The organism is Dyadobacter diqingensis, from assembly GCF_024220585.1.
Lineage (GTDB): Bacteria > Bacteroidota > Bacteroidia > Cytophagales > Spirosomataceae > Dyadobacter > Dyadobacter diqingensis.
In genome coordinates, this window is record NZ_JAMXKF010000001.1 from 749,729 (window position 1) to 807,399 (window position 57,671).

A 57,671-nucleotide genomic window follows, 5' to 3' on the forward strand; every position below is an offset into this window, starting at 1 on the left:
GAACGATATAGCCCAATAAATAACAGCTATCCTGTGTCAAAGTATTTTTAATTAAATATGAATGCTAAACCTTTAAAACAAATATGAGTCTGTACGGAACACCGACAGACCCATAAATAAAGCATTAACTACTAAATTATTCAGCAGCTGGCGCGTCAGTAGTATCTTCTGCCACAGCTTCGTCAGCAACAGCTTCTTCTGAAACTTCCTCAGCAGCAACTTCTTCTGCAACAGGAGTGTTCTTTTTAGCAATTGCCTCAGCACGTGACTGATTTACTTTACGTTCAGCGTCAAGTTTCGCTTGTTTTTCGCTATCTTTCTTAGCTGACAATGAATCAGCAGCAGAAACATTACGATCAGTTTTAGATGCTTTCCACTCTTCGAAACGCGCGTCAGCAACGTCCTGTCCGATTGCACCCTTAATTACACCAACTTGTAAGTGCTTGCGAAGCATAACACCTTCGTGGTGCAGGATTGAACGAGCTGTATCCGTTGGCTGAGCACCTTTAAGCAACCAGTCAACAGCCTTAGCTGTATCTAAAACTACTGATGAAGGATTAGTACCTGGGTTGTAGCTACCAATCTTTTCGATGAAGCGACCATCACGTGGTGCTCTGGCATCTGCGATTACGATATCATAAATCGCTTTTTGTTTGCGTCCACGACGCGCTAATCTAATTTTAACTGCCATTGTTGTATTTGTTATGAGAGGGAACTCGTCCCTTAATTAAACAGGGTGCAAATTTACATAAAATTATTGGTTCAATAATCATATGTCATAAAAAAAGGGAAGTGACTGATCACTTCCCTTTTTTTGAATGAAACGCTTTTCCTTATTTCTGGAAACCAGCAGGATAAGTTGAGCGGATTGTATTGTTTGGCAAAATCTTGATCTCAACACGACGGTTGGACTGAAGACCTTCAACTGTTGTGTTTTCAGCAATTGGACGGTACTCACCGAAGTATTCGATAAGGATTCTGCTTGTATCTTTAAGACCCTGACGAACTAGGAAACGTTTCGCAGCATCCACACGACGACGTGCAAGAGACATGTTATAAGAATCAGAAGCACGCGCATCAGTATGTCCTACAAGAACGATACGGCAGTTGGTACGCAGGTTCAACAATTCGATTACTTTGCTAAGTGTTTCTTTTGAAGCATCACGGATGATCGCTTTGTCAGTATCAAATTCGATGTTGCTGAATAAAGCTTCGCATTCGTCTTTTGGCAGGTTATTTTTGATAGCGTCTCTCATGATTTTATCAAGATCCATTGCAACACCACCACCTGAAACTACGCTACCAGCAGGAGTATTTGGTTCTTTGTCAAAAAGGTCAGCAACACCGTCGCCATCTGTATCTGTGTAAAGACGTGGGTCAACTGGCTTCGGCATGTTTGCTTTTGCAACTGAATCAGCATCGTTCATAGTCGGGTTGTAAGGCACAGGAATCAAAGCCTGTGGATTTGCCCAACGTAGGTGATAGCGTCCGCTTCCTGCATCGTATTTGCCTTTTTTCGCCATTACTGCGTTCTTACCCAGTTTGTAAGTTAGAGCAACTGACAAAAGTCCCCATCTGTCATTTTTTGAATCACCTTTTTCAAATGTCCAAAGACCTAACTGAGTCTGGTAATCTGTTCTGTCACCCACTGTTAAATCAAGTTTTTCAGTGTTAACATAAGTGTAAGTGTAATCCAATCCAAGATCAAAACGTGGAGATAGTTCATAATGAACTGACAAACCAGCTGGCATTACCCATTCACGGGTATAAGTCGATCCGTTACGATCCCAGCTACCTGCTGTTCTCGAGCTACCCGCAGTGTTAGAAGAAACAAGGAATACTTCACCAGTTCCGGTGTTTGTAGCAGTAAGGTCTGTGTGGTAGTACATGATACCAACCCCTAAGTGTGCGTCAACTTTCCATCTGCGTAATTTTTTGTATCCGAAAAGCAAACGGTTAAGGTTCACAGTTCCGTCAAGACTTACCTGAATAAATGATGGGCTGTTGAAATAAGCATCGTAAGTATTAGTCAGACTTGGTTCTCTTGGATTAGTGATTTTTATCCCTTTTTTAGATCCCTGAAGCCATCCGTTGTATCCGGTAAGCTGTACACCAAAGATTGGAGATAATTGTTTATTGATGGAGAGTCCCCATGCACCGGTCAAATCTTCATGATCGCCTCTCTTGAAATCGTATTCTTTCAAATCACCGAAGAATTTTGTTATGCCACCATAACCCGTGATTGACCATGTATTCATTTTATTGGGTCCATCATACGTTCGGTTTTTTTGAGCCAAAGCATCCAGGCTCATGAGTGACAAACAAACTAAAGCAATGTAAAGATTCTTTTTCTTCATGGGAAACACTAGTTATGTGATTCAATTATTCATTAATTAATTAACTTAAAAACAGAAAAGGATAAGCCTGTAAGCCGGATTCTGTATCCCGGTTTGCACCGGAATCCCTACCATTTATCCAGGATTTTGATCACTCAAAACCTCTAACGATCTACCCGTGTTAATGTCCGAGGACGGAGACGAGTAGCCCCACAAATTAACACCTATTTGATCTTTCAGCCCGTAAGGTTTACCCTGCCTTCAAAGTCACCCTTGAAGCGGTGGGCTCTTACTCCACCTTTTCACCCTTACCCGACACAAAAAATGTGCCAGGCGGTATATTCTCTGTGGCACTTGCTGTCAGCTGATCGTTCCCAATCACCTGCCTTCCCGTTAGGAAGTACGGCACTCTATGCTGTCCGGACTTTCCTCCCCGGCATTTCACCGCGGCGGTAGGACGGCTTATTCCTTTCACTGACCACAAAGCTAAGAAATACTTTCCTTTGATCAGCAGTCAATTTACCATAAAAAGTAAAAAATATGGCATTTGTTTACGCAACAAATAAAATTATTGGTCAAAACTTCGTAGTCCTTCTACACGCAAATTAACATTCCCTTGCGCAAAAACAACGGAATAAATGTGTTTTGGGGTCAAATATACCTTATCCGGCGTAATATCGGCAAGAGTTCCTTTTATTTGTACACCATCAGTAACTTTATAGTTGGAAAGTATCTGCTGGACACTCTTTTTGGCCTCTGCGATCTGATTTCCGACCGGAAACACCATTTCTTTCTCCATCATTTTACTGAATTTTCCCTGTAAAAGCCATCCCGCCGTGCGTACAATTGTATTTTTCGTATCGAGGTCATAATCCAGATCTTTTAATGACAATTTCTGCGTCTGCGGATCGTAATAAGGAATTCCTTTCAAGAAAATACTACCGGTTACACTGCCTGAAAGTCCTGCTTTAATGATCAGTTTCTCGTTTTGACCGTACATTTCAATGGAAGTAACCTGAATATTGTATTTTCCTCCTAAAAAAGAATACTTCTGGCCAGAAAACCGCGCTGTGGCCATTCTGGCTGCATCTTCATAGGATATCAAACTGATCAGCCCGATCCTGAAATCCGAGGTAACCTTATCGGTAATCTGTAAATCAGGCAGTTTCGGCGCAGGTTTTACCGCGGGTTTCACCGCCGATGTGATGGTTTGCGTATAACCCTTCATGCCAATGGACGAGCGCAAAATATTGTTGCTGACCATCAAGGGAGTCATCACAATGGCCGTAGGCGTCACCACCAGCCAGGTGTCAAATTCCTTGGAAAGCAAAACAGGCTGACGGGCAAGATTCCAGGCTGCCTCGACATACTTCTTAATCTCAATACCGCTGTTAACCTGCTTGTCGATAGCCTGCGTGATCTTTTCAAAGTTGTGATTTAACAACCTGCTCACCATGCTTTTAACCGGAATTTTAATCCCGGCTACTTTCACATTGGGCTCGCTGATCCAGTCGTAACTGTCGACATAAGTATCAGAATTAAGCTGCCAGTTGGGAGAAATTCCAATCTTGGATATCAGCCTGATCCTGATCGAAAATTCGGTGTCCTTGTAACCGGACAAACTGATTCCCAGCGGACTTACCTTGTACCCGGCGCTCACCCAGATTTTGAGCGGTACTTCAAACAAAAAAGTAGAGTCCTTGGCAACGACCCGGATCGGGTTTATCTTCCAGACTTTCGCTTTGAGGTTATCTCCTCCATTGTCCTCGTAGCTGTCGTCTTCATAGATTAATCCTTTCAGCTGCGCGTTTATCTGCGTTTCCAACTCAGAAACAGGCATTTCAATCGGTAAATTCAATACCGACAAATGTTTTTCATTCTGAAGTTCGGCGTCTGAATACAAATATTCTTCCATAGGCTTTTTGGGCGAAGTGGTTTTGGGACGACAGTTCCACTGACCTAATCCCATTGAGATCAGCAGCAAAACCCATACAAGGCGCTTGAAGCGATTATTTAATTTTAACGAGCGTCGCACCGTATCCGAATTTTTCCTTTTGAGCATCTTTAAAATACTGAACATGCTGATTTTTGCTCAGTCGGCGGTGCAGTTCATCACGTAAAACGCCACTGCCTGCGCCATGAATAAAGGTAATTTCCTCCATTCCGTTACCAATTGCCTGTTCCAGACTCCCTTCGAATTTTGTCAGCTGTGTTTTCAGGATATCTTCTTTCGACAGACGTGAAAAGTCGTCCACCAATTTTTCAATATGCAGATCCACAATACCTTCCGGCTTTTCCAGCTCAATTTTGGGTGCTGTACCTCCTCCCATCAAACTGGTCCGAAGCTGCTCCTGAATATCCGTTTTGTTGGTAATAACCTCTTCCTTTTTTACATTTTCTTCATCCAGCTGAAAAACAAAAGCATCCTTACCTAAGACAGGTGCCGGGCCTTTGCTCTTGTAAAAAGACTGCGCCCGGCATTTTATTTTTTTCTGAAACGGCAATACTGCATCAAAATTCCCCTCGCGGAAATGGAGAAGATTAAATGCAAAAACAGGCCAGGATTCAAAATCCTTCATTTGTAACTCCGTGAGCTTCTGCGAAGTTCTTGGTTTTAACAAACCTGCCGCCAAACCCGTATGAACATGCTCCTGCTGCGTCGTAGCCGTGAAAGGCAACGTCCAGTCTGAATTGTTGATAATATGCAGTGTCACAGCACGGTCATTCACGGAAACAAAGGCGATGTAAATACCTTTTTCAGCAAAGACAGCCTGCCTCGGGGCTATTCTCTCCCGCTGCGGCGCAATGCTTTGTCCCTCAGGGGTACGGTTCAACCGCTGCGACTCCACCGGAGAAATTGTCACTAACTCGCTGCGCAGCACAGGGATACGAAATCCGTCCTCAATTTCAACTTCAATCACATTTCCGGGTAAAAAGGCATAAATAATTCCTTCTTCACGCCCGTGTACCAATCTTACTTTATCTCCTATGTTCATAATCTTGTATTTAAAAATAACCGACAAGGCGCATAAACTAACCTGTCGTCGGTTGCTAAGTTACTCTATTATTAAAGATCTGCATCGGGCCATCTTTTTTCTTAAAAATAAAACGGCTTGAAATCGATCCCTTTTTTACTGATCTGCAAAGCAGGTGCCGGAATTTTCAGAGAGTTGGCTAAAAAAGCAATGGTCCTCACAAATTTGCTCCGTGATTTTATTTTAGTCAGGTCAATATCGAGCGACAAATAAAATTGTCGGTACGGATGAAATCCTCTTTCAATACTTTGACTTTTCTCAGCAGAAACCATATCCTGAATTCCGTATCCTACCGACAAACACAACCAGGCTGGCCAGCTGCTGCCCTTAAAAAAAGATTTTGGACTCCCTGAAAACCAGTAGGTTTGACCATTATAATCTTTCAGCCAGCGTTCCGTGGGTTTGCTCCCCAGCAAGTTCGGACGCTCCCTGGCCAGCGGAGTAAAATGGAATGAAAATTTAGGCTGAATACGCACCTCATCCCAAAGCGCGATCTGCCCGAGATAAATAGCCGAGCCTGTTAAGTTGGCCACCATATCTCCCGGCGAAAAACCGTAATCGGGTGAAAAACCGTCCAGGATTTCAATCGGAGTTTGAAAGATAATTCCGGAAATGGCTCCGTAAATCATCATTTGTTTTTTTGAAATTCCCGTTTTTTTATAAATTTCAGCCGTGTGGCGTGCGATCTGGTAGGATGTGTAAACATGCCCCATTTTGTCCATTTGCAGCCACTCATAGGTGTCATCCTTTACCCGGAAGTTTGTTAAAGGGTTTTTATACCATGATTTACTGAGCCCGTAAATCGTCCCTAAGTACAATGTTGACTGCGCTGCGAATATACCTCTGAGAAGCTTGTAATTCGGAGCCACTTTGTCCGCGGAATCTGTATGAACCGAGTCCTGAGACATGAGAGGTGCCGTGATCTCCTGCGCCATGAGTGAGGCATTACCGGAAATCAGGATAAAAAAAAGAACTGTTGCCTTGTAAAAATATTTCATTAAAAAGTTACCATGAAGCTTTCATAGCGTTTCGTTATGAGCTTTTAGGGTTTGACTATGGATGTGTTATTCATGCAATTTCTGACAAATAATCACAGACTCTATTCACTCGTTATTTAAAAATTATCTGCCTTAAATATCTTGTTGGTTTACGCAGATCAGTACCCGCCGTGGTATTTTCTCAACCCCCACTCTGCTCCCAGCAATATCAAAATCAGGAAGAAAAGCCATTTCAGATGAATTAGTTCCACCATTTCTTCGCTGCTATCCAGACGATCCGGTTCCCGGTCCGTTTTCAGTTTCTGAATCAACTGCGTTAGCGAAGCAGGCTGCACAAACTGTCCGCCGGTTTTCGCAGCCAATTCCCGCAGCATCCCAAAATCAGCCGTCGTATTGGCTAGTTCCAAGTCTACTTTTCTGACTACAAACTGGCCATTTATTTTTTCAGAAATACCTTTTACCGTCGTAGTCGCCTGAAAACGATAAACACCTTCGGCTAAACCACTGATATTGTAACGCGGGTTCTCGGCGGTATGGGTGTAAGCATATTGTTTCGACTTACCCTTTTCATCCGTGATATCCAGTTTTACTTCCTGTCCATAAACCGGTTCGTAGATATCATTATAAATTTCGGTCTGGAAAATAACTTCTTCACCTTCCTCAAATTCCGGGCGTACCGGATAAATCCTGAACTTCCGCTTATCGTCACGAACGGAAAGGATCTGAATGATTTTCTGGAAAAGATTATCCACCAGTTCATGCTTGCCGGTCAAAGCAAATTCCTCCTGCCTCCATTGCCATATCCCTTCACCGGCAAGAATCGCCGTCTTTTGTTCCGTGGCTGTATTCAATACCAAAAGCGGTTTGCTGGTATTCAAGGTTCCCACTTTTTGAAATAATATCGTTTCAGTTCCTGGCGAAACGGTATATTCGCCAAAAGGAACAGAAAGAGGCGGAAGCCTTTCCAGCAATTTCAGACTTTCTTCATTGAAATTAATCTGCTGAAACAACGGATTGTATCGCGCTGCCACCTTATCAAATTGCCCCTGATTTACATTCACCGTCAGCGAGCGGTTCAAAGTATTCAACAATGGAACGGCTGACTGGTTTCCCAAAATATAAAATATGGGTCTTTTTGAATCCAGAAACTTCCGCACCATTGGATTGCCGAGACCGAGCATGTTCGGTATCTGATGCAGGATGATCAGATCATAAGGTTTGTTCCCGGCCACGTCAGCATTCGGATTTGCAGAAGCGGTCAGGATATTAACATCCAGCTCATAATTATCATTGCTTTCAATCAGACTTCTCAGTGCTTTTACATCCGGATGCGGTGTCAAAGCCAGCAGAAGAATTTTCTGACGTCCATCAATGATATCGATGTAAACATCCCGCTTATTATTCCGGTCAGAAGCTTCACCCTGCACGGTTCCAAGTTCAATGGTATAATGCTGAATGCCTTTTTGTTTGGACGAAGCCGTAAAATCAAAAGATTTAAAAAAAGTGCCACGGTCAATTTTTACCTGTTGCGTGGCGATAATGCGTCCTCCCTGTTTAAGAGAAACGGTGGTTGATTTGCCAGCCAGTCCATTGGCTGCAATGTCAGCCCTGATCGGAAAATCATTCCCCAGATAAGCAACGCGGTTGTTGACAACATCTTTTATCCGGATATCAAGATCAGGAATGGTATCACCCACGGCAACGGTATTGACTTTAAAAGGAAACTGATTAAATGTGGGCGCAACGCCCTGGTTGACGATACCATCTGAAAGCAAAATAACATCCGTAAGATTTCTTCCCTCAAAATTACTTTTTACGGTCTGAAGCAATCCGGACAGATCTGTTTTTCGCTGATCAAAACGGATGGAATCTATATTTAAGCCTTCCGCCGTTTTGTCAAAAGTCTGGATACTTACTTCATAACCTGCCGCATTTAACTCCTGCGCTGCTTCTGTAATTTGTTTCAAAACCGGCTGCCCTACTCCTTTTACAGATTCAGAGTTATCGACGGCGAAAACAATTTTGGCTTTATCAATCACACTTTCCGTACGGCGCACCAACGGACTGAGCAGTAAAAAACAGATAAAGGCAACCACAATACCGCGTAAAGCCGCCAATGCATAGTTAAGCTTTTTACTCCATGATGCCTCCGGCTGATATAAAAGGAATGCATAAGCACCGCCCGCCAGAAGACAAAAAATGATAAACCAGTATGGAGTTTGAAATATAAGCTCTGAACGCATAGTAATGAATAAGCAGTTTTCCAGTAAACAGTATTACAGAAATATAGTAACAGTTTTGCAGAAAGCACTATTATTGCCAATATTCAATGAAATAAACGAGAGAAAGACTAAAAAGCAACGATGAATCTGATTTCTCTTATTTACCCAATAACACAAATCCCGCCTCTCCGTAACGAAGAATCGGGATTTGCATTATATTTTCAGAATTGATAAAGTTAAAAGCGATCAGCCACAAATGGCTAACATAAACTTTCAACCGCAACGGTCACTTTCAACTAAAGAACTAAGTAAGCATTCCGCCGTCAACCTGAAGAACCTGTCCTGTGATATAACGTGACATATCAGATGCTAAAAATACACAAGCGTCTGCTACTTCTTCCGGCTTTCCACCACGTTTCATTGGAATGGATTGTTTCCAGTCTTCCACTGCTTTCGAATCAATGGCATCGGTCATTTCCGTTTCGATAAAACCGGGTGCCACTGCATTGGAGCGGATATTTCTTGAACCCAGTTCAAGCGCAATGGACTTTGTGAAACCAATGATTCCTGCTTTTGAAGCCGCATAATTCGCCTGTCCGGCGTTTCCGCGAATCCCAACCACAGAAGTAAGATTTATAATAGACCCGCTTTTCGCACGGATCATGCTTTTAGTAGCTGCTTTGGTAAGGTTAAATACCGATTTAAGGTTGATATTGATAACCGTATCCCATTGTTCTTCACTCATACGCATCAACAAACCATCACGTGTGATACCGGCGTTGTTGATCAATATGTCAAGTTTTCCAAAATCAGCAATAACCTCGGTAACCAACTGGTCTGCCTGCTGAAAATCAGAAGCATCAGAACGATATCCTTTTGCTTTGATACCGAATTGCTCCAATTCCTTTACTAACGCTTCTCCTTTTTCCACACTGGAAAGGTAGGTAAAAGCCACGTTCGCTCCTTCCTGAGCCAAACGCAAAGCAATTGAGCGCCCAATACCACGAGAAGCTCCGGTTACCAAAGCCACTTTATTTTCTACTAATCTCATAAACAGGTTTAAAATCGGATAGAATGAATTTCGAACCGCAAAAATAGGGTATTGTATAGAGACAGGCAAAAAAAGAGGTAATGATGACAGATTCTTTTATGATTTGTGTGACGATTGAGGGTTTTGGGTGGTTGACGATTGACAGATGACCATTGTTGGCCATTGATAGCCAACAGCTCGTAGTGACCGGTCAATGGTCGATGGTCAAAACCCACAATCGTCAATGGTCACATAAAAAAAGAAACAGCCCCGCCGAAAAATTCAGCAGGGCTGTAAACAACAATAGGAGAATCCACTTATATTAAGTTTCACATACTATTTCAATCCCTTGCTTAATGGGATGAAGTAGATCACGTTTCTGTCCACAAGAAGTGTCGACGGAAGAATTTTCTGAATGATGGAATTGTCGGGTGTCGCAGGACTTACAATCCCGAAATCGTCGTCGTTCACCACGGCGATCATTTTATTGTTAATAATAGCCAACCCTTCCGCCTTATCATGTGGATAACCGCCCGGGATAGCCAGAATATCGGCAACCATTTCTTTGGTTACCGGTTTGATATTGTTTGAAATGATTTCCGCGTCCGTCAGTTCGTCCACTGTTTTACCACCAAACAGCAAACCGCTTTCTTTATTATCCGGGTCAGAAATGTCCGTGGCTGCGGAAATATCAATTTTATAAACACGTTTGATAAGCGATGCCGGGTTTCCACCTGCATAGTCCTGATCACGTTCCAGTACAAGAAAAGTCGTTCCGGTAATAGCCACAATCTCGCTTGATAATGTTTTGGTAGACTCGGTGATGTATGCAAATTGTTTTGTCTCGCCCGTTGCCACATTAAAAACAAGCAAACGAAGCAATCTCGAACTGGCAACTTTCGCTTTGCTTGGATTATAAATAGGTGACTGCATCATACCCACGAGGAATTTCCCATCTGGTGTGATCGTCAGCCCTTCCATACCGCGGTTGGGACGGCGTCTCGCCAAAACTTTTGGTAACTTGCGGCCGCCTGTTCCTGTCCCGAAAGGATTGATACGTTCGATCGTTTTACCCGTTTTGTCAAAATGGACGATATGAGGTCCGTACTCATCACTTACCCAGAAAGTGCCGTCGGTAGGATCTACCGTCAGACCTTCGCAGTCAATTCCTTCTGCATCATTGGCGATGGGGGCTCCCATAAAATCCAGCGCTGTTTCACCCGCATTGCCTTCACCCGGTAAATTAGGGCGACCAGTCAGTTTGGTTCCGGCAGCATTTTTAAATTCAATGGTCGACTGATAAACAAGTTCGTCCCCCACCAGCTTGAACTTTGCGATATTCGGATTAAAATCCGGGACCGGGAAAATTTTCGATTCGTTTGTACCATCAACATTAGGTCCGCGATCGGTCATCAGATAAAATGAATCCCACTCACCCGGAACCTGAGCCATGGATGAACCATAACCACTGCCGTATATTTTTGTACCGTTTTGCGTCGTTGATAAAATCGGAGCAGTTTTGAAAGTAGCTTTTACGGGATAACTCGCCCCATCCGGATTTTCAATATTATGGTCCGTACAGGATACCAGGGCTGCTGCCGATAAAGTTGCCAGGAAGGTAAAACGTAATGTTGATTTCATATAGTCAGTTTTTCGTCAAAACTACGTTTTCGGCATTAGGCAGGAATTAAGGAGATGTTATTAAAAGGTTAAATCGTACACGGTTTGAATGGAGGAATCGTTTTTGGTTTATATACTTGGTACGGAGTTGCGAAGTGTAAAATTTGAACAAACTGCTATTCTAAGTCTCAGCGATTTTCTGAAATTAGATTTATAAAATTCCTCCCGGACAAACCTTCCTGCCATTCTCTTTGTTGCTTGGTCATTGGTATAATATTCAAAAAAGCCTTTTAAGGCTGCAATTTCAACATAAATGGCAGAATCAATTAAAACAGCGCTGATCACCGGCGGCTCCAAAGGAATAGGTTATGGCGTAGCCGCAGTGCTGATCAAAGAAGGAATTCGCGTGGCAGTAACCAGCCGTTCTCAAAAAAGCGCTGACGAAGCAGCCGCAGAACTTAACAAGATCCGTGAAGGTTTCGCGATCGGCATCGAATCGGATGTACGCAGTCTCGAATCACAACAAAATGCAGTAAAAGTTCTTGTTGACAAATGGGGACAACTGAACTACGTGATCGCCAACGCTGGTGTAGGACATTTCGCTCCGATTTACGATTTAACACCGGAACAGTGGCAGGAAACCATTGACATCAACTTAACAGGTGTTTTTTACAGTGCAAAAGCGTCCCTGGATGCGTTAAAAGAAACAAAAGGTTATTTTATCAATATTTCGAGCCTTGCCGGCACCAACTTCTTCCCGAATGGAACGGCCTATAACGCAAGCAAGTTTGGCTTGGTAGGTTTTTCGCAGGCCATGATGATGGATGTGCGCAATGACGGCATTAAGGTTTCTACCATTATGCCTGGATCCGTGGCAACGGAGTTTGCCAATCACCAGCCATCAGAAAAGGATGCATGGAAAATCCAGCCGGAAGATATCGGCCAGATTGTGTCTGACTTAATTAAAATGCCGGCCAGAACTCTACCAAGTAAGGTAGAAGTACGCCCGTCGGTTCCGGGTAAATAATCCGGAATACATAAGTTAGCTTTGGTTTCAACGACCAGGGCTAACTTTCACAAACCAATTTCTTCCTTTCCATACCATTTGGAATACAGATAACAGGAAAGCAAAAGTCCCGCTGCGCCAATTCCCCAGACCGGAATTTTATATAAAATCAAAAAAGTAAGCACGACAAAACCTGACAACACGGGTTTCATCATATCTTCGAGAAGTCCGCCCCGTTTATATAAATAACTGTGAAAAATCAGGATTACCGATAGTCCCAGGACATAAAGCTGTAACATATCCAACGCAGCAATCACGTTGTAGCGGACCGCAATCAGCGTTTCCGGGATAATCAGGATGGCATGGATTAATAACGTTCTGGCAAATCGTACCATTATGGAAACCGGTAAAGAACGGTTCCAAAGCCAGATTTCATTTTCCCAGCGAAACAACTCATAGGATAATCCTATGTTCAAAAGATATCCCAAAGTCAAGCCAACGGCTGGCAAACGGATATCATAGGTGTCCGTTTGGTAATAAATCAGGGTACAAATAAACACACCGGTCGCACCGATCTTGCAGCATAAAAGGGTGAGCCCTTTTTCCCTGAAAAGCCATTCGATACTCCAGTAAATCCAGGAGACCGGCCTGGGAAACGGCCAGTTGAAAACCGTCTTACCTTTCGCATGAAAAAACCGGGGGTTTCTGATACGGTGTTCGGCCACGAGTACCAATGTCGTACTTAATACGGCATAGAAAATAAATATCGGCCAGACCCGGTGCAGCAGTTTGTCTTGCCGGGCGATTGAAATAATGTAGATTCCATAATAAAGAATAGGCTGCAAGAAACCGAATGCCATCAGCAGAAACCGGATCATGCGTTTTGTATTAGGCCAAAGTCTGGTATTGTAGATAAAGTGATAATCCGGCTGTATCCACAGATTTGAGATAAAATGGGCACATAATAAGGTATACAAACCCCAGATTAATATCAGATAATACATTCCGAACGGATCGGTCAGGAAGAAAAGCGCAAAACCATAATGTTCACGACTGCTCATGAAACCAAATAACAGCCCCATCAGCACAAAAAACATACCCGCGCGTTGCCGGAAAAAGGCCTGAACCGTGGAAATCATCAATATTTTCATTTCATTCCGAGTTTGACCAGCGTTTTATTCTTCAAGGCAAAACTTTCCGTGACAGCCAGACCTTCCTGCTGAAAAAGCTGATGTGAAGAAATGAGAAACGTCACGCCCTGCTGATGATAAGTCTCGATCAATTTGAACAAAGCATGCCGGGCTTCCTTATCGATGGTAATAAGCGGTTCGTCGAGAATAATCACCGAAGGATTTCCAAGAAAAGCAATGGCCAGCGATACCTTTTTTACCATCCCGCTGGAACAGCTGCCAAAAGGATGTTTCAGATAGTTTATTCCCAGCGCTCCGATAAGCATTTCCACCTGCCCCGCCGGGCTTTTCTTTGCCTCTGCAACAAAAGCAATCAGGTCTGCGGGCGTTAAAAATGACGGATACAAGGGTTCTGCTTCTCCGAGATTTAACCGTAAACGATAATCAACCGGCTCTGTTTTCAGACTATACTTTTGGTCTAAGGTTACATTTCCCGTAAAAGGCAACATCCCGGCCAGCGAACGGAACAGCGTGGATTTTCCCGCGCCGTTTTCTCCCTGAATCCAGTAAATTCCATAATCAACTTTCCACGAAACGATATCCAGCACTTCCAGAGCGCCATAATGCTGCCTCACGTTTTCAATTTCCAGAACCATTAATCAATATATAAGTTAGAATTATATCAAAGATAATATTTGTACCAGAATTTAAAACAAACACTAAGTGGTACTTATTTAAAACTTTCGCAGAAGCCCCCCTTTACAACCTGGCCCATCCACCATGCTGAGCAGCAAGCTGCAACAAAATACATTTATTTCCATCAAAAATATTATTTTTACTAAAACACTAATGCCGTGAAATATGCAGTGGCTTATCCAGTATTTTGGTCATATCCCCTCTTCTCACCGAAGTGCCATTTTGGTGGGCGGAATTCTGTTTTTTTGGCTGATTGAAGGATCCTGGCCGCTTTTTCAATTTCAATACAACAAATGGCGACACGCCGGAGTCAATTTTTTCTTTACGCTAACAACCATACTGGTCAATTTTCCACTCGCTTTTATTCTTGTAAAATCCAGCAATTGGGCGGTGGATCATCAATTTGGCATTTTGCACCTGATACCCAATTTGCCATTATGGATACAGGCATTGGCAGGATTGTTGTTGCTGGATCTCATAGGTGCCTGGACGGCCCATTGGGTTCAGCACAAAGTGAAATTTTTATGGCGGTTTCACATCATTCATCATGCCGACCAATATGTCGATACGACCACCGCTAACCGCCATCATCCGGGTGAAAGTCTGGTCAGGTTTATTTTCACGGCGCTGGCCATCCTGATTACCGGCGCACCGATGTGGCTGATCTTTTTGTACCAATCGTTATCGGTGATTCTTTCCCAGTTCAATCATGCAAACATCACACTTCCGCGCTGGCTTGATGCGGTGGTGAGCCTGGTGGTGGTAACACCTAATATGCACCACATTCATCATCATTATATCCAGCCTTACACCGACTCCAATTACGGAAATATTTTTTCGGTCTGGGACAGGCTGTTTGGGACTTTCAAAAAACTGGATCAGCAAAAAATCATTTACGGGATCGATACACATCCTGAAGCAAAGGAAAACAGCAAAGTATCCGGCCTGCTCCGGATCCCTTTCCAAAAATACCGGCCAGCCATCGGAGAAAATTCAGAAAAGAATTAGATCACCAAATTTTCATCTGTAATAGTTTCAAAATAAGTAAGATAACTTTGGCGAAACAGATTGGGCTTCTACTTTTTAAAAATTTTTAATAAATTGTGTGCGCGTTCACGTAAGTTGATAGTTGTCACAAATTTTATGAAAAAAAATTCCCTTATTTTCCTATTCTGCTTTTTCTCTATTCTTCATGCGCAGGCACAATATCAGGCCGACTGGAAATCTCTGGATTCACGGGCCACACCGGCCTGGTTTAAAGATGCCAAGTTTGGTATATTCATTCACTGGGGACTGTACTCCGTTCCTTCATGGGCGACAAAATCCAATGCCGACGGTTTTGGAAGCGGTTATTCCGAATGGTATTGGCAGCGCCTTCATGACCCGAAATTAAAAATTCATAAAGAATTTGTAGCGTTTCAGGAAAAAGTCTACGGACCTAATTTTAAATATCAGGATTTTGCCGGTCAGTTTAAAGCAGAACTTTTCAACCCCGACGACTGGGCTGATCTGTTCCAGGAAGCGGGTGCAAAATATGTTGTACTGACTTCAAAACATCACGAAGGTTATGCCTTATGGCCAAGTGCCGAATCCTGGAACTGGAACTCGGTGGACGTTGGTCCGCACCGCGATCTGGCGGGATATTTAACGAAATCTGTCAAAAATAAAGGGCTGCATATGGGCTTTTACTATTCCTTATATGAATGGTTTAACCCAACTTACAAATCCGATGTCAATAAATATGTAAACGATCACATGGTTCCTCAGATGAAAGACCTTGTAACGCGCTATCAGCCCGATTTGCTCTGGACGGACGGAGAATGGGATCAGTCGTCGGATACCTGGAAAAGCAAGGAGTTTCTTGCTTGGCTTTACAATAATAAATCGGTTAGCGAAAATATTGTTGTGAACGACCGCTGGGGCAATGATACCAAAGGAAAACACGGCAGTTTTTACACCTCTGAATATGGCCAGGGAACTTCCTCCGGCACTCATCCCTGGGAAGAATGCCGCGGCATCGGAGAGTCTTTTGGTTATAACCGAAATGAAAACCTGGAAGATTATATGAGCAGCGACAAGCTGGTTCATTCCCTCATTCAGGTGGTTTCAAAAGGTGGAAATTTCTTATTGAACATCGGCCCTACGGCGGACGGTCTGATTCCCGTTATCATGCAGCAGCGTTTAAAGGATCTCGGAAAATGGCTGAATGTGAATGGTGAGGCAATTTACGGCTCGGAAAGCTGGAAAAATGCTTCGCAGGCTTCCACCGACAGCACCGTATTTTATACAAAAAAAGGTAAGGACTTATACGTGATTTGCGCTCAATGGCCTGATCAGATTGCGATCAAAGGCATTTCAAATCCGAAAAACATTTCCATGCTGGGTTACAAAGGAAAGATCAAATCCAGCCAGTCGAAAGGAAAGATTGTCATTACCGCACCCATAGTGACACCCAGAACATTGCCTTGTAATTCTGCCTGGGTGTATAAAATTGAAGGTGTTTTATAACGTTTTGTCGTTGCAGCAAACCGTTTATGTTTAAAGTAGTCAGTTCAACATTTTACAAAAATACAATGAAACCAACCCGTCGCTCCTTCTTACGCTTATCTGCATTGGCGTTGCCGTTTACGCAGGTCAATAAGCTTTTTGCTTCAACGGCAGTAAATAAGCCGATCGTTGTGTCAACCTGGGATAGCGGACAAATCGCAAATGGTGCCGCCTGGCCGGTACTTGAAAAAGGCGGCAAAGCATTAGATGCAGTGGAACAGGCGGCCATAGCCATTGAAAATGATATCAACTGTTGTGTTGGTTTGGGCGGAAACCCCGATCGCGATGGTTATGTAACACTCGACGCAAGCATCATGGACGAAAAAGCCAATTGCGGGTCGGTTGCTTTTCTTGAAAGGATCAAACATCCTATTTCCGTAGCAAGAAAACTGATGGAAACAACGCCGCACGTTTTTCTGGCTGGCGTTGGTGCGCAGCAATTCGCATTGGCAAACGGGTTTAAACTGGAATCCGGCAAACTTTCACCCGATGCTGAAAAGGCTTACAAAAAATGGCTGGTGAAGGCAGAGTACAAACCGGTTATCAATATCGAACATCAGCAATCACACCCGAAACAAGGCCACGGTCCGTTTGCACCGAATCGTTTTGAAGATGGTTCTTTCAACCACGATACGATGGGAACCATTGCCCTGGATGCCAACGGAGATGTTTCGGGCATGTGTACAACCAGTGGCATGGGCTTCAAGATGCGCGGCCGTGTAGGTGATACGCCGATTATTGGCGCAGGGTTATTCGTGGATAACGAAGTGGGCGCTGCTACGTCGTCAGGACAAGGCGAGGAGGTAATCCGCGTTTGTGGAACTCACCTGGTTGTTGAGTTTATGAGAAACGGGCTTTCCCCTTATGACGCCTGTAAAAAAGCGATTGACCGTATTGTAAAACCGAATCCTGAGCGTGCCAAGACATTCCAGGTTGGTTTTATTGCGATAAACAAGCAAGGTGAAGTTGGCGCCTATTCGGTGCAAAAAGGATTTAATTATACCGTAACCGAAAAAGGCGGTAAAGGAAAAGTATTCGACGCTGAAAGTTATTTCGAATAATTTATTGGCTGTCGGGGCCCGATTTACAATCCGTTGACTACCGGCAGCAAACCATTTTTAAAATTGAACCAATCAGTAAAACCCAAAATGAAATTAAAACCTTTTCTTCCTGCTCTTTTCCTGTTCTTGTCAACGGCGACTTTTGCACAGCAGCATTCGGAGCAGGATCATTCAAAGTACGTAGCACCAACTGACCCGCTCGTACAGCAAAAGTTAAGTAAATGGCAGGATGTGAAATTCGGCCTGCTCATGCACTGGGGTACATACAGCCAGTGGGGAATTGTAGAATCCTGGTCGCTTTGCCCGGAAGACGAAGGCTGGTGTGAACGCAAGGGACCGCATTCACATGACTGGTTTGAATACAAAAAAGCCTACGAGGAAATTGGCAAGACCTTTAACCCGGTGAAATTCAATCCGGAAAGATGGGCTACGGCTGCTAAAAATGCAGGGATGAAATATGTCGTTTTCACGACAAAACATCATGACGGTTTCGCCATGTTTGATTCCAAATATACCGATTACAAAATCACCAATACACCTTTCAAGTCGAACCCTAAAAGCAATGTAACGAAAGAAGTTTTGTCGGCTTTCCGTGATAAAGGATTTATGACTGGGACTTATTTCTCCAAACCTGACTGGAATACGCCTTCTTACTGGTGGAAATATTTTCCGCCAAAGGACAGAAATGTATCTTACGACCCGAAAAAATATCCGGAACAGTGGAACAAGTTCAAGGATTTCACCTACAACCAGATCGAAGAGTTAATGTCAGATTACGGTTCGGTTGATATTCTTTGGCTGGATGGCGGCTGGATTCGTCCAAAAAACACCATTGACCCTAATATCAGCTGGCAAAAAACGATTCCTTACGATCAGGATATCGATATGGCACGCATTGCCAAAATGGCTCGTTCACATCAGCCAGGATTGCTTGTCGTTGACCGCACGGTAACAGGCGAATTTGAAAATTATGTGACACCCGAGCAGCAGATTCCGGATCACTATATGTCGATTCCATGGGAGTCATGCATGACGATGGGCGACTCATGGTCGTATATCCCAAAAGAGAATTTCAAGTCGACCCGGAAACTGGTACACACGCTGGTAGATATCGTTTCAAAAGGTGGTAACCTGCTGTTGAACGTTGCACCGGGGCCGGATGGAGAATGGCATGAGGAAGCTTATCAGCGCCTGGAAGAAATGGGAAAATGGATGAATGTAAATGGTATCGGAATTTATGAAACCAAACCTCAGGCACCTTATCGTCAGGGGAAATGGGCTTATACCAAAAAGGGAAATACAACCTACGCGTTTTACCTGGCTGAAACCGGAGAAGCAATTCCTGGCCGTTTGAAACCGGAAGGACTTGATATCCCTGCGGCAGCTAAAATTACGATCGCTGGGACGAAAAAAGCTTTGCGTCTGAAAGATGGTGTCATCGAAATCCCTGCTAAAACCATCACCGAATTAGGCCAGCAACCGGCTTATTTGTTTGTAATTAACTGAGACTAAAAGAAATTATCCAGTATGCGTAACTAATCTTATATTTGTTAATATAAAGTTATACACATGCTGGAATTTGAAATAGATAAATTAACCAGTTCAATTGAAAATGCTATTACCGGGGAGAAATTCGAAACATTAGTTCTTCCGTTACAAGCTGCCATAAAAAAGAAAGATTGGCTATTCGATTGGAAAACGGAACGTGCAAATGCTGAGAGGCTGGTTTACAAGTTGGTCACAAGCCAGAATCCCGAAATAATTCATGGATTGATAAGCGTCCGTATTAACCAGGATCACGTTTACATGCATTTGATTGAAAATGCTGCATTTAATAAAGGGGTGAAAAAGATGTACCTCGGCGTGGCTGGAAATCTGATTGCTTTTGCATGCAAATTATCATTTGAAAACGGATTGGATGGGATCGTTGTTTTCGAATCCAAGACAAAGCTGATAACGCACTACCAGTTGTCGATCGGAGCGAAAATTCTTGCCGGTAACAGAATGTATATTGATGTTAAAGAAGCACTTTCACTTGTTAAAAGATATTTCAAATGAAAACTAATTTCAAAATATTGGATCAGACCGATGCAGAATTTATCAACACCAAACTTGATGAATCGGCCATACATGAGATCAGCGAACAGTTAAAAAAAAGGAGACATCAGCCAACCACTCCTGTGAAGTCTAACCTCAGGGACCCACTGATCGAAAGAAAAGTCAAAAACTAAACAATCTTTTTATTTAATAACAAAAGCAACCCTTAATCCAAAATGATAAAACAAATCGCCGCGTTATTTTTATTAACGGCATTTACCTCGTTTGCACAAACTCCCCCGAAACCTTATGGTGCTTTACCAGCGCCCAGACAAATTGCCTGGCACGAAACAGAAGTTTACGGTATCATGCACTTCACGCCTACCACTTTTGAGAACAAAGAATGGGGTTATGGAGATGCCGATCCGAAACTTTTTAACCCAAAAGATTTCAATGCAGAACAGATCGTTCTGGCTGCAAAAGCAGGTGGATTGAGAGGAATTGTTTTTGTTGCGAAACATCATGATGGTTTTGCACTTTGGCCAACCAAAACAACCGAATACAATATTTCAAAAAGCCCTTTCCGTGATGGAAAAGGAGATATGGTTAAGGAAGTTGCTGACGCAGCGCGTAAGCATGGCCTGAAATTCGGCGTTTACTGCTCTCCATGGGACCGGAACAATGCCAAATACGGCACTTCTGAATACCTTGCCATTTACCGCGAGCAGCTGCGTGAGCTTTATACAAATTACGGTCCGCTGTTTATGTCGTGGCATGATGGTGCCAATGGTGGTGACGGATATTATGGTGGCGCAAGAGAAAAACGCTCGATTGACAACACAACTTATTATCAGTGGGACTCTACCTGGACTAACCTGACACGAAAACTTCAGCCAACCGCAAACATTTTCAGTGATGTGGGTTGGGACGTTCGCTGGGTTGGAAATGAAGATGGAGAAGCCGCTGAAACTTCATGGGCTACTTTAACACCGGTGCCGTCGAAAGGAACAAATGTGGCTGTACCTGGTCAGGCAAATGCTGACGAAAACCCTGGCGGAACAAGAAATGGTAAAATGTGGGTACCGGCTGAATGCGATGTACCGCTTCGTAAAGGATGGTTTTATCACCCGGATCAAAAACCAAAAACGCCGGATTACCTTTTTGAGCTGTATTTTAAAAGTGTGGGACGTGGCGCCGGACTTGACCTGGGGCTAGCACCTGATACAAGAGGCCAGCTTCATGATGATGACGTGGCAGCGCTGAAAACTTTTGGTGATCGTGTAAAAAATACTTTCGCGACAAACCTGATTGCACGCGCAAGTTCAAAGGCGGTTAATGTACGTGGTTATAATTCCATTTACAGTGCGAAAAATATCCTTGACGGAAAATCGGAATCTTACTGGGCAACAGACGAAGATTTCAAAACGCCGGAAGTGACTATGGAATTAAGCGCTCCTATCACATTTGACGTGATCAGCTTACAGGAATATATTAAACTTGGACAGCGCATCGAAGGTTTTGCCGTGGACGTGTGGGAAGGCAGCGACTGGAAAGAAATCCATAAAGGAACCAGTGTCGGTGCAAAACGTCTGGTAAAACTTCCGGCGCCCGTTACGGGTCAGAAGTTCAGACTACGAATTACAAAATCGCCCGTAAGTGTGGCAATTAGCGAATTTGGTCTTTATAAGGACGCGAAATAAAAATTAAACGGCCCCTTTCTGACGAAGAAAGGGGCCGTTGGTTTTAAACCATATCGTACCTTATCAAAAGTTCTTATCATAGGATTCATCGGCTGTCTTTGATAACTCGGCAGATGAAAATACATTTATTGAAGAAAATTCCTTTTGCAATTTGTTAATCTTGAAATAGGTATCAAATTGACAATCTGCTGAACCAGTTTCTATTTCTTCCACCGTTACCCGAATCTTTCTTTTTCGAAACAGAGGCATAATTTTCCTCCAAAACTTCTCTGTCCATTCTTCCGGTTCTACCACAAAAGTTGTCTGCATGGCCGTTAGTCTTTAGTTTAAAACAAAATTAACAGTATTCTTCAATAAAAATTCCTAATTACAGCTGCAATCAGCTCTATTTCAACCTTTCCAGTCGCCGTACAATTCCATCATCGCAGACTGATCTGTCAAGGTCCTTGCCTGCTTTGTTCTTACCAAACCCGTTGCATCTTTTTCGTCTTTCCAGATTCTCTCCGCATCGTCAAAAAAGAATTGCAATTGCTTTTTGTTCTTGTCTACTTAATAAAGCTCCCCGTACCTCAAAGCAGCACTACGTTGAACCAATAGTTGTCAGGCAGTTTATTGTTACGGTAAGAATATTTTTCGGTCGAACCGGCAATACGCTGCGCCTCCTCAAGATACTTCTTTTCTTTGGTTATAACGAAAAGTAAAACATTTGATTGGAGCATCTCGCCAGTATTATAGGTATACTTGCTCGTGCGAATCATAGTAACACAACTCCGGATTTAAGTATGGTATTTTAATGAAAAATGTACTCAGCATGACAGAGCTTAAAACCTGGTTTCTTTTACGCTAACCTGTATTATGCTGAGGTTTGAAACTCATTTTTCACTGCTAAATCGTTTTACAGACACATGTTTATTGGAGTATAAAGTAATTTAATTTTGTTATTCAAATAAAACACAAAAGACTATTTTATATAACTCAAGCTTTACCTATTTTTGATTCTAGCATGTCTATTTTCAACAGAATTAATATTGACTCAAATCACTAAACATACGGATGATTCAATACTCTGGGACAGTTTCCGGGATGGAAATGAGGCGGCATATACTGAGCTCGCCACACGCTATTACCGCACATTACTTCACTACGGTTTACGATTCACTCCCAACATTCATCTTGCCGAAGATGTCTTGCAGGATCTGCTGATCCACTTATGGCTGCATCGCAAAAATTTGAATGATACTCCTTCCGTAAAATTTTACCTCCTCAAATCTTTCCGTCACCGCATCATCAAAACTTTAAAACCACTTTCCGAAGAACAGGAACTTACCGGCCAGCTTGACGACCAATGGATGGAGTCTTCTTCCGAAGAAATGATGATCCGGAATGAAAATGAATCCGGCCTTGAAAATCAGGTTAAGGAGCTGATGACACAGCTTCCTGTGCGCCAGCGAGAAGTTATTTACCTTCGTTTTTTCCAGGGATTAAAGTCCGAAGAAATTGGTACGATGCTGGCTATCAAGCCGCAATCCGTGAGTAATATCCTGCAACGTGCCCTGTCCAACCTCCGGAACATCTGGCCTATCACACCTTCTTTTTCTTTTATATTCTATTCATTTTTCGAAATTTTATTATAATTTTTAAAGAATATTAAAAATAAGCTTTGGCAAGTGAGTATCCGGACGATTATAAAAGATAATAACAATATACACGCAGAAAAATATTGTTGTTTATGGATCAGTTGCCCGACGAAATTTTTCAGGACTTACTCAAAAACCCGGTTTTTATAGCCTGGGTGTTGGAAGAAAATCCTGAACTCGATCAATACTGGAAAAACTGGACAGCAGGAGATTCTTCTCGGAAAGAAGCACTTCAGCAGGCGCGTTTTGCACTGCTTTCATCACAAAACGAAACGCTCAGGATCACCGACGAACACATTGCTTACAAAATAAGCCAGTCACTTGAAATTGCTAAACGGAGAGAAAATATAGTCAATAAAAACAACCGGCCGAAAAGCCTGAATTCCTTTCGGTCTGGCTGGATGGCCGCCGCATCTGTGCTTTTACTCCTGGCAATCGGTCTTGTATTTTATAAACATTATAACAACAACTCGCTTTTTGTGGAAAACCAACGGCAGTTTACCCAAAATAACGAAATAGTAGAAGTATCAAATGCAGATAAAGAAGCCAGATATGTACAGCTGCCGGATGGCAGTTCCGTTGTGCTTCAAAAAAACAGCAGGATCTGTTACACCAAACAATTCGGGCCAGACAAACGTGTGGTTATCCTGTCAGGGGAAGCATTTTTCGAAGTAACAAAAGATCCGGAGCGCCCCTTTTTCGTCTATGCGAATGAACTGGTAACCAAAGTGCTGGGCACAAGTTTTAGTATTAAGGCCGATGAGTCGGGTGATCATGTTCTGGTGGCTGTCAAAACGGGGAAAGTATCTGTTTTTTCAAACAAAGACAAACATGCGGATGATTATACAAAAGGCAGGAAATTATCAGCACTGCTGCTGACGCCAAACCAGCAGGTTTCGTTTCAACGCCGCAAATCTCTGCTTACCAGAACGTCGGCAAAGGGCCCTGCTTTGTTAAAGATTCCTATTGAAAACCAAAGTTTTACATACAACGAAACGCCAGTCTCAGAGGTTTTCTCATCACTTGAAAAAGCCTATGGCATTGATATCACCTTTAACGAGCAGGTTATGGCCCATTGCAGTGTCACCGCCACGCTTGGTGACGAGCCTCTGGATAATAAACTGAAATGGATATGTGCAATTCTGGAAGCTGAGTATCAGGTCAGTGATAATAAAATAACGATTACCGGTAACGCTTGTCAATAATTATTTATTCCTAAACCCAGACTATTTGAAAACAAACAAAAAAGGTGAACGATGTGGCAACATCATTCACCCTGATTAAAACTCCCCACCTATGTTGGCACTAAGATGAAGTCCCCCGAAAAAGGGACACGGGAATTATTTTGCTGATTTTTTTATAACCATCAAAACATTCAAAAGTATGAAAAAAACCTTACAATGGCCCCCAAGCATATTTAAAATTATGAGAATCAGCCTCATACAATTATTCATCATTATACAATTTTCCGGCTTGTCGTTTGCAATTGACAGCAATGCTCAGGAAGTGCTCAACCGCAGGTTGACGATTAACATTAAGGAGCAGAAAATTGGTGTGGCACTGGAACAACTTGGCAAGCTTTCAGGTGTGAACTTCATGTACAGCCCCGAGCTGATCCAGTCTCAGCGCAAGGTGAACCTGACCGCAAAAGAAGAAAAACTGGAAGTAATTCTGGATAACTTTCTGACGCCGTTAAAGGTAACTTATGAAGTTTCGGGCAAGCAGATCCTGTTGAAGAGAATTCCCGGAACGAAGCCTGCGCCCCAGGTAATTGAAGGCATGGGAACTTCCATCCAGACAATCAAATCCATACTTTTTCCGGTAAAAGGAAAAGTGATCGATGCGACCGGCGGATCAATTCCCGGTGCTACAATCGTATTGAAAGGCAGTTCAAGTGTTGGAACCACAACGGACGGCGAAGGAAACTTCTCGCTTGAACTACCGGAAGGCAGCACCACACTTGTTGTTTCATCGATTGGTTTTTTGACACAGGAAATCAGTATCGCCAACAAATCGGTGATCGAAATTACACTTCAGTCGGATGTTAAATCATTGAGTGAAGTCGTTGTGACGGGTTATTCTTCTCAGTCGAAAAGAGATATCACCGGTTCGGTATCCACGGTAGATACCAAGGAACTGACAAAAGTTTCTGCACCAAACGTGGCACAGCAATTACAAGGCCGCGTGGCAGGTGTTACCGTTACTGCCAACAACACACCCGGCGGTGAAGCAACAGTCCGTATCCGCGGATTTGGTACGATCAACAACAACGATCCTTTGTATGTTATCGATGGTGTACCAACCAAGGGTGGTTTGAACAGCATTAACCCGAACAATATCGAGTCGATGCAGGTTTTGAAAGATGCTTCCTCTGCCTCGATTTACGGATCTCGGGCGGCAAACGGGGTCATCATCATTACCACTAAAAAAGGAAAAACCGGTGCACCTCAATTTACTTTCAACAGCCGTTTCGGTGTACAAACTGGTAAAGTAGATTTGGGACTGATCATTGATCCGCAGCAGTTTGGCGATCTTCTCTGGACCCAACGCAGAAATGCCGGCGTACTTACCAACGGAAATCCTTCTCACCAGCAGTACGGCAACGGCGTTAATGCAGTTGTTCCTGATTACATTCTTGCTGGTTCAAGTTATGGTTTGTCAGAAGGGGATCCGAAAACAAATCCTTCCCTGTACAACTATAACCGTACCGGTTTTTATCAGATCGTAAAAGCAAACAAGCAAGGAACAGACTGGGAGAAAGAAATTCTTCGTGACGCCGCCATTCAGGAATATAATGTTGGTGCCTCAGGCGGAAGTGAAACCGGGAGGTATGCACTTTCTCTTAACTACTTCAAGCAGGACGGTATCCTGAAAAATACATCGTTTAACCGCTACTCCTTGCGCTCGAACACAGAATTCCTTTTGAAAAAGAAAATCCGTTTTGGTGAAAATCTTGAAGTCAGTTATACGGAAAATAAAGGTTATTACAGCAACAACGGAACGGCCAGTACAACCAATAACCAGGATGGTAACCCGATCGGAAACGGATTCCGCATCCCTTCGATCATTCCGGTTTATGATATCATGGGCAAATTCGCTGCGACGCGTGCTGCCGGTCTTGGACCTGCAACAAACCCCGTTGCGCAATTGTACCGTACAAAAGATAACCGCGTAAACACGTTCAGAACTTTCGGTAACGCCTACGTAGAGGTTGACGTCCTTAAAGATCTGATCGCGAAGTCGAGCATCGGTGTCGATTTTACCAATTCAAACAGAACAGCTTATGTTTTGCTCGATCTGGAAGAAGCAGAAATTGAATCCAATAACTCATTGACTAATGCCTATGCTTACGATGTAAACTGGACCTGGTCGAATACCCTGAATTATTCCAAAACCCTGGGTGGCATTCATAAACTGAACGTACTGGCAGGTACCGAAGCAATCAAAGGCTCGGGCAAGGATTTTTCGGCGACACGTACTTCCTTCTATTCCGAAGATCCTCAGTACATGTACCTGAGCGCAGGATCGGCCGGTATCAACAACACCGGTGCGGGTTATGAATGGTCGCTTTTCTCCATTTTCGGAAAAGTTAACTATGCATTGAAAGATCGCTATTTATTAGAAGCAACGGTAAGACGCGACGGTTCTTCGCGTTTTGGTCAGAACAACCGTTATGGTACATTCCCGGCATTCAGTGCGGGTTGGAGATTATCAGAAGAAACTTTCATGAAACCGCTAAGCTGGCTTGACGACCTGAAACTGAGAGCGGGCTGGGGACAGACGGGTAATCAGGAAATTGGGAACTACAACGGTTTCAGCACGTATCGCTCGACGCTTAACCAATCGTCTTATGCCATCGATGGTTCGAACAGCTCCGTTCAGCCCGGGTTTGATACGCAGGCTTTTGGAAATCAGGATGCGAAATGGGAAACTACAACGCAGACAAACGTTGGTTTGGATGCGACTTTCCTGAAAGGAATGTTTAACCTGAATCTTGATTTGTATAACCGTACCACTTCCGACATGTTGTATCAGGTGAGCTTGCCAGCAACCCAGGGTGTGGCGACAATTCCTTTTGTAAACGTTGGCGAAATGAATAACAAAGGGATTGATCTTGCTATTGATTTCAACAACAAGGCGTTGGACGGACAGCTTACCTACTCGATCGGTGCCAACATTTCGGCCTACAAAAATAATGTTGAAAAGTTGAACAACAGTGCTTCGGCCGTACTTCTCGGGCCAACAATCCGCAGCTACACATGGACCCGCTCAGTAGCAGGAATGCCGTTATATTCTTTCTACGGTTTGCAGATCGACGGAATTTATCAGAACCAGACGGAAGTTGACAAAGGGCCTACATACCCGGGTTATGCAGCCGTTGGGAAATACAAATATCACGACACCAATCAGGACGGTGTGATCACCGACGCCGACCGGAAATTCCTTGGAAACCCGCACCCGGATTTCACTTACGGTATCAACCTGAACCTGGGTTATAAAGGTTTCGATCTTTCGGCTTTCTTCCAGGGTGTTAAGGGCAACCAGATCCTGAACATGGTAAAACGCTGGACTGATTTCAATAACCAGGCTGGTAACAGAAGTCTTCGCATGCTGAACGACTCATGGACTCCTCAAAACCCGGACGCGGTTTTACCGATTCTGGACGCAAATGACAGCAGAAGCCAGCAACCGTCAAGTTACTTCATCGAGGACGGTTCTTATTTCAGAATGAAAAACCTGACGATCGGTTATACATTACCTGCAAAGGCATTGGCCAAATTAGGCCTATCCAGTGCACGTATTTATGTTCAGGGACAAAATCTGTTCACGATTACAAAATACTCAGGCATTGATCCGGAAGTTACCTCGGTCGGCTCGGCACCGGGTTCTACTGTATTGGGTGTTGATCAGGGGAATTACCCAAGATCCAAAATGTATCAGGTTGGTCTCAACTTTGGATTTTAACGAAAACAAACCGACACAGATTTTTAAAATCAGCAATATATGAAAAAGAAAATTTTAGTATTTACAGCATTGGTTTGCATGGGAATGATGAATTCCTGTAAAGATAAATTTCTGGAAACTACACCACTGGGCGTTGGAAATGAGGCAATGCTTTCAAACAAATCAGGTGTCAATTCAGTCCTGATCGGAGCATACAGCTTACTGGACGGAGTGGGATCTGGTGGTACATACTTTTCGGCCGTCAGTAACTGGATCTACGGAACGGTGGCATCCGACGACGGCTACAAAGGAAGCGACGTAGGTGACCTTGCCCAGATCACAACCATCGAAAAATACATCCAGCAGGCAGATATCGGCGGTTTCAATGATAAGTGGGTTGCGCTGTATGACGGTGTCTCGCGTTCCAACGACGTGCTCCGCCTGATTGCCAAAGCAACGGATATGACCGATGCGGAAAAATCACAAGCTACTGCCGAAGCCCGATTCCTGCGTGGCTGGTACCATTTTGAAGCAAAAAAGATGTGGAACATGGTGCCTTATGTTGATGAAAAAGTAACGGATTATCTCAACCTGCCAAACGACAAGGATATCTGGCCATTGATCGAAGCTGATTTCCAGTTTGCAGTTGACAACCTTTCTGCAACAAAGGCACAGGTGGGACGGGCTAGTAAATGGTCCGCTAAAGCGATGCTGGCCAAAACCCACATGTACCAAAGCGATTACACGGCAGCAAAACCTTTGTTGGTGGATCTGGTAACAAATGGTCCTTTTTCGCTTGTCGCCAATTATCACGACAATTTCAGAATTGCTACCGAAAACAACAGCGAGTCTGTTTTTGAAGTACAAATGTCCGTTGCCGACGGTGGAAGCGGTGAAAACGGAAGCTGGGGTGATAACCTCAACTTTCCATATGGTTCGGGCCCTGGCGGATGCTGCGGGTTTTACCAGCCTTCCCAAAATCTTGTCAACGCATTTAAAACGGATGCAAACGGGCTGCCTCTTCTGGATACCTTTAATGACACGGATGTGAAAAACGACGAAGGTCTTTCTTCCAGCGACCCGTTCACGCCTTACGATGGAACACTTGATCCAAGATTAGACTGGACTGTTGGCCGCCGTGGCCTCCCCTTCCTTAACTGGGGCATTCACCCGGGGAAAAACTGGATCCGCGACCAAAGCTTTGCCGGTCCTTATACTTTCAAGAAGTTTTTTGCAGCAAGCGGCGAAAATGCTGGTGCAGAATCTCCGCGTGCCAATGCCAATAACTATCGGGCCATCCGTTTTGCCGATATTTTGTTGATGCGTGCTGAAATTGCCGTGGAAGAAAATGACCTGGCAACGGCTCTTGCCATCGTGAATCAGATCAGAACTCGTGCTGCCACAGAATTGGTAAAAAAGGACGACGGAACCCCGGCGGCAAATTATCTGGTAAAACCTTACCCGGCTTTTGCAAGTCAGGAATATGCCCGAAAGGCCGTTCGTTTCGAGCGCCGTGTTGAACTGGCGATGGAAGGTCACCGTCACTTCGATCTGGTTCGCTGGGGAAATGCTGACGTAGTACTTAACGCTTATCTGGCAAAAGAAAGCAAGAAAAGATCCTACCTGACTGGCGCAGTATTTAAAAAAGGAAGCAGCGAATACTTCCCGATCCCGCAAGCGCAGATTGATATCATGGGGTCAAATGTTTTGAAACAAAACCCGTAAATATTACATCACCGGGCTCTAACCGGCCCGGTGATTTTTAATAATAATAACTATTCCTATCTTTAATTATATTTTTCAAGCAAGACTATTCCTAACCTTTTAATTTTTCAATGCAAGAATCATCAACTCCTTCAAACCAGGAAGTTTCTTCATCCAGAAGAAACTGGTTAAAAAATACTGCGCTGGCAGGGGCCGCGGCTTTGGCCGCTCCGGTTATCGATACGTCCGCAAAGCCGGCAGCACCTGCTCCCGCAGCCCGCCGAATCCCTTTGGCCGTGTCGACTTATTCGTACTGGCATTTCGAGGAAAAGAAATACCCGATTGAAAAAGTAATCGAAGATGCCGCTCGTTTGGGTTTCGATGGGGTAGAAATCCTGCACCGCCAAATGACGGATGAAAGCATTCCTTACATGAACAAGCTGAAACGGCTTGCTTTTGATAACGGACTTTCACTTCCAATGCTTTCGATCCACCAAAGTTTTGTTCAGCCCAAAGCAGAAGATCGCAAAAAAGATGTGGAACATACCATCCGCTGCATTAACCTTGCCGTACAAATGGGGATACCTGCCATCCGTATGAACACAGGAAGCTGGCGGACTGTTAAACGTGATGCCGCCTACTACAAAGACGGAAAAGAACCTGCAATTCAGGGTTACACGGATCAGGATGCGATCAAATGGTGCATTGACTCCTATGGCGAATGCCTGGTTGCCGCCGAAAAAGCAGGTGTCGTACTGGCTATCGAAAACCACTGGGGCTTGTCATCCAACATCGATTATTTACTGGAAATATATAAACCGCTTTCCTCATCCCCTGCCATGGGTATGAATGTCGATACCGGGAATTTTGTCGGAAATCCATATCCTCAGTTTGAAAGACTGGCTCCCTACGCAACCATTGTTCAGGCTAAAACATATTATGGCGGAGGTTTTTTCTATGATCTCGACCTCGATTATCATAAAGTAGCGGATATCCTTCGCAAAGCTAATTTCAAAGGGTATATCTCATTGGAAATGGAAGGAAAGGAAAATCCTGCAACCGCTGTCCCCAAAAGCCTGGAACTATTCCGGAAGGTTTTTAGCTGACAGACGATATTTAAGATTATATCATAATTTTCTTCTGTAGTTAATAAAGTGCGTTTTCTCTGAGAGCGTACTTTTTTAACGTTTAAGCTATTAATTTACAAATTCCTGCCATTGGATAATACAAAACCCGTATCAATATAGGTATTGACACGGGGCAATTTCCAAAAACGTCCACAGCTATTGCTGCAAAATCAATGATTCCGAAACTAACAGCAGAACCTAGAAACGATAGGCGAAATTAAATGCAACTTCACCAACAACGTTATCATCGTAATCATAGTTATCATAATAATCTCTGTCTGAAAAGTACTTCACCTTTCTCATCAGCACAGGTCCAATCCCGGCATTGATACCAATTTGCAAATGTTTTGTGACCTGAAGATTAAGATAATTATTAACCATCAGCGCCATACGGGTTTTCGCCTTTTTGAAGTTATCGTAGTAGTATTCCCTAGTATAACTATCAAAATTGCGCTGATATTCCCAAATATAAGTATGTCCGTACGAAAAGTTCGCCCCCATGGCATAACTCACTTTCTTTTGCCCGAAAGGGTATATCTTGATTCCCGGATTTAAATAGTATCCAAAATTTTTATTCAGATCCGCATTATCACTTTCATAATAGTCATCTCGGCCTGGAAAAATCATTGTAAACGGTAAAATCAAAGCAACAAGCTTTTTATCACCCAGCTGCCGCTCGTAACTTACTCCATAACCCATACCAAGATCCATAACCTTAAAAGGAGAAACGGTAATGATGTTTCTTTGCAGGTCAGCTGATGTACGATACTCTTTATCGGCACCCGTTACCACCACTTCTTCGCCGCTGCCAAAGCTGATCTTTTTAGTTTTCTTCTTCGCGATTAAAAATACTGCGCTGCCTGGTTCCGCATTGGTGGTGTATTTGATTTCCCGGGTACCCACTTCAACGACCTTTCCACGGAGCACATCGCCATTTCGTAAAACAATGGTATCCTGAGCAAATAATTTAAGAGATAGTAAAACAAAGAAAATAACGGAGGATAACTTACTTAACATTCAATCGGGGGTTTTAATTGGGTATAAAATCAGGGTTGACTACGTTGCCAACTGATAGTATACGTTACCCTTTCGTTAAAGTCACAGGACATTTTTTTGATTGCTCAAATTTGGCTTCTTCGCGATGATCCCCGCACCACCAGCTCCGTTTTCAGTACTTTTTGCTTTGGTAAATTCACTTCTTCCTCAGAGTCGATCAGTTGCAATATCCACTGCGCGGTGGTTTTACCAATTTCCCCGGTAGGCTGCCGGATGGTGGTTAATCCCGGTCCTATATACGCAGATTCAGGGTTATCACTAAATCCGACGACCCCCAGTTCGTCGGGAATTTTAATTCCTTTTTCCAGCGCCATCAGCATAATTTCAATCGCTGATGAATCATTGACGGCAAATATTGCATCAGGCCGGTTTTCAAGATCCAGCAGATACTTTCCGTAGATTCTTGCTTTCTGCTGAGAAAACATCCCCTGGATCACCATATTTTCCTCGATGCTTTTTCCATACTTTTCCATCGCCGCCCGATAACCCCGCAGACGCTCCCGGCTCACCAGCAAATTCAAAGGGCCGCCCAAATGCGCGATCCGTTCATAACCATTCAGGATCAAATGTTCGACGGCTGTAAAAGAGGCGTCAAAATCATTCACGACAACCTTTGGCGCTTCCACATGATCACAAACCCTGTTAAAAAGAACCAAAGGAATTCCCCTCTTCTCAAATACTTTCAGATGATCATAGTTATTCGTTTCCTGTGTCAGGGAGATCAACAGGCCGTCGATCCGGTTTGCAAGCATCGCCCGGGTATTAGAAACCTCCACTTGGTAAGACTCATTGGACTGCATGATCGTCAGGTTGTAACCCGCTTCCGTGAGTATTTCATGCGCGCCGATAATCACATTCGGAAAAAATGAATTTGTAAACTCGGGCACGATCATCCCGATGGTATTTGTGCGGCTTTTAACCAGGTTATACGCCAGCTGGTTGGGCTGATAGTCCATCTGCGCAGCCATTTCCAGAACAGCCTGTCGTGTTTCAGGACTGATATCCGCATGCCCGTGCAGCGCCCGCGAAACCGTGGAATTGGAAACGCCGATTGATTTGGCAATATCGATAATGGTAGTCTGATGCCGCCGGGTCTTTTTTCGGGGTGTGATCTGATCCGGGTCTGATAAGGTAAAAAAGTAATTACAATCCTTACAAACATACCGCTGTTTGTTCCGGACATAACCTGCTTTCATAATCGCACCAACTTCCGCACATTTTGGACAAGCAATCATTGTATTATTTCAACATCATTAAAATTATCCATAAAATCATTAAGCAAAGATATTCAAAAAATCATTTTTAAAATTTTCATATTAAAAATAATCATAACCATATATCGGTAACGTATCCGCAAACGTTACCGATACTTTTTGTGATAATCTCAGATATTTCAGCGTTTTTTCGCCCTTGACAATCGTTCTCTCCTTCCTATATTCAGGTAACAATTCAAGTTTAATCCAGTATCAGGCATTCTTTTCAGGATTTGAATATTTCAAATCACCCCTGATTTTAAACTAAAAAATTGAACTATTTCAATTTTAGAGCTACTTTAAAAACCCTTTTAACTATGCTAAAAAATTTATGTAAAATCGGTTTTCTCATGCTGCTGACCATTGCAGGAGCAAGCGAACGTCTTTATGCACAGGACCAGTCCGTAAAGGGAAAGGTACTTGATGAAACCGGACAGCCGGTACCGGGAGCCAGTATCACCGTAAAAGGTACACAGCAGGGAACACTGTCCAACGTCGACGGGACTTATTCCATTGCCGCTGCCGGGCAGGCTACTCTGGTTTTTTCATTTGTAGGTTATCTGAAAGAAGAAATTCCGGTTAACAACAGAACGACGATTGACCTCACTTTAAAAGTAGATCAAAAGGCGCTGGAAGAAGTGGTCGTGGTAGGTTACGGAACACAGCGAAAAGTGGAAACAACCGGTTCTATTGCCTCGGTTAAAGCATCCGACCTGGTTCAAACGCCGGTTGCCAACATTGCGCAAGGTTTGCAGGCACGTGTGGCAGGTGTTCAGATCAGCCAGAATTCCGGATCTCCCGGTGGTAATATCAGCGTCAGAATCCGCGGAACAAACTCGATCAACGGTTCGTCCGAGCCCCTGTATGTTATCGACGGTATTCAGATTTCCAATGGCGGCGGCATTACGGATGTCAGTCCGCTTTCTACCATCAACCCCAATGATATTGAGTCGGTTGAGGTTTTGAAAGATGCCTCTGCCTCTGCCATCTATGGTGCAAGAGCCGCCAATGGTGTCGTTTTGATTACCACCAAAAGAGGCAAAAACGGTGCTACACGTGTCACTTTTGACAGCTATTATGGTACACAAAAAGTAAATAAGACACTTGACGTTTTAAACGCTTCTCAATTCGCTCAGCTCGAAAATGAAGTTTTCAAAAACAATTATTATAAAGATCCCGCTTCGCTTGGAGAAGGCACCAACTGGCAGAAGCTGATTTTCCGGAAAGCACCGATCCAAAATCATCAGTTATCGGTCAATGGCGGTAACGAAAAAACGCAGCTTGCGATGTCGCTGAACTTTTTTGATCAGCAGGGAACAATCATCGGCTCTGATTTCAAACGTTATTCATACCGTCTGAATCTTGACCACAAACTTTCCAACCGGATCAAAATCGGTACCAGTATTCAGGGGAGTTATTCGATCAGCGATGGCATTCAGACCGGCGGTGAAAACGTAGGTGACGGCGGTGCTGTATTGGGGTCCGTACTCGGTGCTGCCATTGGCGCGCCTCCGACGCTGGTACCTTATCGTCCGGACGGGACGCTTTTTCCATTTGGAGAACAAGGTCCTCAGTATCGTGAGGTAACCAACCCACTCGGTTTTGCAGCCGTTTTAAATCAGAAAGCAATCAAAAGAACTTTGATTAACCTATACGGTGAGGCGACACTTTTCAAAGGACTGACCTACCGCGCTTCTTTCAATGCTGATCAGCGTGGGGATTTGTTTGACTATTACTCGCCAAGATCTATTGTTAACAAAACTGACCTGACCGACAATTCAGGTTCTGCCACAAAATCAAATTACAACTATCTGGCCCTGCTGCATGAAAGTATCCTGACATACAGCACCAATCTGGCTAAAAATCATACGCTCAAAGCGACGGCCGTTTTCGGAACCCAGGTTGAAATGGGGAACAGCAATACGATCAATGCTACGGGTTTCCCTAACGATGCAACACAAAACGAGGCCCTGCAACTTGGTCTGACCAGAACGGTGAACAGCAGCAGAAGCAGCCAGCGCCTGGATTCCTACATGGCACGGGTTAACTACGGTTTCAAAGACAAATTATTTCTGGATCTTACAGCCCGTATCGACGGATCAAGCAAATTTGGGGCAAACCACAAGTATGGTACTTTCCCAGCCATATCTGCCGCTTACCGCATTATCGAAGAATCGTTCATGAAAGACCTCCCCTGGATTTCAGACCTGAAACTTCGTGCCAGTTACGGGATCACCGGAAACGCAGGCGGTATTGATCCCTACAAGTCACTTGCCATCGTATCCGCAGCCGGTTATGACTACAACCTGAACCACGCATTCGTGAACGGTATTGCCCCTACGGGTATTGCCAATCCTGATTTAAGATGGGAAAGCTCGCGGCAAACCAACATTGGGGTAGATATCAGTCTCTTAAATAACCGGATCAGTATCATTGCCGATGTTTATCAGAAGAAAACAGATGATTTACTTTATGTAAAAACGTTACCATTCAGCTCGGGTTATGCCAACATCACGGGCAATTTTGCATCACTTCAAAACAAAGGACTTGAACTGGCTGTCAATGCGCGTGTTTCTGACGGCGCTTTCAAATGGGATGTTTCTGCCAATACGACCATCAACCGGAATAAAGTCCTGAATCTGGATGGCGGTGTAACCAATGAGCGTTTTGTTACCACCTACACCATTTTAAAAGTCGGAGAACCACTTGGTTTGTTTAAAACCTATGTTTTTGATGGTGTTAACCAAACCGGCGAAACAATTCTGCCGGGTTATGACGGACGTTTGGGTGGCCAGAAAGTGAAAGACGTAACCGGCGATGGACAAATTACTGCTGCGGATCAGGTTATCGTAGGAAATCCCAATCCAAAATTCATCTACGGTTTCTCGACCAATATGTCGTTCAAAGGATTTGATTTCGGCGCATTTTTCTCCGGTACGCAGGGGAATGACATTTACAACGCAAGCCGCCTTTCTTTCGAAAACCCATTGGGACAACGTAACATGCTTGCAGGCGTTGCAGACCGCTGGTCGCCAACCAACCCGAACAACCAGTATACCAGCGGATTCCAGGGAGGCCGTCTGCCGATCACAAATTATGTAGTGGAAGACGGATCTTACCTGCGCTGTAAAAATGTGACGCTGGGTTATACCCTGCCCCGCTTCAAGGGCATTCAGGCCATCCGGATTTATGTAAGCGCCAACAATCTTTTCACGATTACCAATTACAGCGGATTTGACCCGGAAGTGAACACTTACGCAGGTTCCAATACCGTCATGGGCGTAGACAACTTTGTTTATCCGCAGGCGAAATCATTTCTGGGAGGTATTCAGGTAACATTTTAAAACCGGCATTTACACATGAAAAACATATTTAATAAAACGACAGGACTATCGGTCATGCTTGGAGCTTCCCTTGTTCTTGGCTCCTGCGAACTCGACGAAAAAATTTATTCTTCTATTTACACAGAAGATTTTTACAAAACCGCTGCCGATGCCGAGAAAGGGCTGGTTTCTGTTTACAGCGGATTAAGCAGTCTGGGCAACGGTCCGGCCTTCACGTTGGTTGCTGATTTCAGTGATGACCAGAGTTATCCGCGCGGTGTGGTTGGACGTAACACGTTGACGCTTTTCACCTATGACGTGAATTACACAACCCAAAAAAGCAACAGCCGGGTGAATGAATCTCCTCAGCAAATCTGGACGGCGTGTTATAGCGGTATTGAAAAGGCAAACTGGGTTATTGCCAAAGTTCCTGAGGCCATAATGGACGAAACCCGCAAAAAGCAGATTATCGGGGAAGCATATTTCCTGCGTGCCTTCTATCACTTTTTGCTGGCCAAAAACTTTGGTGACGTGCCCGTGAAGATCAGTCCGAGTTACACAGAAGCCGAAGCAACAATTGCGAAAAGCCCCAAGGCGGATGTTTATAAACAGATTTACAGCGATTTGGATCAGGCCCTTGCCGCCGGTTTGCCTTCTTATCCCGCCGTTGACAAAGGTCGTCCTTCCAACGAAGCCGCCAGTGCACTTTATGCCAAAGCCGCTTTGTACAACGAAGACTGGGCAAAAGCATTGGAAAAAGCGAAAGTGGTGATCAATTCCAATAAATATTCACTGATGCCTGATGTGCAGGATGTTTATCGCAATGAAAAGGAAGATGCAGCGCGAATCGAAAACATCTGGGCTTATGAAGTTGACCCCATTTCTCCCGGCACAGGTCATCAGCTGACAGGCCTTTGCGGCCCTCCGGGCAGCGCTGGCCCGGCATTTGCAAGAACTTCGTTCGGGTCTATGTTCGCTTATCAGTCGTTTTTCAATTCCTTTGATCCGGCCGACAAACGCAGGACTTTGCTCGATACCAATTATGTAGACAAATCCGGTAAAATTGTTCCGCAAAGAAGCATTACGCCCATCACCACACAGGGTGTTTTGATCAAAAAATACATGGACCCAAGCTCTACAATCGGGTTAATTCCTAACATCCCGATTTTAAGATTGCCTGATGTCTACCTGATCGCAGCCGAGGCGGAAGCTCGTTTAAACGGAGCAACCGCAACTGCTTATGGTTTTGTTAACATCGTTCGGAAGCGAGCTGGTTTGGCTGACCTGACTGCCGGTTTAGCCAAAGACGCCTTTGTTGATGCCGTGATCCAGGAACGCGCCTGGGAATTCTTTGCCGAAGGTGATCGTTGGTATGACCTGACACGTACCGGAAAGTTTTTGACAGTGATTCCAAAGGCTGTCAATCCGGTGTATCCAACCAGAACGGTTCAGGCCAAAAACAAATATTTCCCGATCCCGCAGGATGAGATTAATGCCAATCCAAAGCTGGTTCAAAACCCCGACTGGAAATAATTACCAGGGAAAACATTCCAATCATGAACCGCTATTTTCTTCTTATGGTACTTATTCCGATTTTCTCTTTTACAGAAACAAAGAAGGGATATGCTGTTTTGCCAAGTGACAAAACAGCCGGGAAGGAGAATATCCGGGAATTTACGATTGTAGAAAATGATACCCTTAACTATACCTTAAAGCTAAAACTTGATGATTCCGGAAGACCGTTATATTTCTTCCGGAATATTTTCACACCGGTTTGTTACACAAATGAATGTAAGCCGGTCCACATCAATTTTTATTGGGACCTCCTCGGCAATTACGAGCGCTACGACCTGCCCGAAGGAAAAGTTTTGACAAAGATTGATCACGACGAATTTAAGCAGGAGGATTACGAAAAGTTGCAGGAAATCCTGGCCAAACAAAATTCCATTTTCGCTGATCTTGAAATGGAAGAGCTGATCGCCAAAGGCACTGACAATCTCTCTGATTCTGTGGACGCCAAAACCGGCGCAACATTGAAGACCATTAAAAATGAAGTGATCGATGGAGCAGTTTATACCTGTTTCACTTTATGGAAAATCGCGTATGGAAAGGCAGTCCCGGAAATGCTGAAAATTACTGAATCCTATAAAAATGATCGCATGCTACATTCCTTCCTGGCCGATAACAACTATCACTACCAATATTGGGCTATGGAAAAAGTGATCGGCAAAGATGGTAAAGTTAATAAACCTTATGAACAGGATATTGAACGAGTGATCACCGGGAAAAATCTGTTTACGGCCAGAACAGCTCTGCAAAAAATCGGTAATTACTTCTTCTCCAAACCACAAAAACAAAACTGGCTGTGGAAGGTGTACGAGTCGTCATCATACCCGATGCAGATCGCGATTCTGAAAAAACTATCGGCTATTCCTTTAAACCAAACCTTAACCGAAAAAATAGCAAATGGCATCGAACAGTCAAATGAGGAACAACGGAAACTGAAACTTAATATCCTGAAAAGACAAACCAGACTAACGGAAAAAAGCAGAGAAATCCTGGCAAAAAATACTGATGACTAAAGTCTGGCGGAAGAGAGACCCGGCCCCCCAAGGCTAAAGCCTTGGGTTAATACAGTACTCACCTGCTTGTGTATCAAGAAAGTGTAGTTAACCCAAAGTATTCGCATGGGAAACACTATTAACCCAAGGTTTTAACCTTGGGTGCAGGCGCAAGTCACTCCTCAACCAAGGCTTTAACCTTCCTTGCCAGTACAAGTAGCCAAAGGAAGAGGCCCCAGGCCTTCGCTTCAGGAAGCAATTACTAGCCGAAGGTTTTAACCTTGGGGGCAGGCGCAAGTGATTCCTCAACCAAAGGCTTTAGCCTTCCTAGCCAGTACAAGTAGCCAAAGGAAGAAGCCCCAGGCCTTCGCTTCGGGAAACAATTATTAATCCAAGGTTTTAACCTTGGGGGCAGGCGCAAGTGATTCCTCAACCAAAGGCTTTAGCCTTCCTAGCCAGTACAAGTAGCCAAAGGAAGAAGCCCCAGGCCTTCGCTTCGGGAAACAATTATTAATCCAAGGTTTTAACCTTGGGGGCAGGCGCAAGTGATTCCTCAACCCAAAGCTTTAGCCTTCCTAGCCAGTACAAATAGCCAAAGGAAGAAGCCCCAGGCCTTCTCTTCGGGAAACAATTATTAACCCAAGGTTTTAACCTTGGGGGCAAGCGCAAGTGATTCCTCAACCAAAGGCTTTAGCCTTCCTAGCCAGTACAAGTAGCCAAAGGAAGAAGCCCCAGGCCTTCGCTTCGGGAAAAAATTATTAACCCAAGGTTTTAACCTTGGGGGCAAGCGCAAGTGATTCCTCAACCAAAGGCTTTAGCCTTCCTAGCCAGTACAAGTAGCCAAAGGAAGAAGCCCCAGGCCTTCGCTTCGGGAAAAAATTATTAACCCAAGGTTTTAACCTTGGGGGCAAGCGATCCCCTCAATCCAGGGCTTTAGCCATGAGGACCAGTACAAAGTTGATTAACTTAACCCAACGCGTCAGTCGAGGGCTAAACCAAAACGCAAATGAAAAACTATTTAACTATAATCCTTTTTCTAGCCACCTTACAGTTATCAGCGCAAAACCATGTATTCGTTGAAACCGAGTCATTTGAAGACAAGGGTGGCTGGGTTATCGACCAGCAATCTTTTGTGGTTATGGGTTCCTCGTACCTCATGGCGCATGGCATGGGGCGACCGGTTAAAGACGCGACAACGACCGTAAAATTCCCAAAAAAGGGCAAATACCATGTTTGGGTCCGTACCAAAGACTGGGCTCCTTTCCCAAAGGGCCCCGGAAAATTTCAGGTTTCTATTGACGGAAACCCGATCAAACAGATTTTTGGAGAAAGTGGCTCAGACGAATGGAAATGGTATGACGCGGGCGAAACCGAAATCAAAAATGATCAGATCAAGTTATCGATTAAGGATTTAACCGGATTTAATGGCCGCTGCGATGCGATTCTTTTCACAGATGCGCCAAAATTCACCCCGCCAAACAAACTCGAAGAATTGACAGCATTTCGTAAAAAACTGTTAAATCTTACCGATACACCGACTTCCGCCGGGCATTTTGATATGGTCGTGGTGGGTGGCGGAATTGCCGGGACCTGCGCAGCCATTTCAGCTTCCAGAATGGGGCTGAAAGTTGCCCTTATTCAGGACCGTCCGGTTTTGGGAGGCAATAACAGCTCCGAAATCCGAGTCCATTTAATGGGTGATGTCGATAAAAACCATTATCCAAAATTAGGCCGGATCGTCAGAGAAATGGATAATGGTGACCCGGGAAATGGTAATCCGGATGCCAAAGAATATGGCGACGCCAGAAAGACTTCCATTGTAAAAGCCGAGAAAAATATCTCGCTTTTCCTGAACACGCATGTGTATAAAGTTGAAAAACAAAACGATATCATCACCGCCGTTGTGGGTCGGGATATTGCGACGAATAAAGAAACCCGGTTTGAAGGCTCCTTCTTTTCAGATTGCACGGGCGACGGAACAATCGGATACTTAGCCGGCGCCGAATTCCGTATGGGACGTGAAAGCAAAGCCGAAACGGGCGAATCGCTGGCGGCAGAAAAGGCGGATGATTTCACCCTGGGCACATCAAATCTTTGGGCCTCACTACCGCGTGACACTGTTTCCAGATTTCCGGAAACACCCTGGGCACTGCAATTTTCAGATGAATATCATATCGACAACAGCAAGGCGGATTGGGAATGGGAAACCGGTTTTGGCAATTTTAACACCATCACCGACGCCGAGAAAATCCGGGACCATAACCTGCGCGCCATCTACGGGAACTGGTCTTATCTTAAAAACCACAAGTCGCAGAAATATGCCAAACATGAGCTGGCCTGGGTGGCGTACATTGGCGGAAAAAGAGAATCGAGACGTATCATAGGTGATCACATTCTAAATCAGATGGATATTCAGGAAGGCAAGCAATATCCGGACGGGTCGGTAACGGCAACCTGGACTATTGATCTTCATTTTCCCGATGCTAAAAACAGTAAATATTTCGAAGGTCAGGAATTCTTTGCCGGTACAAAACACATCAAAGTGGCGCCGTATACCATTCCATATCGCTGCCTTTATTCCAAAAATATTCAGAACCTTTTTGTAGCAGGCAGGAATATCAGCACGACGCACGTCGCCTTCGGAAGCACACGCGTCATGCGGACCTGCGGAATGATGGGCGAAGTGGTCGGCTTTGCGGCTTATCTGACTGCGAAATACAAAACAACGCCAAGAGGTGTTTATCAGGATCATTTGCCCGAACTGATGGCGATCCTGAAAGGTGAAACAGTTGCACCCCAGCCATAACACGATATGGTAGAGATGGCCGTGAAAACTCTTTGTAGAGGATAAACCAGGAGTTACACGATAAACAATCTCCCGCAATACGGATCCCTGTTTACGGCGTAACCAAGGGCAAAAGGGTAAAATGAATCAGAAGCATTGTAATCAATTTGAAATGAAATATTATCTGAGCCTGTTCTCATATCTGTTTTTTGCAGCGATTACTTTCGGACAATCGCCGAAAACCATAACGCTTGGCAATAAAAACATACAGATCGTCTGGCAAAAATCTGCGGAAGGTTATCGTATCCAAAAGGTTGCCGTTAACAAAAACGGGAAGTGGGTTACTGACCTTGCACCTTCCGGCGAATACACCTTACTGTTCTCCGAAACAAAACCTTCGGCTGAATCGGCTGAGACTTTTGATAAGATAACCGGTGGCAAATTCCCGGAAGATGCCTACCACTATCAGCAGCTGCAATGGAAAGAAAGTACGACGGCTGTTTCTCTGAACACGGCCGGAAAAGCGTACCATTTTTTCCCTGCTCATGTCAAAGTGATTGATAGCAAACATATCCAGTTTAGCCAGGAAACGGAAGTTGCAACCGTTACAGCCGACTGGAAACTGGATGAGAAGTTTCACAACGACATTCAGGTAAAACAAACTATAACTCCTAAAACGAAAGGGTTTTTCTCACTGGCCTCTCCTACCCTGGCCACATTATCCCCGGATAAAATGTCCTGGGTTTCTGTGCCTGGTTATTTTCAGGGAAATTTCATGCAGAAAAATTTTGCACTGGCCTATGCATACGGCCATGGAATTCCGGATCGTCCTGTTATTTACCGCGAACGCTGCGCCAGCACTTTAAGTCCGCTGGTGAGTACAAAAAGCGGGATCACTTTATCGGTAATTCCAGAACCCGGATTGGCACGCGATCCCTGGGCAAAAGATAAGATCACGCAGACCGACTGGTTTATCGGATTATCACACATGAACCGCAAATCGCAGTTATCGCCGACACTTTATTATCCTGTTTTGGGAGAGGAAAGGTCTGAACGGGAAGCTGGTCAGGAAATCAGTTATGGCTTTCGTTTCAGTCTGGTTGCCGGCGATTGGTTCCAGGCACTGAATCATGCCATTTATGATATCTACAATTTCAAAGAAGGTTTGGCGCTGCGCCAGAGCAAGCAATCTCTGACGGATCGTATCGAAAAAATGCACCACTATCTCATCGACCCAAAAACTTCACTTTGGAATATCGAAGAATACAAAGGGAAACAAATCGGTGCACAGTCCTATCTGGGCGGCGTTGTTGGCTCGAATAAAGATGCCATGAAAAATTCAGATTATGGAGCGATGTGGATGCTTGCGCACGAGACCAAAGATCCTGAATTGACACAAAAAGTATTGCCGCCTGCTGAAAATTTTAAGCTCGTTCAGCAAATGACCGATGAGGGCTTTTTCAAGGGCGCCATCGAAGGACAGTATTATCTTGCCAAAAGCAAAAAGTTTGTGGAAGAATGGGGTTCCGTTGTAGAACCGATCGGGCTGACGTATTATGTGATGCTGGACATTGGTAACATGCTTCTTTTTGAGCCTGAAAATAATGAACTGAAAGAACGGCTGACACTGGGCGCAGAAAAACTGTTGAGCTGGCAAAAACCTGACGGAAGTTTCGCGGTTGCTTATGACCGGAAAACGGACGCAGAGCTTTTTAAAGATATCAAAGATGTTCGTCCTACATTCTACGGTTTGCTGGTTGCTTACCGGATTCTGAAAGACGAAAAATACCTGAAAGCAGCGCAGAAAGGTGCCGACTGGTTTATCAAAAACGCAGTAGAAACCGGCGCTTTTTTAGGGGTTTGCGGTGATGCACGTTACGCACCGGATTTTGCAACCGGTCAGTCGGCGCAGGCTTTGCTCGATCTTTTTGACATCACCAAAGACAAACGGTATCAGGCGGCGGCAATCACTTCTGCCAAAATCTATGTAGGCTCGATTTACACCCATCCTATTCCATCCAAAAAAATCAAGATTGTTAACGGCGTTGAAAGAGAAGACTGGGAAATAAGCCAGGCCGGCCTGAGCTTCGAACATGGCGGCATATTTGGTTCTGCAACACGTCACGGACCTATTCAGCTGGCCAGTCATGCAGGATTGTTTATCAGAATGTATGGCATCACAGGAGAACAGATTTTCGCCGATCTTGCACGGTCAGCCGCTATCGGACGCGATGCTTTTGTGGATCCAAAAACCAGTGTTGCATCGTACTACTGGCAGGCCATGAACAGAGGCGCAGGTCCTTATCCCCATCACGCATGGTGGCAGATCGGATGGATTACGGATTATTTACTTTCCGAAGCAGCATTGAGATCCGCTGAAAAAGTTAGTTTTCCACGAGGCTTTGTAACGCCCAAAGTTGGTCCGCATCAGAGCTACGGCTTTGCATCCGGTAACATTTATGGTACGAGAGCAAACCTGATGATCCGCGAAGGATTCGCACAGACCGGCAGTCCCTCTATTGATCCTTTATTGGCAAAAGCTGAATCCGGCGATACCTATTTCGTGATTCTGCTAAACAACGGCACGCAGGCCGTTGCCTTGAACTTATCCTTAAACAGCGAAAAGCTCAGAGCAGGGTCCAAAGTAAAAACAATCAAAAATCTCACATCCGGGCAGTTGTTAACCGACACCAAACTGCAAATACCAGGTTTCGGGATTCAGGTTTTGGAAGTAAATCTTCAATAAAATGAGAGCTGGTTTCATATTGTTTCTGATCGTTGTGGCACTGAGCAAAAGTTTTGCTCAGGAAGCCGATACCTTGTGGATTCCGGGTGCAAAACTGATCAAAAATATACGGTATGGCAGCGCAAATATCAGACAGACTTTTGATTTATATCTTCCTGAAAATGTATCAAAACCGGTACCGGTTATCATCTGGATACACGGCGGAGGCTGGAATAATGGCACCAAGAAAAACATGCACGTGGACGGAATGTTGCAACACGGATACGCCATTGCAAGCGTGGATTATCGTTTTACGAGAGACACCATTTTCCCCGCGCAGGTGAAGGATTGTAATGCAGCGATTGACCTGTTATGGAAAAGTGCCGGGAAGTATAACCTCGATACGTCCCGGTTTATCATCGCAGGCGCGTCAGCGGGCGGGCATCTGGCAACGCTGATCGGCATGAGCAGCAACAACCACCGGCAAGAATTTTATCCTTTTTCAATCAAAAACAATCCGGTGCATTTTCAGGCCGTAATCAATTATTATGGCGTCACCGATCTTTACGTGTTGCATGGAAGCGGGCTGTCCTTCGATGTGGATGACGACAACTCGATGATATCCAGGCTTCTCGGCGCCTCGTCTTTAAAACGTCCTGATCTGGCGAAATGGGCAAGTGGCACCACCTATATCGACAAAAACGATCCTCCTGCGTTAACAATTCATGGAGGCAAAGATTCAACTTCACCCCTTTGGCTGGGACAGCTTTTTACCAATCTGCTGCAAGTCTCCGGGGTTAAAAATGATATTTTGATTTTACCCGAAGCACCCCACGCCGGTCCCCTTTTTTCTCAGGCTAATGTCCTGGAAAAGGTTTTGTCGTTTCTCAAAGAAGTGACCGAAAGCAAACAGATTAAGGAATAACCGACTGATTTATTGAACAAGTAAGCATAACCCAAACCTATGAATTCACCCATTGATACCGCCGTTATATTCATCTTTTCGGCTTTTGTTTTGTTTATCGGCATGCTTTTCATACGGACCGGCCGGAACATGAAATCTTTCTTCGCTGGCGGAGAGTCTGTGCCCTGGTTTATCGGCGGCCTGTCGCTTTTTATGAGTTTTTTCTCCGCAGGTACCTTTGTGGCCTGGGGAGCCATCGCCTATAAATATGGCTGGGTGTCGGTTACCATTCAATGGACGATGTGCATTGGCGCGTTAATTACGGGCGTGTGGCTGGCGCCAAAATGGAAAGCCACCGGAGCGCTTACAGCGGCAGAATTTGTAAAAGAACGGTTGGGGTTGAAAGTGCAAAAAACATTCATCTACATCTTCACGCTCGTTTCCCTATTCATCAAAGGGTCGGTTTTGTACCCTGTTGCCAAGCTGGTGAGCGTATCTCTTGGTTTTCCACTGGTTCCAAGCACCATCGTTTTGGGCATTATGATGATTGCTTACACGGCCGTCGGCGGGTTATGGGCGGTGATGGTCACGGATATTCTTCAATTTGTAATCCTGACGGCGGCAGTCTTTATTATTTTACCACTATCCCTGAATGCCGCGGGAGGCTGGGAAACGGTTACGGCCAAAGCACCGGATGGCTTTTTTGATTTACTAAACGGTGAATACACTTTTGGTTTCATTCTCGCCTTTACCCTTTATCACATTTGCTACATCGGCGGCAACTGGACTTTCGTCCAACGGTACACCAGTGTTGACAGCGGAAAATCTGCCCGAAAAGTTTCTTTTCTTTTCGCCGGACTGTACCTCATCAGCCCGATTATCTGGATGCTGCCACCGATGATTTACCGGACAATCAATCCGTCATTACAAGGCCTCGATACGGAAAATGCTTATTTACAGGTTTGTCAGCTGGTGCTTCCTCCCGGTTTAATGGGATTGATGTTAACCGGTATGTACTTCTCAACTTCTGCTTCGGCCAACACCACCTTGAACGTAGTTTCAGCGGTTTTTACCAATGACATTTACAAAGGAATGATCAATCCGGGCGCATCTGACAAAAAACTCATGTCTATTGCCCGCTTATCCTCGCTCGTTTTCGGAATCGGGATGATCATTATCGCGCTGCTCGTACCGGCTGCGGGAGGTATTGTGGAAGTGGTTTTGAGTATCGGCGCGGTAACCGGAGGCCCCTTGCTCGCACCGGCGCTTTGGGCATTGTTTTCAAAAAGACTGACTGGAAAGGCAACGCTCTGGATTACAGGCTCAACGTTATCTGTCAATTTACTTTTCAAAATTATTCTACCCTTAACATCCGGCCTAAAACTTAGCCGATCAGAAGAAATGCTTTTGGGCATCGGTCTTCCCTTGATTTTACTGCTGATCAACGAGTGGCTGGGATCACGAAAATTTGCAACAAGCTCTGAATACGAAGTTTACCAGGCTGTTATGGCGCAGCGCAAGTTTGATTATCTGGAAAGTTCGGAAGAAGAGAAAACAGAAGTACGCAGACAGAACCGCTTCGGATTGCAGGTTATTGCCGGTGCGCTGGCTTTTACAGCAGTTTTACTTTTCGCATTAAGTGCCCTGACAACCAAAGGCTCCCTGCTCACGGCATCCATTGCTTTCGGGATTTTGCTGGCGTCAATCATTCCATGGCGCGCTTCGAGAAAAGTGACTGTCGACGTAGCCGCACAGGACACGATACTTAACCCTTAATCATAACCAACACAAAATCATGACATTGAACAGATTATCGTTACTACTGGCGTTATTATTTATACTGGTCAAACCTTCTTTTGCGCAATATAAAATTAGTCAGCCGAACGCAATTCCACTCCATGGCGAATGGTCTTTTACACTTGATCCGGCGGACATGGGACAGGTTGGAAAATGGTTTGCCACCAAAGCAGAAGAAAATGGCAGGTTTGATAAAGTAACCGTTCCGCATTGCTTTTCTGCTGACCCAAGATTTCAGTTTTTTACAGGCACCGTCTGGTACCGGAAAAATTTTCCCTGGAAAACAACTTCCGGGAAACGGGTTATCCTTCATTTTGACGCTTCCTATTACAAGACCAATATCTGGCTGAATGAGCAGAAGGTCGGTTTTCACGAAGGAGGTTATACTCCGTTCAGCTTTGACATTACTGATTTGCTGAAAGAGGGCGATAACCTGCTGGCGGTTTCCGTAAATAACGATACATGGAAAACAGGAACAATTCCGGGTGCGAAAGACACCAATAAAACCAACGCGTCCTTCATGGGCTGGATGAATTATGGCGGTTTGATACGCCCGGTTTATCTGACCATCGAACCGGAAGTGTATGCAGACAACATCAAAATTGAAAGTGTACCCGATCTTGCCAAGGGAACAGCAACATTAAGTACGAAACTACGCATTAAAAATTCCTCAAAACAGGCCGTTACCCCGAAAACGGTTTACACGGTTCAATGGAAGGACAAGCCCGTTACGTTAAACTGGAAAGTGAAACCGGCCTCCATTCCGGCAGGGCAAACCGCTATTATCGAAGCTGAAACGAATCTATCCGCAGCGCAGGTGAAACTCTGGAATCTGGATGATCCGAACCTTTATCATCTGACTGCTTCGGTGGGGCAGGATACCATTGCGTCTAATTTCGGCATCCGGAAAGTTGAAATAAAAAATGCTCAGCTGCTTCTGAACGGAAAACCGCTTCGTCTGGGTGGCGGAAACCGGGTTGTTGATTATCCGGGATTAGGTTCGATGGAACCGGACTGGCTGATCGAAAAAGATTTCAAACTCATGAAAGAGGCCGGAATGGAATTTCAGCGGCTGACGCATTACACCCCTTCGGAATACTTTTACGACCTGGCCGACAAATATGGGATGCTGATTATTTCCGAGGCCGGCAACTGGCAGCTGACACCCCGGCAAATGGACAACGACAGCATGCGTACGAAATTCCGTTCGCAGTTCCGTGAAATGGCCGAGCGCGACTGGAATCACCCAAGCATTATCGCATACAGTGTGGGCAACGAGTATGAATCCAGAAGCGTATCAGGACAGCGCTGGACCAAGGATATGATCATCAATGCACGCGAACTGGACCCGACCCGACTGTATACTTTCGCCAGTATGTTCCTCAACACTTTCCCCGAAAAACCCGAAGACGAGGCCAGCCAATACGCGGATTTCATATCGACCAATACCTATGGAAACCATGCAAAAGTACTCGACCACATTCACAAAATTTATCCTGAAAAACCGATCCTGATCAGTGAATGGGGTGTAAGAGCGGATAATAATGGTGGAGAAGCGGATCAGGCGCAGCACGTACGGGACGTATTGGCTGAGGTCAGAAAAAGGCCCTATGTAGTCGGCACTTCCTGGTGGACCTACAATGACTACCAAAGCCGCTACCATGGCACCAATCCAAACGGTTACCGTCCGTGGGGAATCGTCGGCCCCGACCGCTCTTTAAGACCGGCGTATCTGGCTTATCAGGAAGAAATGTCACCGGTTCTTATTGAAAAAATAAGTTTTAAAACAATCGAATCGGGCCGGCATCAACTGACATTGAAAGTTACCGGACGTAATGACTTTCCTGCCTATGCCGTGAAAGGTTATTCGCTGCAAACAGATCATGGAGCTTTTTCCATTCCCGATTTAAATCCGGGAGAAAGTAAAGAAATCAGCATTCCGGTGACTGGTTTTGAGAAAAAAATATCAATAACCATCCTGAAACCAACCGGTTATTCTGCCGGAATAAAAGAAATAGAACTGAAATAATTCAAGATATCAAGTAAGATGGGAGGTAACAATGTACCGCACCTCCTACCCTAACGCTGCGTAACCATGATAAAAGAAGAATTCATCTACAAAAGAACACCAAAAACCATATCGCTTGAAGCTGACCTGATCATCGTCGGAGGTGGATTGACGGGAACCTGCGCGGCCATCACAGCGGCACGGGCTGGCATGAAAGTAATTGTTGTACAGGACAGACCGGTTTTAGGGGGCAATGCTTCCAGTGAAGTCAGGCTGTGGGTTTTGGGAGCTACTTCCCATATGGGAAATAATAACCGTTGGGCGCGGGAAGGCGGTGTGATCAACGAAATCATGCTGGAAAACATTCATCGCAATCCCGATGGAAATCCGCTGATCTTCGATACCGTTTTGCTGGAAAAAGTGGTGGAAGAAAAAAACATCACCTTACTGTTAAACACGGCTGTTTTTGATCTTGATAAATCCGCGGAAGATACGATTTCTGCTGTACATGCCTTTTGCAGCCAGAACAGCACACAGTATCAATTAAACGCTCCCCTGTTTTGTGATGCTTCCGGAGACGGAATAGTCGCGTTTTTAGCAGGCGCAGCATTCCGGATGGGTGCAGAGTCGCAGGAAGAATTTGGTGAGAAATTTGCTCCCGATAAGGCTTATGGCGAATTGCTGGGCCATTCGATGTATTTCTATTCGAAGGATGTTGGCCGGCCGGTGAAATTTACGCCGCCATCCTTTGCATTGCAGGACATAACGCAAATTCCCCGTTACAAAACATTCAACCCGAAAGATTTTGGTTGCCGGTTGTGGTGGCTGGAATATGGCGGAAGGCTGGATACCGTTCACGACACCGAGACTATTAAGTGGGAACTATGGAAGGTGGTCTACGGCGCCTGGAACTATATCAAAAACTCAGGCTTATTTCCCGAAGCCGAAACCATGACACTGGAATGGGTCGGAACAATCCCGGGAAAACGTGAAAGCCGCCGGTTTGAAGGTGATTATATGCTCAGACAGCAGGATATCGTTGAGCAGAAACCATTTGAAGATACCGTCGCATTTGGCGGATGGAGTATCGATCTGCATCCCGCCGATGGTATTTACAGTGATCAGGCCGGTTGTAATCAATGGCACGGAAAAGGTGTTTTTGGCATCCCCTACCGCAGTTATTACAGCAAAAACATCAATAACCTGTTCATTGCGGGGCGTATCATCAGCACCACCCACGTAGCTTTTGCTTCCACCCGCGTGATGGCGACCAGCGCTCATGGAGGACAGGCAGTGGCTATCGCGGCATCACTGGCGAAAAAATATGGTATTTCACCAAGAGAAGTCGGAACGCTCCATTTGGAAGAATTGCAGCGGGAACTGATACGATCGGGCCAGTATATCCCGCACGTAAAATTGTCCGATGCAGCGGATCTTGTTCAAAAAGCAATCCGTATTCAGGCAAGTTCTACGTTAAAGTTAAGCGAAATACCAGGTTCGGATCGCTGGTCTGTCATCGTGCACTCCGTTGCGCAAATGTTGCCTGTGTCGGTTGGAAAAATGCCCTCAATAACTGTTATCCTGGATGCCGATGCGGCGACAAGCCTGACCATTGAATTGAGAAAAAGCTCCAAGTCATACAATCATACGCCGGACGTTACCCTGCAAACAAAAAACATCGCGCTGACCAAAGGGAAACAGGAAATCACATTGAACTGGGATGTCGAATTTGACGAGGCATGTTATGCTTTCATTTGTTTTATGAAAAATGAAAATGTTAAAATTCAGTACAGTGAAAAAAGGATTTCGGGTATCGTCACCGTTTTCAACGCGACCAACCCCGCCGTTTCCAATTACGGAAAACAGGAGCCGACTGAAGATATTGGTGTAGAAACCTTTGAATTCTGGTGTCCGCAGCGCAGGCCGGAAGGAAGAAATATCGCCATGAAATTAAGCGATCCGATAAATCTTTTCGAGTCGGAAAATTTACGAAACGGCTTGCAACGCCCCATCGCCAGCCCGAATGCCTGGGTGGCGGATTATGATGACAAAACGCCGGCAATCAATGTCCATTGGAATGAACAAACCAAAATTTCTTCCCTGGAACTGGTATTTGATGCCGACTATGATCATCCGATGGAAAATGTAATTTTCCTGCATCCGGAAACAACAATGCCGTTTTGCGTTACCGGGGTGAAGGTATACAATGACAAAAACGAGATCATTGCCACCCTGGATGACAATCACCAAAACCTCCGGACGATCACATTCAGCGAACCTGTTTTAACAGAAAACCTGAAAATTGAACTGACCAATTCAAACGAGAATACGCCTGTTTCCCTATTTGAAATCCGATGTTATTAGGTTGCTTTTACTAATCTGTAATCGTTTTAAAAAGGCGGATCTTCGGGTCCGCCTTTTTTTATTCTTTGAAAGATAATATTTTGATACTAAATTTGCACCTCATTTAGCAAACATTAGTTTGCTATTTTATTAATACTTTACTCTATCATAATACTATACTAGATAGACTTTGAAGGACGCGTCAGAATCATTACCCTCGTCAGAAGTTACGGAACCTAATCACTGGGAATCCCTGCAGGTCGCATACATTGCAAGTGGTGATCCTGAGGAAGATCGTCGTTTGGCAGCGCTGGCAAGGGAACAGGGAAAAATTGTTTTTCTGCCTGATTTGCCGGAAGAATCCGATTCTCGTTTTAATAAAATCCCACAAAAGGCTGATCAGCAAAACGCTTCATCGCAGCCAACTCAAAATAATACAAAATCATCATTTTCCTGGGATAGTATTCAGGACAAAATCTGGGCAGCAACTTTACGCAAAAGAAGCCGCACAGAAATCGCTGTCAATTTGTTTGCAGCCATTGCCCTGATGATTGTCGGCCATCTCGTTTTTACATACATCACTTACGACCGGCTTTCAGTTCTTTGGGATGATCTCGAATTAAATGAAAGTTTTTTCTACTACATCCTTGGCGGGTTTGTCGCGCAAATGATTGATGGCGCATTAGGCATGGCCTACGGCGTGACGTCAGCTACATTTCTTTTGACTATTGGCGTTCCTCCCTCGGCGGTAAGTGCCAGTGTGCATGCTTCGGAAATATTCACAAGCGGGGTTTCAGGTTATATGCACCTTAAATTCGGCAACGTAAACAGTAAGTTATTCAAAAAAATACTCGTTCCCGGCGTAATCGGAGCGATTGCAGGTGCATATCTGCTGACTTCTCTTGAACAATATATTTACATCATCAAGCCGCTGGTCGCTGTTTATACCTTGATTCTGGGAATTCTTATCATTCAGAAAGCGTTAAAGAAACGTATTGAAAAACGTCCGATCCGGAAAATTGGCTTGCTTGCTTTTGCAGGTGGAACGTTGGATTCAATCGGCGGCGGCGGCTGGGGACCTATTGTTACCTCCACGCTGATTGCCAGAGGCAGGCATCCTAAATATACGATTGGCTCGGTGAATCTGGCTGAGTTTTTCGTGTCACTTGCAAGTTCGGTCACTTTTATAACACTGATCGGATTTTCGCACTGGCAGGTCGTTTTGGGGTTGATTTTGGGAGGAATGGTAGCAGCACCAATTGCAGCAACATTATCAAGAAAATTGCCGATAAAAACGATGATGATCATGGTTGGAACCATTGTTATCATCGTGAGTTTGAGAATAATATATATGGTGGTTTTTTAGCTGGTAGCTGTAAGCGATTAGCTGTTAGACCTGAACCCATAAATTTAGAATTTATTAAAAAAGAGAGTATTTACGCTCTCACTAAATAAGAAGTATTTATTACAAGCTAAACGCTAACAGCCAATAGCTAACACCTAGTGATCTATGAAAAAGCAGACCAAAGCAATACGTACCCAAACGAAGAAAACGCAGTACCGCGAGCATTCTACGCCATTATTTCTGACCAGCAGCTTCACTTTTGAAAGTGCTGAGCAGGGAAAAGCGTTGTTTGAAGAGACGGAAGAAGGAAATATTTACAGTCGTTTTTCAAACCCATCAGTGCAGGAATTCATAGACAAGGTTTGTGTGCTTGAAGACTGCGAAGATGGCGTTGCAACGGCTACGGGTATGGCTGCGGTTTTTGCGAGTATGGCTGCTTTGTTGAAAAGCGGGGACCACATTCTGGCCAGTCGTGCTTTGTTTGGCTCCGCACATCAGATCATCACACAGATTATCAGCAAATGGGGAATCACTTATACCTACCTTGACGCTGACGCGAGTGAAGCAGACTGGGAAGCAGCCGTATTGCCAAACACGCGCATGGTATACCTGGAAACACCTTCAAATCCTGGCCTGGATCTTGTTGACCTTGAAATGATCGGCAGGCTTTGTAAAAAACATAATTTAATTTTTAATGTAGATAACTGTTTTGCATCTCCTGCCCTGCAAAATCCGGTTGATTTCGGAGCAGATCTGGTCGTGCATTCGGCTACAAAATATATGGACGGACAAGGCCGCGTTTTGGGTGGTATTGTGGTTGGAAAAGAAGAATACATCAAACATGTTCGCTTTTTCTGCCGCCACACGGGACCTTCCATGTCTCCGTTTAACGCCTGGGTTTTGAGCAAAAGTCTTGAAACATTGCATTTGAGAATGGACAAACATTGTTCAAACGCACTGGCTTTGGCATCGGCACTGGATAAACATCCGGATGTAAAACTGGTTAAATATCCGTTTTTAGCGTCTCACCCACAACACGAACTCGCAAAAGCACAAATGAAAGCAGGTGGTGCGATTGTAACCATTGAACTGGAAGGCGGTTTTGAACGTGTTTCTGCCTTTATGGAAGCGCTGGAAATTGCTTCTCTTTCTTCCAATCTGGGAGATACGAGAACAATCGTTACCAATCCGTTCACAACCACACATGCAAGACTAAAAATCGACGAAAAACTCGCATTGGGCATTACAGAGGGATTGATTCGAATTTCTGTTGGTTTGGAAGATATCGATGATCTGATCGAGGATTTCACAAACGCTGTGGAAGTGTCGGTCAAAAGTGGTATATTGGAGTAAAAATCAATAGATTAAATTGGTCATAATATGAAAACACTAACCATCAATTTGCCGGAAGATTTCGAAAAAGAGAAGGTATTGCTTTCTATTGCCGGCCAACTTTATCAGCAAGGAGCACTATCCGCGAAACAGGCTACTGATTTAGCGGGGGGTACGATGAACGAATTAGTTTACAGTACGCTTTCGGATGATGATCCTTTGAAATCGATGATTAGCAGTCCATCAGATAATACTTTGTCATTTGAAGATCGGGCTGAGAACCTAAAAAAAAGCAGCAGTATAAAGGTTTAAAGAAAGAGAGACTGGAAGCTTTGAGAGATGCTCTTGATATTCAGGAACCACTTGAAGTGCTGCTTTCGCAGTTAACAAAATGAAATATGTGCTGGATACGAATGTCATCCTGGCATACTTAAGAAAACATTCAATCTGGGATTTAATAGAATTGCAGCTTGGAATATTTGAAACAGAAACGGATGTTTATATTCCAGCAGTCGTACTAGGAGAATTGAGATCCATTGCTGTTCAAAATAAATGGGGAATTAATAAGAGACGAGAGCTGGAAATATTTGCAAAAGAATTTATTGTTATTGATTTCATAACAGAAGAAACTATAAATTCTTACGCAGACATAGACGCTTTTAGCCAAGGAAGACTGGAAGAAAAATCACTTACAGGTTCTTCCAGAAATATGGGTAAAAATGATTTACGGATTGCAGCAACGGCAAGTGTATTAAACGCAATATTGATAACAACAGATAAGGATTTTCAACATTTGCACACTCAATTTTTAAAAGTTGCATATTTTGATTTAAATAAAAAATAGGTCACACAGAGTTCCACAGAGAAAAAAAGAGCGGACGCCGCGCAGATACTCAGAGAGAAAACAAAAAACTCTGTGTCCCTCCTTTTCAACTCCAATTTTCTCTGTGTAAAAATTAAGGCAATACAAGGCGAAACACCATGAACACAAATATTGACGCATTAACCGCCGCCCTTGAAGGCAAAAGCGAAACAGAATCACTGGCCATTTTGGCTGATTTGTTTCCTGGCCAGGTAGTATTTTCTACCAGCCTGGGTTATGAAGATCAGGTTATCACTGATTTTATCTTAAAAAACAATCTGAATATCAGCATTTTCACATTGGATACCGGCCGGATGTTTAACGAAACGTACATGACGCTTCAAAAAACAAACAATCGTTATGACACCAAGATAAAAGTTTACTACCCTCAGACGGCCGCGGCAGAAGAGTTGATCAGCACCAAAGGGCCTTTGAGTTTCTATGAATCGGTTGAAAACAGAAAGGAATGCTGCTTCATCCGTAAAGTTGAGCCTTTAAACAGAGCTTTAAAAGGTGCAAAAATATGGGTTACGGGTATCCGGGCAGAACAGTCAGGAAATCGTCAATCCATGCATAAGCTTGAAGCAGACGAAGCACATGATCTGATCAAGTTCCATCCGATTTTGGACTGGACTTTTGAAGAAGTGAAACAGTATGTAAAATCCAACGGCATTCCTTACAATCCGCTGCACGATAAAGGCTTTGTAAGCATCGGCTGTGCACCTTGTACCCGCGCCATCCAGGAGGGCGAGGATTTCCGCGCCGGACGCTGGTGGTGGGAAGATGAATCGAAAAAAGAATGCGGTTTGCACGCGAAGTAATATAAGCATCCCAATGCTACGTAAATAAAGAAGAAGTATTAAATGTCTAATGAAGTAAGTATGTCAATTTCAGTAAAAGAGGCGTCGGATCTTAGCGACCAAGGAAATATTGACCGTAGAAAACCGGACTACCTGGATCAGCTAGAGGCAGAGGCGATTTACATTATGCGTGAAGTGGCTGGTCAGTTTGAGCGTCCGGCGTTACTATTTTCAGGAGGAAAAGATTCTATTACCTTGGTTCGTCTTGCCCAAAAAGCATTTGCACCAGGTAAAATTCCGTTCCCATTGGTTCACATTGACACGGGTCATAACTTCGTGGAAGCTACGGATTACCGTGATATGCTTGCTGAAAAAACCGGTTCAAAACTGATCGTTCGTTATGTGGAAGATACCATCAAAGCGAAAAATCTTAAAGAACCAACCGGTAAAAATGCAAGCCGCAACTGGTTGCAGACTTTTACTTTATTAGATACAATCGAAGAATTCGGATTTGACGCCTGCATCGGTGGTGCGCGTCGTGATGAAGAAAAAGCACGTGCGAAAGAACGTATTTTCTCATTCCGTGATGAATTCGGTCAATGGGACCCAAAACGTCAGAGACCTGAACTTTGGAATCTTTTCAACGGACGTATTCACAAAGGTGAAAATGTACGTGTTTTCCCGATTTCGAACTGGACTGAACTGGACGTTTGGGCTTATCTTCAGAGAGAAGGTATCACACTTCCGAGCATCTACTTCGCTCATGAGCGCGAATGTATCCTGCGCGACGGACGTTTGTTGTACAATACGCCGGTAATCGAAAAAGATCCGGAAGATCAGATTGTAACAAGACAGGTTCGTTTCCGTACGGTTGGCGACATGACTTGTACAGCCGCGGTAGAATCAAGTGCTGCAACATTGGAAGAAGTTATTGCTGAAATCACAGTTTCAAGAATCAGCGAACGCGGCGAAACCCGTATCGACGATCAGCAAACAGAAGCTGCGATGGAAGACCGTAAAAAAGGAGGATATTTCTAAACAATGAGAATTGACAAAAAGCTCATTAGAGCACATTCAATCATTCTCTCATTCAAAATTCGAAATTAACAAAGGTGGATTTACTAAGATTTATAACAGCAGGTTCCGTAGACGACGGTAAAAGTACGTTGATCGGGCGTTTGCTTTTTGATACAAAAAATATTCTGGCAGATCAGATGGAGGCCATCGAACGTGCCAGCAAAAGCCGTAATGATGGTGAAATCGATCTTGCTCTTTTAACGGACGGACTTCGTTCTGAGCGTGAACAAGGGATTACGATCGACGTAGCGTACAAATATTTCCAGACACCAAACCGTAAGTTTATCTCGATAGACGCGCCTGGTCATATTCAATACACCCGTAACATGGTTACCGGTGCTTCGAACGCAGACCTGGCGATTATCCTGGTAGATGCCCGTCATGGTGTGGCGGAACAAACCCGCCGTCACTCGCTGATTGCTTCCATGCTGGGTATTCCTCACGTGGTTGTTGCGATCAACAAGATGGATTTGGTTGGGAATTCGGAGGATGCGTTTTTAGAAATCGCGCAGACTTATAAAGACCTTGCCAACAAACTGAATATCAAAGATCTGACCATTATCCCTGTCAGCGCGCTGAACGGAGATAATATCGTGGAAAGATCAAAACATATGCCTTGGTACACCGGCGAAACATTGCTTTCGGTTCTTGAAAACGTTAATGTTTTAGA

The 57,671-nt window shown here is 44.3% G+C and carries 45 protein-coding genes and 1 other RNA gene (2 of these 46 running past the window's edge); 29 read left to right on the forward strand and 17 right to left on the reverse strand.

Annotation, left to right across the window (positions count from 1 at the left end; translation table 11 throughout):
* The 10 genes from rimM to M1L62_RS03070 form a co-directional block, all read right to left on the reverse strand.
* A protein-coding gene (gene rimM, locus M1L62_RS03025) for a ribosome maturation factor RimM (RefSeq protein ID WP_254411525.1) crosses the window boundary here: on the reverse strand, positions 1-40 show its beginning. 527 nt of this gene lie to the left of the window's left edge; only the first 40 of its 567 coding nucleotides appear in the window; its start codon is at positions 38-40; its stop codon lies off the left edge, out of view.
* A gap of 96 nt (positions 41-136) precedes the next feature.
* Complete coding sequence (locus tag M1L62_RS03030) at positions 137-691, reverse strand: 30S ribosomal protein S16 (protein ID WP_254411526.1); 555 nt, start codon at positions 689-691, stop codon at positions 137-139.
* 142 nt (positions 692-833) lie between these two features.
* Positions 834-2,357, reverse strand: a complete 1,524-nt coding sequence (locus tag M1L62_RS03035) for an OmpA family protein (protein ID WP_254411527.1) — start codon at positions 2,355-2,357, stop codon at positions 834-836.
* 54 nt (positions 2,358-2,411) lie between these two features.
* An RNA gene (rnpB, locus tag M1L62_RS03040) (RNase P RNA component class A) lies at positions 2,412-2,805 on the reverse strand.
* Between the two features lie 99 nt (positions 2,806-2,904).
* Positions 2,905-4,251 carry a DUF4403 family protein gene (locus tag M1L62_RS03045; protein ID WP_254411528.1) on the reverse strand — a complete coding sequence of 449 codons (1,347 nt, stop codon included), beginning with the start codon at positions 4,249-4,251 and terminating at the stop codon, positions 2,905-2,907.
* A gap of 94 nt (positions 4,252-4,345) precedes the next feature.
* Positions 4,346-5,332 carry a Smr/MutS family protein gene (locus M1L62_RS03050; RefSeq protein WP_254411529.1) on the reverse strand — a complete coding sequence of 329 codons (987 nt, stop codon included), beginning with the start codon at positions 5,330-5,332 and terminating at the stop codon, positions 4,346-4,348.
* Positions 5,333-5,433: 101 nt separating this feature from the next.
* The gene (locus M1L62_RS03055; RefSeq protein WP_254411530.1) at positions 5,434-6,369 is read right to left on the reverse strand and encodes a DUF2279 domain-containing protein; all 936 of its coding nucleotides are present in this window, start codon (positions 6,367-6,369) and stop codon (positions 5,434-5,436) included.
* 158 nt (positions 6,370-6,527) lie between these two features.
* On the reverse strand, positions 6,528-8,612 hold the full coding sequence (locus M1L62_RS03060) for a VWA domain-containing protein (RefSeq protein ID WP_254411531.1): 2,085 nt from the start codon (positions 8,610-8,612) through the stop codon (positions 6,528-6,530).
* 283 nt (positions 8,613-8,895) lie between these two features.
* Entirely contained in the window at positions 8,896-9,642 is a 747-nt protein-coding gene (gene fabG, locus M1L62_RS03065; protein ID WP_254411532.1) for a 3-oxoacyl-[acyl-carrier-protein] reductase, read from the reverse strand.
* Between the two features lie 315 nt (positions 9,643-9,957).
* Positions 9,958-11,262, reverse strand: coding sequence for an esterase-like activity of phytase family protein (locus M1L62_RS03070; protein WP_254411533.1), 1,305 nt, complete (start codon positions 11,260-11,262; stop codon positions 9,958-9,960).
* 292 nt (positions 11,263-11,554) lie between these two features.
* Here M1L62_RS03070 and M1L62_RS03075 point away from each other — a divergent pair, with 292 nt between their 5' ends.
* On the forward strand, positions 11,555-12,268 hold the full coding sequence (locus M1L62_RS03075) for an SDR family oxidoreductase (protein WP_254411534.1): 714 nt from the start codon (positions 11,555-11,557) through the stop codon (positions 12,266-12,268).
* Between the two features lie 47 nt (positions 12,269-12,315).
* Here M1L62_RS03075 and M1L62_RS03080 read toward each other — a convergent pair whose 3' ends face one another.
* Together M1L62_RS03080 and M1L62_RS03085 are read right to left on the reverse strand one after the other, a co-directional pair.
* Positions 12,316-13,398 (reverse strand): hypothetical protein, encoded by a 1,083-nt coding sequence (locus tag M1L62_RS03080; RefSeq protein WP_254411535.1) that lies wholly within the window; start codon positions 13,396-13,398, stop codon positions 12,316-12,318.
* Positions 13,395-14,033 (reverse strand): ABC transporter ATP-binding protein, encoded by a 639-nt coding sequence (locus M1L62_RS03085; RefSeq protein ID WP_254411536.1) that lies wholly within the window; start codon positions 14,031-14,033, stop codon positions 13,395-13,397. The genes M1L62_RS03080 and M1L62_RS03085 overlap by 4 nt, the downstream gene beginning before the upstream one ends.
* Positions 14,034-14,238: 205 nt before the next feature.
* On the opposite strand from M1L62_RS03085, the gene M1L62_RS03090 reads away from it, so the two are divergent.
* The 7 genes from M1L62_RS03090 to M1L62_RS03120 all read left to right on the forward strand — a co-directional run bounded on the left by M1L62_RS03090 (position 14,239) and on the right by M1L62_RS03120 (position 21,418).
* The gene (locus M1L62_RS03090; RefSeq protein WP_254411537.1) at positions 14,239-15,081 is read left to right on the forward strand and encodes a sterol desaturase family protein; all 843 of its coding nucleotides are present in this window, start codon (positions 14,239-14,241) and stop codon (positions 15,079-15,081) included.
* A 135-nt stretch (positions 15,082-15,216) separates the two neighbouring features.
* Positions 15,217-16,581, forward strand: coding sequence for an alpha-L-fucosidase (locus M1L62_RS03095; protein WP_254411538.1), 1,365 nt, complete (start codon positions 15,217-15,219; stop codon positions 16,579-16,581).
* A gap of 65 nt (positions 16,582-16,646) precedes the next feature.
* Positions 16,647-17,681 (forward strand): isoaspartyl peptidase/L-asparaginase family protein, encoded by a 1,035-nt coding sequence (locus M1L62_RS03100; protein ID WP_254411539.1) that lies wholly within the window; start codon positions 16,647-16,649, stop codon positions 17,679-17,681.
* A gap of 87 nt (positions 17,682-17,768) precedes the next feature.
* Positions 17,769-19,187 carry an alpha-L-fucosidase gene (locus M1L62_RS03105; protein ID WP_254411540.1) on the forward strand — a complete coding sequence of 473 codons (1,419 nt, stop codon included), beginning with the start codon at positions 17,769-17,771 and terminating at the stop codon, positions 19,185-19,187.
* Between the two features lie 63 nt (positions 19,188-19,250).
* Entirely contained in the window at positions 19,251-19,739 is a 489-nt protein-coding gene (locus tag M1L62_RS03110; RefSeq protein ID WP_254411541.1) for a hypothetical protein, read from the forward strand.
* A complete protein-coding gene (locus M1L62_RS03115; RefSeq protein WP_254411542.1) occupies positions 19,736-19,912 on the forward strand; it encodes a hypothetical protein in 177 nt (58 codons plus the stop codon). The genes M1L62_RS03110 and M1L62_RS03115 overlap by 4 nt, the downstream gene beginning before the upstream one ends.
* A 42-nt stretch (positions 19,913-19,954) precedes the next feature.
* A complete protein-coding gene (locus tag M1L62_RS03120) occupies positions 19,955-21,418 on the forward strand; it encodes an alpha-L-fucosidase (protein WP_254411543.1) in 1,464 nt (487 codons plus the stop codon).
* Positions 21,419-21,481: 63 nt separating this feature from the next.
* Here the strand turns inward: M1L62_RS03120 and M1L62_RS03125 are convergent, their stop codons facing one another.
* The 3 genes from M1L62_RS03125 to M1L62_RS03135 form a co-directional block, all read right to left on the reverse strand.
* On the reverse strand, positions 21,482-21,727 hold the full coding sequence (locus tag M1L62_RS03125; protein ID WP_254411544.1) for a hypothetical protein: 246 nt from the start codon (positions 21,725-21,727) through the stop codon (positions 21,482-21,484).
* A gap of 81 nt (positions 21,728-21,808) precedes the next feature.
* Positions 21,809-21,946 (reverse strand): hypothetical protein, encoded by a 138-nt coding sequence (locus M1L62_RS03130; RefSeq protein ID WP_254411545.1) that lies wholly within the window; start codon positions 21,944-21,946, stop codon positions 21,809-21,811.
* Positions 21,947-21,987: 41 nt separating this feature from the next.
* Positions 21,988-22,176: a glycoside hydrolase family 76 protein gene (locus tag M1L62_RS03135; RefSeq protein WP_256527621.1), complete on the reverse strand. Its 189-nt coding sequence runs from the start codon at positions 22,174-22,176 to the stop codon at positions 21,988-21,990.
* A 270-nt stretch (positions 22,177-22,446) separates the two neighbouring features.
* Between M1L62_RS03135 and M1L62_RS03140 the strand changes: the two genes are divergently transcribed.
* From M1L62_RS03140 to M1L62_RS03160, 5 genes are all read left to right on the forward strand, one after another.
* Positions 22,447-23,052: an RNA polymerase sigma factor gene (locus M1L62_RS03140; RefSeq protein WP_254411547.1), complete on the forward strand. Its 606-nt coding sequence runs from the start codon at positions 22,447-22,449 to the stop codon at positions 23,050-23,052.
* Between the two features lie 95 nt (positions 23,053-23,147).
* A complete protein-coding gene (locus tag M1L62_RS03145) occupies positions 23,148-24,260 on the forward strand; it encodes a FecR family protein (protein ID WP_254411548.1) in 1,113 nt (370 codons plus the stop codon).
* Positions 24,261-24,480: 220 nt separating this feature from the next.
* Positions 24,481-28,020, forward strand: a complete 3,540-nt coding sequence (locus M1L62_RS03150) for a SusC/RagA family TonB-linked outer membrane protein (RefSeq protein WP_254411549.1) — start codon at positions 24,481-24,483, stop codon at positions 28,018-28,020.
* A 39-nt stretch (positions 28,021-28,059) separates the two neighbouring features.
* Positions 28,060-29,724 (forward strand): RagB/SusD family nutrient uptake outer membrane protein, encoded by a 1,665-nt coding sequence (locus M1L62_RS03155; protein ID WP_254411550.1) that lies wholly within the window; start codon positions 28,060-28,062, stop codon positions 29,722-29,724.
* 110 nt (positions 29,725-29,834) lie between these two features.
* Entirely contained in the window at positions 29,835-30,809 is a 975-nt protein-coding gene (locus tag M1L62_RS03160) for a sugar phosphate isomerase/epimerase family protein (protein ID WP_254411551.1), read from the forward strand.
* Between the two features lie 219 nt (positions 30,810-31,028).
* Here the strand turns inward: M1L62_RS03160 and M1L62_RS03165 are convergent, their stop codons facing one another.
* Entirely contained in the window at positions 31,029-31,847 is an 819-nt protein-coding gene (locus M1L62_RS03165; RefSeq protein WP_254411552.1) for a hypothetical protein, read from the reverse strand.
* Positions 31,848-31,951: 104 nt separating this feature from the next.
* Positions 31,952-33,121, reverse strand: coding sequence for a LacI family DNA-binding transcriptional regulator (locus M1L62_RS03170; RefSeq protein WP_254411553.1), 1,170 nt, complete (start codon positions 33,119-33,121; stop codon positions 31,952-31,954).
* 335 nt (positions 33,122-33,456) lie between these two features.
* Between M1L62_RS03170 and M1L62_RS03175 the strand changes: the two genes are divergently transcribed.
* The 16 genes from M1L62_RS03175 to M1L62_RS03250 form a co-directional block, all read left to right on the forward strand.
* Positions 33,457-36,483, forward strand: a complete 3,027-nt coding sequence (locus tag M1L62_RS03175; RefSeq protein WP_254411554.1) for a SusC/RagA family TonB-linked outer membrane protein — start codon at positions 33,457-33,459, stop codon at positions 36,481-36,483.
* A gap of 15 nt (positions 36,484-36,498) precedes the next feature.
* Positions 36,499-37,995 carry a RagB/SusD family nutrient uptake outer membrane protein gene (locus M1L62_RS03180; protein WP_254411555.1) on the forward strand — a complete coding sequence of 499 codons (1,497 nt, stop codon included), beginning with the start codon at positions 36,499-36,501 and terminating at the stop codon, positions 37,993-37,995.
* Positions 37,996-38,018: 23 nt separating this feature from the next.
* On the forward strand, positions 38,019-39,044 hold the full coding sequence (locus M1L62_RS03185; RefSeq protein WP_254411556.1) for a hypothetical protein: 1,026 nt from the start codon (positions 38,019-38,021) through the stop codon (positions 39,042-39,044).
* A 985-nt stretch (positions 39,045-40,029) separates the two neighbouring features.
* On the forward strand, positions 40,030-41,829 hold the full coding sequence (locus M1L62_RS03190) for an FAD-dependent oxidoreductase (RefSeq protein WP_254411557.1): 1,800 nt from the start codon (positions 40,030-40,032) through the stop codon (positions 41,827-41,829).
* A 151-nt stretch (positions 41,830-41,980) separates the two neighbouring features.
* Positions 41,981-44,554: a glycerophosphoryl diester phosphodiesterase gene (locus tag M1L62_RS03195; RefSeq protein ID WP_254411558.1), complete on the forward strand. Its 2,574-nt coding sequence runs from the start codon at positions 41,981-41,983 to the stop codon at positions 44,552-44,554.
* Position 44,555: 1 nt separating this feature from the next.
* On the forward strand, positions 44,556-45,458 hold the full coding sequence (locus tag M1L62_RS03200; RefSeq protein ID WP_254411559.1) for an alpha/beta hydrolase: 903 nt from the start codon (positions 44,556-44,558) through the stop codon (positions 45,456-45,458).
* Positions 45,459-45,497: 39 nt separating this feature from the next.
* Entirely contained in the window at positions 45,498-47,213 is a 1,716-nt protein-coding gene (locus tag M1L62_RS03205) for a sodium:solute symporter family protein (RefSeq protein WP_254411560.1), read from the forward strand.
* 19 nt (positions 47,214-47,232) lie between these two features.
* The gene (locus tag M1L62_RS03210) at positions 47,233-49,263 is read left to right on the forward strand and encodes a glycoside hydrolase family 2 protein (RefSeq protein ID WP_254411561.1); all 2,031 of its coding nucleotides are present in this window, start codon (positions 47,233-47,235) and stop codon (positions 49,261-49,263) included.
* Positions 49,264-49,329: 66 nt separating this feature from the next.
* Positions 49,330-51,606, forward strand: a complete 2,277-nt coding sequence (locus M1L62_RS03215) for an FAD-dependent oxidoreductase (RefSeq protein ID WP_254411562.1) — start codon at positions 49,330-49,332, stop codon at positions 51,604-51,606.
* Positions 51,607-51,775: 169 nt separating this feature from the next.
* The gene (locus M1L62_RS03220) at positions 51,776-52,951 is read left to right on the forward strand and encodes a sulfite exporter TauE/SafE family protein (protein WP_254411563.1); all 1,176 of its coding nucleotides are present in this window, start codon (positions 51,776-51,778) and stop codon (positions 52,949-52,951) included.
* A gap of 144 nt (positions 52,952-53,095) precedes the next feature.
* Positions 53,096-54,283: a trans-sulfuration enzyme family protein gene (locus tag M1L62_RS03225; protein ID WP_254411564.1), complete on the forward strand. Its 1,188-nt coding sequence runs from the start codon at positions 53,096-53,098 to the stop codon at positions 54,281-54,283.
* 27 nt (positions 54,284-54,310) lie between these two features.
* Entirely contained in the window at positions 54,311-54,574 is a 264-nt protein-coding gene (locus M1L62_RS03230) for a UPF0175 family protein (protein ID WP_254411565.1), read from the forward strand.
* Between the two features lie 79 nt (positions 54,575-54,653).
* Positions 54,654-55,106 carry a type II toxin-antitoxin system VapC family toxin gene (locus M1L62_RS03235; protein WP_254411566.1) on the forward strand — a complete coding sequence of 151 codons (453 nt, stop codon included), beginning with the start codon at positions 54,654-54,656 and terminating at the stop codon, positions 55,104-55,106.
* A 137-nt stretch (positions 55,107-55,243) separates the two neighbouring features.
* Entirely contained in the window at positions 55,244-55,945 is a 702-nt protein-coding gene (locus tag M1L62_RS03240) for a phosphoadenylyl-sulfate reductase (RefSeq protein WP_254411567.1), read from the forward strand.
* 60 nt (positions 55,946-56,005) lie between these two features.
* Positions 56,006-56,962 (forward strand): sulfate adenylyltransferase subunit CysD, encoded by a 957-nt coding sequence (gene cysD / locus M1L62_RS03245; RefSeq protein WP_159467113.1) that lies wholly within the window; start codon positions 56,006-56,008, stop codon positions 56,960-56,962.
* Positions 56,963-57,036: 74 nt separating this feature from the next.
* Positions 57,037-57,671, forward strand: partial view of a sulfate adenylyltransferase subunit 1 gene (locus tag M1L62_RS03250; RefSeq protein WP_254411568.1) — the 5' portion only. The gene runs 610 nt beyond the window's last position; 635 of the gene's 1,245 nt are visible here — the first part of the coding sequence; the start codon lies at positions 57,037-57,039; its stop codon lies off the right edge, out of view.

Coding starts and splice junctions, on each gene's coding strand:
- M1L62_RS03030 (WP_254411526.1), bottom strand. CDS start 691: ATGGCAGTTAAAATTAGATTAGCGCGTCGTGGACGCAAACAAAAAGCG.
- M1L62_RS03035 (WP_254411527.1), bottom strand. CDS start 2,357: ATGAAGAAAAAGAATCTTTACATTGCTTTAGTTTGTTTGTCACTCATG.
- M1L62_RS03045 (WP_254411528.1), bottom strand. CDS start 4,251: ATGGAAGAATATTTGTATTCAGACGCCGAACTTCAGAATGAAAAACAT.
- M1L62_RS03050 (WP_254411529.1), bottom strand. CDS start 5,332: ATGAACATAGGAGATAAAGTAAGATTGGTACACGGGCGTGAAGAAGGA.
- M1L62_RS03055 (WP_254411530.1), bottom strand. CDS start 6,369: ATGAAATATTTTTACAAGGCAACAGTTCTTTTTTTTATCCTGATTTCC.
- M1L62_RS03060 (WP_254411531.1), bottom strand. CDS start 8,612: ATGCGTTCAGAGCTTATATTTCAAACTCCATACTGGTTTATCATTTTT.
- fabG (WP_254411532.1), bottom strand. CDS start 9,642: ATGAGATTAGTAGAAAATAAAGTGGCTTTGGTAACCGGAGCTTCTCGT.
- M1L62_RS03070 (WP_254411533.1), bottom strand. CDS start 11,262: ATGAAATCAACATTACGTTTTACCTTCCTGGCAACTTTATCGGCAGCA.
- M1L62_RS03075 (WP_254411534.1), top strand. CDS start 11,555: ATGGCAGAATCAATTAAAACAGCGCTGATCACCGGCGGCTCCAAAGGA.
- M1L62_RS03080 (WP_254411535.1), bottom strand. CDS start 13,398: ATGAAAATATTGATGATTTCCACGGTTCAGGCCTTTTTCCGGCAACGC.
- M1L62_RS03085 (WP_254411536.1), bottom strand. CDS start 14,033: ATGGTTCTGGAAATTGAAAACGTGAGGCAGCATTATGGCGCTCTGGAA.
- M1L62_RS03090 (WP_254411537.1), top strand. CDS start 14,239: ATGCAGTGGCTTATCCAGTATTTTGGTCATATCCCCTCTTCTCACCGA.
- M1L62_RS03095 (WP_254411538.1), top strand. CDS start 15,217: ATGAAAAAAAATTCCCTTATTTTCCTATTCTGCTTTTTCTCTATTCTT.
- M1L62_RS03100 (WP_254411539.1), top strand. CDS start 16,647: ATGAAACCAACCCGTCGCTCCTTCTTACGCTTATCTGCATTGGCGTTG.
- M1L62_RS03105 (WP_254411540.1), top strand. CDS start 17,769: ATGAAATTAAAACCTTTTCTTCCTGCTCTTTTCCTGTTCTTGTCAACG.
- M1L62_RS03110 (WP_254411541.1), top strand. CDS start 19,251: ATGCTGGAATTTGAAATAGATAAATTAACCAGTTCAATTGAAAATGCT.
- M1L62_RS03115 (WP_254411542.1), top strand. CDS start 19,736: ATGAAAACTAATTTCAAAATATTGGATCAGACCGATGCAGAATTTATC.
- M1L62_RS03120 (WP_254411543.1), top strand. CDS start 19,955: ATGATAAAACAAATCGCCGCGTTATTTTTATTAACGGCATTTACCTCG.
- M1L62_RS03125 (WP_254411544.1), bottom strand. CDS start 21,727: ATGCAGACAACTTTTGTGGTAGAACCGGAAGAATGGACAGAGAAGTTT.
- M1L62_RS03135 (WP_256527621.1), bottom strand. CDS start 22,176: ATGATTCGCACGAGCAAGTATACCTATAATACTGGCGAGATGCTCCAA.
- M1L62_RS03145 (WP_254411548.1), top strand. CDS start 23,148: ATGGATCAGTTGCCCGACGAAATTTTTCAGGACTTACTCAAAAACCCG.
- M1L62_RS03150 (WP_254411549.1), top strand. CDS start 24,481: ATGAGAATCAGCCTCATACAATTATTCATCATTATACAATTTTCCGGC.
- M1L62_RS03155 (WP_254411550.1), top strand. CDS start 28,060: ATGAAAAAGAAAATTTTAGTATTTACAGCATTGGTTTGCATGGGAATG.
- M1L62_RS03160 (WP_254411551.1), top strand. CDS start 29,835: ATGCAAGAATCATCAACTCCTTCAAACCAGGAAGTTTCTTCATCCAGA.
- M1L62_RS03165 (WP_254411552.1), bottom strand. CDS start 31,847: ATGTTAAGTAAGTTATCCTCCGTTATTTTCTTTGTTTTACTATCTCTT.
- M1L62_RS03170 (WP_254411553.1), bottom strand. CDS start 33,121: ATGATTGCTTGTCCAAAATGTGCGGAAGTTGGTGCGATTATGAAAGCA.
- M1L62_RS03175 (WP_254411554.1), top strand. CDS start 33,457: ATGCTAAAAAATTTATGTAAAATCGGTTTTCTCATGCTGCTGACCATT.
- M1L62_RS03180 (WP_254411555.1), top strand. CDS start 36,499: ATGAAAAACATATTTAATAAAACGACAGGACTATCGGTCATGCTTGGA.
- M1L62_RS03185 (WP_254411556.1), top strand. CDS start 38,019: ATGAACCGCTATTTTCTTCTTATGGTACTTATTCCGATTTTCTCTTTT.
- M1L62_RS03190 (WP_254411557.1), top strand. CDS start 40,030: ATGAAAAACTATTTAACTATAATCCTTTTTCTAGCCACCTTACAGTTA.
- M1L62_RS03195 (WP_254411558.1), top strand. CDS start 41,981: ATGAAATATTATCTGAGCCTGTTCTCATATCTGTTTTTTGCAGCGATT.
- M1L62_RS03200 (WP_254411559.1), top strand. CDS start 44,556: ATGAGAGCTGGTTTCATATTGTTTCTGATCGTTGTGGCACTGAGCAAA.
- M1L62_RS03205 (WP_254411560.1), top strand. CDS start 45,498: ATGAATTCACCCATTGATACCGCCGTTATATTCATCTTTTCGGCTTTT.
- M1L62_RS03210 (WP_254411561.1), top strand. CDS start 47,233: ATGACATTGAACAGATTATCGTTACTACTGGCGTTATTATTTATACTG.
- M1L62_RS03215 (WP_254411562.1), top strand. CDS start 49,330: ATGATAAAAGAAGAATTCATCTACAAAAGAACACCAAAAACCATATCG.
- M1L62_RS03225 (WP_254411564.1), top strand. CDS start 53,096: ATGAAAAAGCAGACCAAAGCAATACGTACCCAAACGAAGAAAACGCAG.
- M1L62_RS03230 (WP_254411565.1), top strand. CDS start 54,311: ATGAAAACACTAACCATCAATTTGCCGGAAGATTTCGAAAAAGAGAAG.
- M1L62_RS03235 (WP_254411566.1), top strand. CDS start 54,654: ATGAAATATGTGCTGGATACGAATGTCATCCTGGCATACTTAAGAAAA.
- M1L62_RS03240 (WP_254411567.1), top strand. CDS start 55,244: ATGAACACAAATATTGACGCATTAACCGCCGCCCTTGAAGGCAAAAGC.
- cysD (WP_159467113.1), top strand. CDS start 56,006: ATGTCAATTTCAGTAAAAGAGGCGTCGGATCTTAGCGACCAAGGAAAT.